Below are 57,671 nucleotides of genomic sequence, written 5' to 3'. Positions count from 1 at the left end.
GCTCGTCCAGGCCTCCGGGATCTACCACGCCCGCGCCCTGCACCACTGGTACACCGCGCTGCCGCTGCTCGGCGCGTGCGCGCTCACCCTCGCCGTGCTGCTGGCCACGCCCGCCGCGGTCCGCTTCTTCGGCCCGCTGGTGCAGCCGCGGCTGGGCGCCCTGCTGACGCCGCGGTCAGCCGAGCCGGTCCACCCGCACGGACAGCCGTGAGGGCAGCACCGCCTCGACCCGGAAGCCACCGTCCTCGGCCGGCCCCGCGCTGAAGCTGCCGCCGATCGCGACCACCCGCTCCCGCATGCCGAGCAGCCCGTTGCCCCCGCTGGGCAGCACGACGGTGTCCCGGCTGCCGTCCGCCGGGGCGTTCGCCACCGCGACCCGGACCCCGTTCGGCAGGTAGGCCAGCACCACCTCGACCCGGGCGCCGGCGGCGTGCTTGTGCGCGTTGGTCAGGCCCTCCTGGACCAGCCGGTACGCGGTCCGCTCGGCCTGCCCCTCGTACGGGCAGCTGTCGCCGCTGACCGTGAGGTCCACCAGCATCCCGGCCGCCCGGGACTGCTCCACCAGCCGGGCCAGCCCGGCCAGGCTGTCCGGCCGCTCGGCCTGCTCCGCGGGCGGCGGCTCGGCCATCCGCAGCACCCCGAGGATCTCGCGCAGCTCGTCCAGCGCCTGCCGGCCGACCTCGCCCATCAGCTTCGCGCTCTGCTGGGCCCGGTCCGGGTCCCGGGGGATGGTCCGCTCCAGGGCGGCGGCGTGCACCACCATCAGGCTGACCCGGTGGGCCACCACGTCGTGCATCTCCCGGGCGATCCGGGTGCGCTCCTCCAGCCGCGCCCGGCGGGCCCGCTCCCTGGCCTGCTCGGCCAGCAGACCGAGCTCGGCCTCCAGGCCGTGGGCGCGGTCCTGCAGCGACTCGACCAGGCGGCGGCGCGCCCCCACGTAAAGCCCGGTGACCACCGGCGGGACGGTCAGCCCGACCGCCACCAGCGCGGCCATCACCACGAACACCCAGGTCGGCGGGAGCGGCGTGGCCGCGTCGCCCTGCTCCGGGGCGTTGATCGCGAACAGCACCATGCCGAAGGTCTCGGCCAGCGCCAGCGCCGACAGCGCCACCACCCGGCGCCGCCGCGACGGCCACTCCCAGGTGGCGGCCAGCGTGTAGAGCGACACCACCAGCAGCAGGATCCCGAACAGCCCGGGCACGAAGACCAGCGCCACCAGCACCGGCACGGCCGGCCAGCGCCGCCGCACCACCAGCGTCGCCCCCGCCAGCGCCCCCGGGACGGCGGCCGCCACCGCGACCCCGACGCCCAGGTGGAAGCGGTCCTGCACCACGCCGTACGCGCCGAAGGCGCACTCCAGTGCGGCCAGCACGGCCAGCACGATGTCCAGCAGCGCACTGCGGCGCCGCTCCCACCACCACAGCGAGTGGGCCGGCCCGCCCCCGTCAGGCGACTTGCTCATGAGGGACAGCCTAAGGGCGGGCCCTGCCCCGGCCCCACCCCGTTACCGACCCGCCTCGTCCCGGTCCGCCCCGCTCCCCCGCCGCGCCGCCGATGTCCGCCATCCGGCCACTTCTCGGACGCGGCACCCGGTGCCACCTATGCTGGTCCGCGACGGACAGCGCGGTCCGCACGCCCCCGGCCCTTCGCTGCGAACGGTGGGGGAGAGCCGTTGCCCGAACCCACCACCACAGGGAGCCAGCCGTGACCGCTCCGGTCCCCACCTCGGCCGACAGCCCGTCCCCGCTCGCCGACGACCCGGTCGCGGCCAACGCCGCGTTGCGCGCCGACATCCGGCGCCTGGGCGACCTGCTCGGCGAGACCCTGGTCCGGCAGGAGGGCCCCGAGCTGCTCGGCCTGGTCGAGCAGGTCCGGCTGCTCAGCCGCACCGACGGCGAGGCCACCGCGCAACTGCTCGCCGAGATCGACCTGGAGACCGCCGGCAAGCTGGTCCGGGCCTTCTCCACCTACTTCCACCTGGCGAACGTCACCGAGCAGGTGCACCGCGGCCGCGAGTTCGCCACCCGCCGGGCCCGCGAGGGCTCGCTGCTGGCGCAGACCGCCGACCAGCTCGCCGAGGCCGACCCGAAGCACCTCGAGGACACCCTGGCCAACCTGGCGGTCCGCCCGGTCTTCACCGCGCACCCGACCGAGGCCGCCCGCCGCAGCGTGCTCAACAAGCTCCGCCGGATCGGCGAGCTGCTGGAGCGGATCCACCGCGAGCACGTCGCCTCCGGCCTCTCCACCGCCGACCCGGTGCGGCACAGCTCGGCCAAGCGCCAGGCCGACCGCCGGCTGGCCGAGGTGATCGACCTGCTCTGGCAGACCGACGAGTTGCGGATCGCCCGTCCCGAGCCCACCGACGAGGCCCGCAACGCCGTCTACTACCTGGACGAGCTCTACCGCGAGGCCGTCCCCGAGGTGCTCGAGGAGCTGCACGAGGAGCTGGCCCGGGTCGGCCTGACCCTCCCCGAGGGCGTCCGCCCGCTGACCTTCGGCACCTGGATCGGCGGCGACCGGGACGGCAACCCGAACGTCACCCCGGCCGTCACCTGGGACGTGCTCAACCTCCAGCACGAGTACGGCATCAAGGACGCGCTGGCCGCCGTGGACGACCTGCGCGCCGCGCTCTCCACCTCGGTCCGGCTCGCCGGCGCCTCCCCCGAGCTGCTGGAGTCGCTGGACGCCGACCTCGCCCTGCTGCCCGAACTGAGCCCGCGCTACAAGCGGATGAACGCCGAGGAGCCCTACCGGCTCAAGGCCACCTGCGTCCGGCTCAAGCTGGAGAACACCCGCGAGCGGCTCGCCGCCGGCACCCCGCACCTGCCCGGGCGCGACTACGTCGGCACCCGCGAGCTGGTCGCCGACCTCAAGCTGATCCAGGACTCGCTGCGCACCCACCGCGGCCAGCTGATCGCCGACGGCCGGCTCGCCCGGGCGATCCGCACCATCGAGGCGTTCGGACTCCAGCTGGCCACCATGGACGTGCGCGAGCACGCCGAGGCGCACCACCACGCGCTCGGCCAGCTCTTCGACCGGCTCGGCGAGGAGGCCTGGCGCTACGCCGACATGCCCCGCGAGTACCGCCAGCGGCTGCTCGGCAAGGAGCTGCGCTCGCGCCGCCCGCTGGCCCCCACCCCGGCCCCGCTGGACGCGGCCGGCGCCAAGACCCTCGGGGTGTTCACCACCATCCGGGAGGGCTTCGAGCGGTTCGGCGACGAGATCGTCGAGAGCTACATCATCTCGATGTGCCAGGGCGCCGACGACGTGTTCGCCGCCGTGGTGCTGGCCCGCGAGGCCGGCCTGATCGACCTGCACGCCGGGATCGCCAAGGTCGGCATCGTGCCGCTGCTGGAGACCACCGACGAGCTCCAGGAGGCCGACCGGATCCTGGACGAGATGCTCTCCGACCCCTCCTACCGCCTGCTGGTCTCGCTGCGCGGGGACGTCCAGGAGGTGATGCTCGGCTACTCGGACTCCTCCAAGTTCGGCGGCATCACCACCTCCCAGTGGGAGATCCACCGGGCCCAGCGCCGGCTGCGCGACGTGGCCCACCGCTACGGCATCCGGCTGCGGCTGTTCCACGGCCGCGGCGGCACCGTCGGCCGCGGCGGCGGCCCCTCGCACGAGGCCATCCTGGCCCAGCCCTGGGGCACCCTGGAGGGCGAGATCAAGGTCACCGAGCAGGGCGAGGTGATCTCGGACAAGTACCTGCTGCCCTCGCTGGCCCGGGAGAACCTGGAGCTGACCATCTCGGCCACCCTGGCCGCCTCCGCGCTGCACACCGCCCCGCGCCAGGCCCCCGAGGAGCTGGCCCGCTGGGACGCGGCGATGGACCAGGTCTCCGAGGCGGCGCACACCTCCTACCGGGCCCTGGTGGAGCAGGAGGACCTGCCGAAGTACTTCTTCGCGGCCACCCCGGTCGACCAGCTGGCCTCGCTGCACCTGGGCTCGCGCCCGTCCCGCCGCCCCGACTCGGGCGCCGGCCTGGACGGCCTGCGGGCCATCCCGTGGGTGTTCGGCTGGACCCAGTCCCGCCAGATCGTGCCGGGCTGGTACGGCGTCGGCTCGGGTCTCGCGGCGGCCCGCAAGGCGGGCCTCGGTGACGTGCTGGACGAGATGCACGGCCAGTGGCACTTCTTCCAGAACTTCCTGTCCAACGTCGCCATGACGCTGGCCAAGACCGACCTGCGGATCGCCCGCCACTACGTCGAGCAGCTGGTGCCGGCCGACCTGCACCACGTCTTCGACCAGATCGTCGCCGAGCACGAGCTGACCCTGAGCGAGGTGCTCCGGCTCACCGGCGAGAGCGAGCTGCTGGAGCACAACCCGGTGCTCAAGCAGACCTTCACCGTCCGGGACGCCTACCTCGACCCGATCTCCTACCTCCAGGTCGCCCTGCTGCGCCGCCAGCGCGAGATGGCCGAGCAGCGCCGCCCGGAGGACCCGCTGCGGGCCCGCGCCCTGCTGCTGACCGTCAACGGCATCGCGGCCGGCCTGCGCAACACCGGCTGACCGCGCCCGGAACGCGGGAGGGGACCGGCCGGTGGCCGGTCCCCTCCCGTCTTCGTGCCCGCCGCGCTCAGTAGGTGGTCGGCCGCCCGGCGCGCCGCCGGCGCAGCCAGGTCGCGGCTCCCCCGGCGGCCACCACCAGGCCGCCGCCGACCGCGTACAGCCCGGCCGAGCCGCCGACCGAGCCGGCCACCGGCGGCACCTGCGGCAGCGGCATCAGCTGGGCGGCGGCCGGCTCCGGCGCCACCGACGGGCCGTCGGTCGCCCCGGCCGCGGACGCTGACCCGCCGGCCAGCGTGCAGGCCGCCAGGCCGAGTACAGCTCCGCCGACAGCGTTCCCCCAGCGGACACGGCGTGACCGAACCACAGTCCTTACCCCCAGAATCGACCCCTCAACCCCTTCGTACAGGACTGACCGTACCGAAGCTTCGGGCGCTCCTGACCGGGTTTCAGCTCCCGTCACCCAAAGCGTTGCACGACCGTTGTGTACCGCGTGCCACCGGAGCGCCAAGGGAACTGACGGCAGGTCAGGCGTTGTAGGTACCCTGGGCGCGCTCCAGGCCCTCCGACAGCAGCGCCTCCACCGCGTCGGCCGCCCGGTCCACGAACCAGTCCAGCTCCTTGCGCTCGGCGGCGGAGAAGTCCTTGAGCACGAAGTCCGCGACCTCCATCCGGCCCGGCGGGCGGCCGATGCCGCAGCGGACCCGGTGGTAGTCGGGGCCGAGCGACTTGGTGAGCGACTTCAGGCCGTTGTGGCCGTTGTCGCCGCCACCGGTCTTCAGCCGCAGGGTCGCGTAGTCGAGGTCGAGCTCGTCGTGGACGGCGACGATGCCGGCGGCCGGCACCTTGTAGAAGTCGCGCAGCGCGGTGGTCGGGCCGCCGGAGAGGTTCATGAAGGTCATCGGCTTGGCCAGCACAACCCGCTGCCCGGCCAGCCGGCCCTCGGCGACCTGGGCCCGGCTCTTGTGCGCCTTGAAGCGGGCGCCGATCCGCTCGGCGAGCAGGTCAGCCACCATGAAGCCGATGTTGTGCCGGTTGCGGGCATAGCCGTCGCCGGGATTGCCCAGCCCCACCACCAGCCAGGGGCCGGTGTACTCCTGTGCCGCCGCGCTCATTTCGCCGCTCTCCGCTCGCCGTCGATGCCGGGTACCCATTATCCGCGCCCCGCCCCGGCCCACCTCGGCCGGGCGCCGTCCACCACGCGGTCCGAACGCCGCTGCCCCGGCCACCCCTCGACGGGGCGACCGGGGCAGCGGTCGAACGGTTCAGCGTGAGGCTCAGGCCTCGGTGCCGGCCTCGGTCTCGGCCTCGGCGGCCTCGTCCTCGGTGACCTCGGCGGCCTGGGCGCCGATGACCTGCAGCACGACGGCGTCGGCGTCGACGGCCAGGGTGGTGCCCTTGGGGAGCTCGATGTCACCGGCGGTGATCGAGGCACCGGCCTCCAGGCCCTCGACCGAGACGGTCACGGACTCGGGCAGGTGGGTGGCCTCGGCCTCGACCGGGAGCGCGTTCAGGACGTGCTCGAGCAGGTTGCCACCGGGGGCCAGCTCGCCCTCGGCGATGACCGGGATCTCGACGGTGACCTTCTCGCCCCGCTTGACCAGCAGCAGGTCGACGTGCTCGATGGTGCGCTTGATGGCCTCGCGCTGGACGGCCTTCGGCAGCACGAACTCGTCCTTGCCGTCGATCGGCACGACCAGCAGGGCGTTCGGGGTCTTGAGGGCCATCATCAGGTCGTGGCCGGGCAGGTTCAGGTGAACCGGGGTGTGGCCGTGGCCGTAGACGACACCGGGGACGAACCCGGCACGGCGGGCGCGACGGGCGGCACCCTTGCCGAACTCGGTGCGGGACTCGGCGGCAAGGCGGATCTCGGACACGACTGCACTCCTCGTAAAAGCTGGCGATGGGTGCAGGCGACAACAGAAAACCGCCGGGCCACACCCTCAAGTACGTTCGGGGGGACGCTCGGCGGCGGATGACGGGTGGTCACAGCCGGGCTGCGGCTGGACCAGCGCGTCGATCACGGATCCGGCACCCGCGTGGGCACACGGCATCCCTCGCCGAGCAGTCTCACGAGTCTAACCTCAGTGCGCGTCAACCATGAAATCGGCCCCCGGAGCCGGGGCTCCGGGGGCCGATTTCATGGCGGCACGGGTCAGTGCACGCCCTCGAACAGGCTGGTGACCGAGCCGTCCTCGAAGACCTCGCGGATCGCGGCGGCGATCGACGGGGCGATCGACAGCGTGGTCACCTTGTCCATCTGGAGCTGCGCCGGGGTCGGCAGGGTGTTGGTGAAGACGAACTCGCTGACCCGCGAGTTCTTCAGGCGGTCCGCGGCCGGGCCGGAGAGCACCCCGTGGGTGGCGGCCACGATCACGTCCGCGGCGCCGTTGTCGAACAGCGCGTCGGCGGCGGCGCAGATGGTACCGGCGGTGTCGATCATGTCGTCGACCAGCACGCAGACCCGGTCCTTGACGTCACCGACCACCTCGGCGGAGAGGATGGTGTTGGCCTGGCTCATGTCGCGGCGCTTGTGGATGATCGCCAGCGGGGCGCCGAGCCGGTCCGACCACTGGTCGGCGACCTTCACCCGGCCGGCGTCCGGCGAGACGATGGTCAGCTTGTCGCGGTCGACCTTGTCGCCGACGTAGTCGCAGAGCAGCGGCAGCGCGAACAGGTGGTCCACCGGGCCGGAGAAGAAGCCCTGGATCTGCGCGGTGTGCAGGTCGACGGCCATGATCCGGTCGGCACCGGCCTGGGCCAGCAGGTCGGCGATCAGCCGGGCCGAGATGGGCTCCCGGCCGAGGTGCTTCTTGTCCTGGCGGGCGTAGCCGTAGAACGGCAGGATCGCGGTGATGCTGCGGGCCGAGGCCCGCTTCAGCGCATCGATCATGATCAGCTGTTCCATGATCCACTGGTTGATGGGAGCCGTGTGGCTCTGCATCACAAAGCAGTCCGCGCCACGCGCGGAATCCAGGAAGCGGACGTAGATCTCGCCGTTGGCGAAGTCCAGCGCCTTGGTCGGGACGAGTTCCGTCCCGAGTTCAGCCGCCACCTCCGCCGCCAGCTCAGGGTGGGCACGGCCGGAGAAGAGCTTCAGCTTCTTCTCACCCGACGTCGTGATCCCGCTCACTGCACCGTCTCCTCGTGTTGCTGCCGCACATGGACCCGCCCGGGCGCACCCGGGCAGGACCCGGGCGGGCAGGTGGACGGGGGAATTGGGAGTACGCCGAGGCGCGGACAGTAGGCCCAGTGGCGCACGTATGTACTCCAGGTTACGCGCCCCGCCGGAAAGCGTCCGCCCCGGGACCACCGGGCGAGACGCCCGCCGGTCCCACCGGGACTACCGCGCCCCACCCGCCTCCGCAGCCTCGGCAGCCTGCGCAGAGGCCGAACCGGGCCGCTTGCGGGCCACCCAGCCGGCGATGTTCCGCTGCTGCGCCCGGGCCACCCCGAGGGCGCCGGCCGGTACGTCGTTGGTCACAACGGAGCCCGCCGCGGTGTAGGCGCCGTCACCGACGGTGACCGGTGCGATGAACATGTTGTCGGAGCCCGTGCGGCAGTGCGCCCCGATCACCGTGCGGTGCTTGTTCACGCCGTCGTAGTTGACCGTGACGGACGCCGCACCGATGTTGCTGCCCTCACCGATGGTGGCGTCGCCGATGTAGGACAGGTGCGGCACCTTGGCGCCCTCGCCCAGCTCGGAGTTCTTGATCTCGACGTAGGTGCCGGCCTTGGCCTTGCGGGCCAGCCGGGTGCCCGGGCGCAGGTAGGCGTACGGGCCCACCGAGGCCAGCTCGCCGATCTCGGCGCCGATCGCCGTGGTGTTGCTCACATGGGCGCCGGCGCCGACCGAGGTGTCGGTCAGCGTGGTGTTCGGACCCACCTCGCAGCCCTCGCCCAGGTGGGTGGCGCCGTGCAGCTGGGTGCCGGGCAGCACCAGCGCGTCCGGCTCGTAGGTCACCTGCACGTCGAACCAGGTCGAGGCCGGGTCGACCACGGTGACGCCGGCGCGCATCGCCCGCTCGACCAGCCGCTGGTTGAGCATCCGGCGGGCCTCGGCCAGCTGGACCCGGTCGTTGATGCCGACGATGTCCCGGAAGTCCCCGGCCACCACGGCGCCGACCCGGTGGCCCGCGGTGCGCAGGATCTCCAGGGTGTCGGTCAGGTACTCCTCGCCCTGCACGTTGTCGGTGCCCAGCCGGCCCAGCGCCTCGGCGAGCAGCTTGGCGTCGAAGGCGAACACGCCCGAGTTGATCTCGGCGATCTCGCGCTGCGCCTCGGTGGCGTCCTTGTGCTCGACGATCGCGGCCACCGCGCCGCTCCCGTCCCGCAGGATCCGGCCGTACCCGGTGGCGTCCGGCACCACGGCGGTGAGCACGGTGACGCCGTTGCCCTGCCCGGCGTGCGCCTCGGCCAGCGCGGCCAGCGTGCCGCCGGTCAGCAGCGGGGCGTCCCCGGTGCTCACGATCACCGTGCCGTCCAGCTGCACGCCGTCGGCGGCCAGCGCCTCCAGCGCGGTGCGCACCGCGTGGCCGGTGCCGTTCTGCTCCAGCTGGACGACCGGGCGGACCCCGGGGTACTCCTCGGCGAGGTGTGCCTGCACCAGCTCGCGCAGGTGGCCGACCACCACCACCAGGTGCTGCGGCCCCAGCTCCTGCGCGGCACTGACCGCGTGGCCCACCAGGGTCCGGCCGCAGATCGGGTGCAGCACCTTGGGCAGGGCCTTGGACTTCATCCGAGTCCCGCCGCCGGCGGCGAGCACGATCACGGCAGCGGTGTGGTTGGCACTCACGCGGGAGGCTCCTCGGTCGATTCACGGTGAGGGAGGGGGTGGCCGGACTCGGCCCGCACGGCCGCGGCCCGGCAGCTCAGAGGATATCCGGGTGCCGGCGGGCGATCGGCCCGCGGCAGCGTACCGGGCGAGGAGGGCAGGGCTCCCCGGGCAGGAATCGAACCTGCGAAGACCAGATTCAAAGTCTGGGCGCCCGTGCCAGCAGAGCAACCGGGGATGGCAAGCACACACTACGGGTTTCAGGCCCTCAGCTCCACCACTATGGCGCTTCCCCGCCACCGGCCCCGGGCGGCCGCGACACGTCTTCCCATCGGAGGCCGCAGAACCTACGATGCCGTAAGTTACGGCTACGTAGGTACCCCGCTTCGCCCCCCAAGGACCGTCATGACCATTCAGGCCGACGAAGCGCGCCCCCAGGCCGCGGACCCCGCCCTCGTACCGCTGACCGCCACCGTGAGCGGGGATCGGCAGGGACTCACCGAGCGCATCACGATAGGGATCTTCATCGCGGTCCCGTTCCTCGCCGTGCTCGCCGCCGTGCCGGTGGCCTGGGGCTGGGGCCTCGGCTGGCTCGATCTGACGATCGCCACGGTGATGTACTTCCTCACCTGCCACGGCATCACCATCGGGTACCACCGCTACTTCACCCACGGCTCCTTCAAGGCCAACCGCGGCCTGCGGATCGCCGTCGCGATCGCCGGCAGCCTGGCCGTCGAGGGCCCGCTGGTGCGCTGGGTGGCCGACCACCGCCGGCACCACAAGTTCAGCGACAAGGAGGGCGACCCGCACTCGCCGTGGCGCTACGGCGAGAGCGTCCCCGCCCTGCTGAAGGGCCTGTGGTGGGCGCACATGGGCTGGCTCTTCGACGAGGAGCAGACCCCGCAGCAGCAGTACGCGCCCGACCTGATCAAGGACCCGGCGATCCGCCGGATCTCCCGGCTGTTCTGGCTCTTCACGCTGGTCTCGATGCTGCTGCCGCCGCTGGTCGGCGGGCTGGTCACGATGTCCTGGCAGGGTGCGCTGACCGCCTTCTTCTGGGGCTCCCTGGTCCGGATCGCGCTGCTGCACCACGTCACCTGGTCGATCAACTCGATCTGCCACGCGATCGGCGCCCGCCCGTTCAAGTCCCGCGACCGGTCCGGGAACGTCTGGTGGCTGGCCGTGCTGTCCTGCGGCGAGTCCTGGCACAACCTGCACCACGCCGACCCCACCTCGGCCCGGCACGGCGTCCTGCGCGGGCAGATCGACTCCTCCGCCCGGCTGATCCGCTGGTTCGAGCAGGCCGGCTGGGCGAAGGACGTCCGGTGGCCCAGTACGGAGCGGATCGCCGCCCGCCGCACCGCATGAGGCGTGCGCTGAAGCATGATGTAGGGGTGAACGGGAGCAACGGAGACAGCGCGGCCGGCCATCACCCCTCGCAGGCACAGGAGGGTGGCCCGGCACCTGTCCGTACCCGCTCCCCGGCCGGTGCGCGCGGTGCCAAGAGCCGCGGGCGGGTCCGGATGACCGGGAAGCAGCGGCGCGAGCAGCTGCTGGAGATCGGTCGCTCGGTCTTCGCCGAGCGTGGCTACGACGGCACCTCGGTGGAGGAGATCGCCGAGCGGGCCGGGGTCTCCAAGCCGGTGGTCTACGAGCATTTCGGCGGCAAGGAGGGGCTGTACGCGGTCGTGGTCGACCGCGAGATGCAGCTGCTGCTGGACATGGTCACCGGGGCGCTCACCGGCGGGCACTCGCGCGAGTTGCTGGAGCAGGCCGCGTTCGCCCTGATGGACTACATCGACACCTCCACCGACGGTTTCAAGATCCTCGTCCGGGACTCCCCGGTGGCCCAGTCCACCGGCAGTTTCGCCTCGCTGATCAGCGACATCGCGGTGCAGGTGGAGGACATCCTGGGCCTGGAGTTCAAGTCCCGGGGCTTCGACGCCCGACTGGCGCCGATGTACTCGCAGATGCTGGTCGGCATGGTCGCGCTCACCGGTCAGTGGTGGCTGGAGGTGCGCAAGCCGCAGAAGGCCGAAGTGGCCGCCCACCTGGTCAATCTGGCCTGGCACGGTCTGGAGGGCCTGGAGCGGCATCCCAAGCTGGTCGGCGACCGGAAGGGCTGACGGCCCTGGGGAGATGGTGACCGTTGACGGTCTTCCTCCTGGCGATCGGTGCCGCCTGCTGCCTCGGGCTCGGCTTCGTGCTCCAGCAGCACGCGGCGCAGCGCGCGCCGCGCGACGACCTGCTGCACTGGCGGCTGCTGCTCGACCTGATGCGGATGCCGGACTGGCTGCTCGGCATCGCCTTCATGATCGGCGGCCAGGTGCTCAGCGCGCTGGCACTGGACCACGGCGAGGTGTCGCTGGTCGAGCCGCTGCTGGCGACCAGCCTGGTGTTCGCCATGCTGCTGGCCCGGGTGCTGACCGGGCAGTCCCTGGGGCGCTCCGGCTGGGGCGGGGTGGTGCTGATCGCGGTCGGGGTGACGGCCTTCATCGTCTCCGGCCGCCCGCAGGGCGGTGAGCCGCCCGAGAGCCAGCTGCGCTACTGGCTGGTCTTCGGCATCGTGGCCGGCCTCGCCCTGATCCTGGTCAGCGCGGCCCGGCGGATGCCGCTGCTGGAGGAGGCCACCCTGCTGGCGCTCGCGGCGGGCCTGCTCTACGGCCTGCAGGACGCGCTCACCCGGTCGGTCTTCGAGAAGCTGGACGTGGACGGCCTGACGGCCGTGCTGGCCACCTGGCAGCCGTACACCATCCTGGCGATCGGCGTGGTCGGGCTGCTGCTGGTGCAGTCCGCCTTCGAGGCGGCGCCGCTGCGGATGTCGCTGCCCGCGCTGACCGCCGCGCAGCCGCTGACCGGGATCGCCTGCGCGGTGGGCTTCCTCGGCGACCAGGTGCGGGTCACCCCGGCGGCGCTGGCCGGCCAGGCGGCCGGGCTGCTGGCCATCGTGATCGGGGTGGTGCTGATCGGCCGGCACCCGGCGATGCCCGGCTCGTCCTGAGGCCCAGGTCGTCCTGAGGCCGGGCCTGCCCTGAGGCCCGGGCCGTGCTGAGGCCCGGGCCGTGCTGAGCCCCGCCGCCGCCGGCTCAGTGGCGGACGGCCACCGCGAAGATCCGGCGGAACGGGAAGACCGTGCCGTGCGGCCCCGCCGGGTAGGCCTCGCGGAGCAGCGCCGCGTACTCGGCCAGGAAGGCCGCCCGCTCGACCGGATCCGCCAGCAGTTCGAGCACCGGGCGCAGCGCGGTGCCCTTGGTCCACTCCAGCACCGGGTCGGGGCCGGGCAGCAGGGTGAGGTAGGTGGTCTCCCAGACGTCGGCGGTGCAGCCGGCGTCGAGCAGGGCCGCCAGGTAGGCGTCCGGCGCCGGGACCCCGGCGCGGATCCGGTCCTCGCCCAGCGCCGCGCGCCAGCGGGGGCTGCGGCGCAGCTCGGCGAGCAGGGTGTGGCTGGGGCGGTCGAAGTTGCCCGGCACCTGGAAGGCGATCACCCCACCGGGCCGCAGCGCCCCGGCCCAGCGCGGCAGCAGGTCGAGGTGGCCCTCCACCCACTGCAGGGTGGCGTTGCTGGCGATCAGGTCGGGGGCGGCCGGGGCCGGGTCGTAGCGCGCCGCGTCGGCGAGCAGGTAGTCGGCGGTGGGCTCGCCCGCGGCGGTGCGGGCGGTGGCGAGCATCTCGGCGGAGGTGTCGATGCCGGTGATGGCCGCGTCGGGCCAGCGCTCGCGGAGCACGGCGGTGGAGTTGCCGGGCCCGCAGCCGATGTCCAGCACGGTGGGGGCCGGCGGGAGCTCGGGGACCCGGGCGAGCAGCTCGTGCAGGGGTCTGGTGCGCTGGTCGGCGTAGCGCAGGTACTGCGACGGGTCCCAGGTGGGCATGGCTACCTCACAAAGTATCTCGACATCAAGATATCTATCCCCAGGCTGCCTTTTGTTATCTCTTGATGTCAAGAGACTTCACATCGACACAACCACCGATACACTGATCGTCATGGAGGACGAGGTCGACCGGCTGGTCGCAGCATGGCGCCGAGAGCGCCCCGACCTCGACGTGGAACCGCTTGAGGTGCTCAGCCGGGTCAGCCGGCTCGCCCGGCACCTGGATCGCGCACGCCGCATCGCCTTCGCCGAGCACGGGCTGGAGCCCTGGGAGTTCGACGTGCTGACGGCCCTTCGGCGGGCCGGCTCGCCGTACCAGCTCTCCCCCGGCCAGCTGCTCACCCAGACCCTGGTCACCTCCGGCACCATGACCAACCGGATCGACCGGCTCACCGGCAAAGGCCTGGTCAAGCGGCTGCCCGACCCGGACGACCGGCGCGGTGTGCTGGTCCGGCTGACCGACGACGGGCGCGACAAGGCCGATCAGGCGCTGGCCGGGCTGCTGGCGCACGAGCGCGAGCTGCTGGCCCGGCTGAGCCCCGACCGTCAGGGCGAGCTGGCCGCGCTGCTCCGCCAGCTCACCGCCCCCTTCGACCAGGCCGGCTGACCGCCCCCTTCGACCAGGCCGGCTGACCGCCCCCTGCGGCGGCCGCCGGCGGCCTCAGAAACCGTCCGGGTACGGGCTGCTCAGGGCCGGGACGGGCGCCACCTCCGGGGTCCGGTAGCCCGGCAGGAGCTCTGCCAGCCGGCTGCGGACCTCGATGTCGGAGTTGACCGCCGCCGCCTCGTACAGGCCGGTCAGACCGCCGGCCAGGTCCTCCGGGACGGCGGAGTGCTCGGCCACCGTGGCGTAGATCCGGCTGTGCACGGTGGGCAGCCGCTCCTCGCGCTCGGAGAACAGCGCCTCGTTCAGCTTCTCCCCCGCCCGCAGACCGGTGTACCGGATCTCGACCTCCTCGGCGGCCATCTGCACCTGCCGGGCGAAGTTGTGCACCAGGTCGACGATCCGCACCGGCTCGCCCATGTCGAGCACGAAGACCTCGCCGCCCTCGGCCATCCGGCCGGCCTCCAGGACCAGGCCGACCGCCTCCTCGATGGTCATGAAGAAGCGGGTGACGTCCGGGTGGGTGACCGTCACCGGCCCGCCGCTGCGGAACTGCTCGGCCAGGACGGACAGCAGTGAGCCGCGCGAGCCGAGCACGTTGCCGAACCGGACGGCGGTGAACACCCCGGTGCCCAGGTTGCGCGCGTCCCGGGCGTTGGCCTGCACGATCAGCTCGGCCAGCCGCTTGCTGGCGCCGAGCACCGAGGTCGGGTCGGCGGCCTTGTCGGTGGAGATCAGGACGAACCGCTCCACGCCGGTGGCGAGGGCCGCCTCCACCAGGTTGTCGGTGCCGAGCACATTGGACTTGACCGCCTCGGAGGGATGGCGCTCCAGCAGCGGCAGGTGCTTGTGCGCGGCCGCGTGGAACACCACCTCGGGCTTGAGGTCGCGGAATATCTGCTGGATCCGCGGGCGGTCCCGGATGTCGGCGATCACCAGCGACTCGTCGGTGAGCAGGGCCTCGCCCCAGATCTCCAGCTGCAGGCGGTGCAGGTTCGACTCGTCGTGGTCCAGCATGTACAGCTCGGACGGGCCGAACGCGTTGACCTGGCGGCAGAGTTCGCTGCCGATCGACCCGCCGGCGCCGGTCACCAGCACCCGGCGGCCCTCGATCACGGCCCGGACGTCGGAGGAGACCACGTGCACCTCGGCCCGGCCGATCAGCTTGTTCACGTCCAGGCTGCGCAGATCGGAGCCGACCACCTCGCGGCGCAGCGCCGACAGGAAGGACGGCAGGTAGCGGACCGCCACCCCGGCCGCCGCGGCGGCGGTCGCCAGCGCCCGGACCTTGCGGTGCGCGAGGCCCGGGATGGCCAGCACCACCACCTGCGCCCGGTGCTCGACGGCCAGTTCGGTCAGCTCCGCGAGGGTGCCGAGGACCGGCACCCCGTCGATCTCGGTGCCGGCCTTGGCCGGGTCGTCGTCCAGCACCCCGACCGGGGCGAGGCCGAAGTCCGGGGTCCGGTCCAGGTCGCGGACCAGCGCCGAGCCGGCCGCGCCGGCTCCGATCACCAGCGTCCGCAGACCTGTCGAGCTGTCAACTTGGCGAGGAATGTGCATGGTGAATGGATCCAGGCGTGCGGCATTGCTGTGCGGCGACATCTGTCCTCCGGTTTCCCTGACCTGACGGAGTCGGTATCTGGGCTGGGCGGGGGCTGGTCAGCCGACGCCGGGGCCTGTGGGCGAGGCGACGGTGGGTGCGGGTAGGGACGGGGGCGGAGGCTCGGCCGGCGAGATCCCCGCCCGCCGCGCCACCGCGACGGCCGCGAGGGTGGAGTGCACCCCCAACTTGCCGAGGACGTTCTGCATGTGGGTGCGCACCGTGTGCGGCGAGAGGTAGAGCCGCTCGGCCACCGCCTGGCGGCCGAGGCCGGCCACCATGCAGCGCAGCACCTCCTCCTCCCGCGGGGTGAGCGCCGCGACCAGCCGCTCGCTCTCCGAGCGGTCGCGCCGGGCCGAGGTCAACTCCCGTACCACGCCGGTGAGCAGCGCCGGAGGCAGGTGGGTCTCGTCCCGCAGCACGCCGCGGACCACGGTCATCAGGGTGCCCAGTGAGCTCTCCTTGGCCACCCAGCCGCCGGCGCCGGCGTGCAGCGCCCGGACGGCCCGGTGCGGGTCGTCCTCGGCGGCCAGCACCACGGCCCGCAGGTCGGGGTGGTTGCGACAGACCCTCGCCAGCAGCGCGATCCCGTCCCCCTTGGCCACGGTGGCGGGGGCGGCCGGGTTGGGCTCCCGCTGGAACTGCGGCACCGGCCGGACGGCCGGCCCGGCGCCGTGCGGGCCCGCGCCGTGCGCGGCGCCGGCCGCGGTCTGCGGCCGGGCGCTCGGCAGCAGGCTCGGTCGCCGCGGCACCGGCACCGGCACCGCGTACTGCGGGCGGCGCGGCTCCGACGGCTCCTGCTCGACCGGGTGCTGACGCTGCGGCGGGTACTGCGGGCCCGGGCCGAGATCGGCGTCGATCAGCACCACGTCGTACGCGCGGCGCTCGCCGGCCGCCCGCTCCAGGGCGCGTTCCGCCGCGGCCGCGGTGCCGGCCGCGCCGACGTCCACATCCGGCTCGCCGGCGAGCGCCGCGGCCAGTGCCTCGGCGAAGATCCGGTGGCTGTCGACCACCAGGACGCGAATCCGCCCCATTGTCCTTCCCCCCTGCTCCGGCTCCGGCCCCCACCGGCACCGGACTCAGCGTACGGGGGTCGGGGACGGACGGGTGGGGGTTTGGTGAAGTTTCGCCACGCTGTGGGGATTTGGTCCGCGCAAGTGGCGGACGGGACTCCGGACCGGGAAAACCGGCCGGACGGCCCGCCGAGGGGCCGTTCGCGCACGGGTGGGGCGCCCGGCCGGCCCGGTCCGGGGACGGCGCGGGGCCCGGCCGAAGCGGTTCGGCCGGGCCCCGGGTGCGGCTGGGGTCAGGACAGCCGGCGGGCCCCGGCCGAGGGGACGGCGGTGAAGGTCCGGGGCTCCGCATGGCCGGCGGCGGCGAAGGCGGCCCGCACCACCGAAGCGATCCGCTCCAGCTCCGGCTCGGCGACCAGCACCAGCACCGAACCGCCGAAGCCGCCGCCGGTCATCCGCGCCCCGAGGGCGCCGGCCTCGACCGCGGCGCGGACCACCAGGTCGGTCTCCGGGCAGGACACCCGGAAGTCGTCCCGGAGCGAGGCGTGCCCGGCGGTCAGGATCGGGCCGAGCCCGGCCAGGTCACCCGCGTCCAGGAGGGCGACGGCCTGCTCGACCCGGGCGTTCTCGGTCACCACGTGCCGTACCAGCGGCCGCAGTTCGGCCGGCAGCTGGACCAGTGCGCCGTCCAGCGCGGCGGGGCGCACCTCGCGCAGGGAGGGCAGGTCCAGCAGGGCGGCGGCCCGCTCGCAGCCGGCCCGCAGGCCGGCGTAGGCGCCGTCCCCCAGGTCGTGCTTGACCCGGGTGTCCACCACCAGCAGCCGCAGGCCCCGCCCGGTGAGGTCCAGCGGGACCTGGCGGCCGGAGAGGTCCCGGGTGTCCAGGAACAGCGCGCGACCCTCGGCGCAGCACATGGACGCCATCTGGTCCATCACCCCGCAGGGCACGCCGACGAACTCGTTCTCCGCCCGCTGGGCCAGCAGGGCCAGCTCGGCCGGGCCGAGCCCGAGCCCGAAGAGCCCGTCGCAGGCCGCGGCGACCGCGCACTCCAGGGCCGCCGAGGAGGACAGCCCGGCCCCGCCGGGGACGTCGCTGTCGATGTGCACGTCCAGCCCGCCGACCGGGTGGCCGGCCTGCCGCAGCGCCCACACCACGGCCGCCGGGTAGCTGGCCCAGCCGGTGACGGCCGCCGGCTCCAGGTCGGCCTTGAGCTCGGTGATCCGGCCGTCGCCCTGCTCGCTGTACAGCCGCAGCAGGTCGTCGTCGCGGCGCCGGACGGTGGCCTTGGCGGTGTGCGGCAGCGCGACCGGGAGCACGAACCCGTCGTTGTAGTCGGTGTGCTCGCCGATCAGGTTGACCCGGCCCGGAGCCGCCCAGACCCCGTCCGGGGCGGCTCCGAAGACGGACTGGAAGTCGGTCATGCGCGGTTCTCCAGGGTGAAGTTCCAGGCGTCGCGGACGATGTCGTCGAGCTCCGGACGGCGGGGCTGCCAGCCCAGCGCCTGGTGGGCGCGGGCGGCGGAGGCGACCAGCACGGCCGGGTCGCCGGGGCGGCGCTCGGCGGTCTGCACCGGGATCTCCCGGCCGGTCACCCGGCGGACCGACTCGATCACCTCGCGGACCGAGAAGCCGGCCCCGTTGCCCAGGTTGCAGATCAGGTGCTCGCCGGCCTTGGCGGCGTCCAGCGCGAGCAGGTGCGCGTCGGCCAGGTCGGCCACGTGGATGTAGTCGCGGATGCAGGTGCCGTCCGGGGTCGGGTAGTCCTCGCCGTAGACCGCGATGTGCGGGCGCTGCCCGAGCGCGGCCTGGAAGACCAGCGGGATCAGGTGCGACTCCGGCTCGTGCCGCTCGCCGAACGTGACACCCGAGGAACTGCCGTACGCCCCGGCCACGTTGAAGTAGCGCAGCGAGACCGCGGCGAGGCCGTGCGCGGCGCACTCACCGCTGATCAGGTGGTCGACGGCCAGCTTGGTGGCGCCGTAGGTGTTGGTGGGCGCGGTCCGGGCGGTCTCGGCGATCGGCACCGACTCCGGCTCGCCGTAGACGGCCGCGGTGGAGGAGAAGACCAGCTTGCGCACGCCCGCCTTGCGCATCGCCGAGACCAGCTCCAGCGAGCCGGCCACGTTGTTGCGCCAGTACTTCTCCGGGTCCGCGACCGACTCGCCGACCTGGGAGGAGGCGGCGAAGTGCAGCACCGCGTCGAAGCTGTGGTCGAGCACCTCGGCAGCGTCCTGAACCCGGCCGCGGACGAACTCGGCGCCCTGCGGCACCCCGGCGAGGAAGCCGGTGGAGAGGTCGTCGAGCACCGTGACCTGGTGCCCGGCCTCCAGCAGGTGCGTGGCCACGACGCTGCCCACGTAACCGGCTCCACCCGTCACCAGGTACTTACTCATGATGCGACCTCCCGCAGGCGCTGCGCCGCCGCCTCGGGCGACACATCGTTGATGAACGCGTCCATGCCGGACTCCGTGCCGGCGAGGAACTTGAGCTTGCCCACCGTACGCCGGATCGTGAACAGCTCCAGGTGCAGCGCGAGCTCCTCCCCCTGGAGCGCGGGCGCCTGGTGCCATGCGGCGATGTACGGCGTCGGTGCGGCCCCGCCATTGTCCCCCGCCCCGGTGAACAGCCGGTCGAACCTGCGCAGCAGCTCCAGGTACAGGCCCGGGAACTCGGCCCGCTCGGCCTCGTCGAGGGCGGTCAGGTCGGGCACCCGACGGTTCGGGTACAGGTGCACCTCGTACGGCCAGCGGGCGGCGAACGGCACGAAGGCCGTCCAGTGCTCGCCGGCCAGGACCACCCGGACGGGATCGGCGCGTTCGGCCGCCAGCAGGTCCTCGAAGAGGTTGCCGCCGGTCCGGGCGCGGTGCCCGGCGGCCGCCTCGACCATCCGGGCGGTGCGCGCCGTGACGAACGGGAAGCCGTAGATCTGGCCGTGCGGGTGGCTCAGCGTCACGCCGATCTCGGCGCCGCGGTTCTCGAAGCAGTACACCTGCCGGACACCGGGGGCGGCGGACAGCTCGGCCGTGCGGTCGGTCCAGGCGTCCAGCACCAGCCGGGCCTTGGCGGGCGTGAGCGCGGCGAAGGAGGAGTCGTGGTCGGCGGTGAAGCAGACCACCTCGCAGCGGCCGACGCCCGGACCGCCGGCCCGCAGCGGGTCGGTGCGCTCGGGCACCCGGGCGGCCGCGTCGGCGGCGAGCGAGGGGAAGCGGTTCTCGAACACCACCACGTCGTAGTCGGCCGCCGGGATCTCGCTCGGGCGCCCCGGCCGGGACGGGCAGAGCGGGCACTGGTCGGCCGGCGGGTGATAGGTGCGACCCTGGCGGTGGGCGGCGACGGTCACCCAGTCGCCGGTGGCCGGGTCGCGGCGGACCTCGGCCAGGCTCGTGGGCGGCTCCAACGACCGCCGGTCCACGGCGTCCCGCAGGACGTGCGGATCGGTGTCGTAGTAGATGAGTTCGCGTCCGTCCGCGAGTTTGGTCGTGGTCTTCTTCACGGCCTCCGCCTTCCAGGAACCCTAGCGCGAACATTTTCAAACACAAGCAACCAATAGTCAACAGATCGGACAGCAAGAAGCCCGGCGGGGCTCCCCGGGGAGCCGGGCCGCCGGGCTCCAGCGGGTCCGGCCGGTCAGCGGGTCTGGCCGCGCAGGCGTTCCAGCAGGCCGGAGCGGGCCGCCACGGCCGCCGCCTCCAGCCGGGTACGCGCACCGAGCTTCATCAGGACCCGCTGCACATGGGTACGGGCGGTGCTGGAGGCGATCCCCATCCCGGCGGCGATCGCCGTGGTGTCCTGCCCCTCGGCGATCCGCGCCAGCACCTGGACCTCCCGCCGGGTGAGCTGCCGCAGCAGCCGCAGCGCCTCGTCGTCCGGCTCGGCGGCCGGCCACAGCAGCTGCTCGAAGGCCGACCGCAGCACCTCGACGGCCACCGCCGCCTCCCCGGCCCTGACCCGGGCGATCGAGCGCTCCACCACCTCGATCCGCTCGTCCCCGCGCACGTACCCCGCCGCACCGGCCGCGAAGGCCGCCGCGACCCGGGCCGGCTCCCCGACCGGGCCGAGCACCACCACGCAGATCTCCGGGCGGTCGCGGCGCAGCCGCCGCAGCGGCTCGAACGGGTCCCGCACCGGCCCGCCGGGGCGCGCCGCCGCTCCCCCCGCGGCCACCCCCAGCAGGCACACCTCGGGGCGGCACCCCGCCACCAGCTCCCCGACCGCCGCGGCCGGAGCCCCGACCGCGAGCACCCGGTGGCCGCGCTGGTGCAGGGCCGTCGCCAGTGCCTCCGCCAGCAGCCGGTGGTCGTCCGCCACCACGAGCCGAACGCCCATGGGCGGCCTCCCAGTCCCCGTCCGGCGGTGCCCGACCGGCCCACGCCTCCCGGACCCGTACCGCGGACCGCGGCGCAGACCACGTTGACGCACCATCACAGCGCATCCGGCACCCGCACCGCTAGGCCGCGTTCACCCGGGCGGACGCGGAACGCGCGCGGGAACGGCGAAGGCCCCCGCCTGACGGCGAGGGCCTTCGTACTCCTTGCGGAGCCCCCATGCGGAATCGAACCGCAGACCTTCTCCTTACCATGGAGACGCTCTACCGACTGAGCTATAGGGGCCGGTGCAACGAGGAAGACATTACATGGTCGTCGGGCTGAACGTAAAATCGATCCGGCCGCCCGCCCACCCCGCCGCACCCGCCGTCAGCTCCGCCGCACCGCCGCCGCGCGCGCCTGCGCCGGCACCACCGGCCCGGCCAGCTCGCGGCCGCGGGTCTCGGGCAGCGCCAGCAGGCAGAGCAGCGAGAGGGCGCCGAGCCCCGCCAGGTACCAGCCGACCGGCTGCGCGGTGCCGTACGCCGCGGTCAGCCGGGTCGCCACCAGCGGCGCCGTGGCCCCGCCCACCACCCCGCCCAGGTTGTACGTCAGCGCGGCCCCGGTGTAGCGGACCCGGGTGGGGAACAGCTCCGGCAGGTACGCCGCCAGCGGCCCGAGCATCGCCCCCAGCAGCGCCATCGCGGTCACCAGGGCCAGCGCCACCAGCGGCGTGCGGCCGGTCTCCAGCAGCGGGAACAGCACCACCGACCAGAGCGCACCGGCCGCCGTCGCCACCTGCAGCACCCGCCGCCGGCCCCAGCGGTCCCCGGCCGCCGCGCTCCACCACACCGTCCCCGCCTTGACCACCGTGCCGGCCAGCAGCAGCGACAGCACCAGCGTCCGCGCCAGCCCCAGCCCGGCGGTGGCGTAGGCCAGCGCGTAGGTGGTGGTCAGGTAGAAGAGCCCGTAGCCGACCATCAGCGCGCCGCCGCCGAGCAGCACCGACCGCCCGTGCTCCCGGCACACCTCCAGCACCGGCACCCGGGCCCGGCCGTGCTGCTCGCGGAAGACCGGGGTCTCGGCGATCCGCAGCCGGACGAACAGGCCGACCGCCACCAGCGCGATCGAGGCGAGGAACGGCAGCCGCCAGCCCCAGGCCAGGAAGGCCGGCTCGGGCAGCCAGCCGGCGAGCACCAGGAACGCCCCGGTGGCCAGGAAGAAGCCGGCGCACGGCCCGAGTTGGAGGAAGCCGCCGTACCGTCCGCGGCGGTCGGCCGGCGCGTACTCGGCCAGCAGCAGGGCCGCGCCGCCCCATTCGCCGCCCAGACCGATGCCCTGGCACAGCCTCAGCAGGGTGAGCAGCACCGGCGCCCAGACCCCCCACTGCCCGTAGCCGGGCAGCAGGCCGACCGCGGCCGTCGACAGGCCCATCAGCAGCAGCGACAGCACCAGCGTCGCCTTGCGGCCGAGCCGGTCGCCGAAGTGCCCGAAGAGCACCGCCCCGAGCGGGCGCGCCAGGAAGGCCGCGGCGTACACGGAGAAGGCCGCCAGCAGCGCGCCGGTGGCACCGAGGCCGGGGAAGAACACCTTGCCGAAGACCAGCGCCGCGGCGGTGCCGTAGAGGAAGAAGTCGTAGAACTCGATCGCCGTGCCGACCAGCGCGGCGGCGGCCACCCGGCGCAGGCCCGCCGGGCCGGCCGATCCGGTGTCAGTTGTCATGGGCCCACCCTGGCCCGCGGCTGACCTGCGCGGACAGCAGGCACAAGGGTGATTCGGGAGCGTACGGATCACCGCCCGCCGGGGGTGGTGCGGGTCGGCCCGGGCGGCGGTATGGTGTGCGCTCCCGGAGCGGAAGGGAAGCGGACATGGGTGACCTGTTCGAGGACAACGGTGTGGTCCACCGGCTGGTCGCGGTCACCGGTCTCGGGGTGAGCCTGCTGCTCCTGGACCTCGGACTCGCCCAGCACCGGCAAGGCGGCTCGATAGCCTGGGTGGTGATAGCCGCGGTGCTGGTGCTGGCCTCCGGCTACGAGACGGTCCGCCGCTTCCGCCGCGACCGCTGAGGCCACCGGCGCCGCCCGCCCCGCGCGGGTGGCGGGCGGACGGGCGGGCGGGCGGACGGGCGGGCGGTGGTGCGCAACAGGCCGCGTCTCAGATCTCCTCGGCCAGCTCCAGCCAGGCGAGTTCCAGCTCCTCCTTCTCCTCCTTGACCTTGCGCAGCTGGGCATCCAGCTCCGCGACCTTGGAGAAGTCAGCGGCGTGCTCGGCGAGTTGGCTGTGCAGCTTGGACTCCTGCTGGTCCAGCTTGGCGATCTGCCGCTCCAGCTTCTGCATCTCCTTCTTCTGCGCGCGGGTGTCACCGACCGGCTTGGCCGCGGCCACCGGGACGGCGGGGGCGGCCTGCTCGGCCATCCTGGCCCGCCGCTCCAGGTACTCGTCGACGCCGTTCGGCAGCATCCGCAGCCGCTTGTCGCCGAGCAGCGCGTGCACGGTGTCGGTGGTGCGCTCGATGAAGAACCGGTCGTGGCTGATCACCACCATCGAGCCCGGCCAGCCGTCGAGCAGGTCCTCCAGCTGGTTGAGGGTCTCGATGTCCAGGTCGTTGGTGGGCTCGTCGAGGAACAGCACGTTCGGCTCGTCCATCAGCAGCCGCAGCAGCTGGAGCCGGCGCCGCTCGCCACCGGACAGGTCGCCGACCGGGGTCCACTGCTTGTCCTTGCCGAAGCCGAACTGCTCGCACAGCTGACCGGCGCTCATCTCCCGGCCCTTGCCCAGGTCCACCCGGCCGCGGATCTGCTCCACGGCCTGGAGCACCCGGGTCGTCGGGTCCAGCTCGGCGATCTCCTGCGACAGGTACGCCAGCCGCACGGTCTTGCCGACCTTGATCACGCCGGACGCCGGCTGGACGTCGCCCTGCGTCGCGAACGCGGCCTGCATGGCCCGCAGCAGCGAGGTCTTGCCCGCGCCGTTCACCCCGAGCAGGCCGATCCGGTCACCCGGGCCGAGGTTCCAGGTGAGGTTCTCCAGCAGCAGCTTGGGGCCGGCCTTGACGGTGACGCCCTCCAGCTCGAAGACCGTGCGGCCGAGGCGGGCGTTGGCGAACTTCATCAGCTCGCTCTTGTCGCGCGGCTCCGGCACGTCCGCGATCAGCGCGTTGGCCGCCTCGATCCGGTACCGCGGCTTGGAGGTACGGGCGGGGGCGCCGCGGCGCAGCCAGGCGAGCTCCTTGCGGGCCAGGTTCTGGCGCTTCTGCTCCTCGGTGGCCTCGATCCGGGAGCGCTCGGCCCGGGCGAAGACGTAGTCGGAGTAGCCGCCCTCGTACTCGTGGACCTCGCCGCGCTGGACGTCCCACATCCGGGTGCAGACCTGGTCCAGGAACCACCGGTCGTGGGTCACGCAGACCAGCGCCGAGCGACGGAGCTGCAGGTGCCGGGCGAGCCAGGCGATGCCCTCGACGTCGAGGTGGTTGGTGGGCTCGTCCAGCACCACCAGGTCGTGCTCGCCGAGCAGCAGCTTGGCCAGCGCGATCCGGCGGCGCTCGCCACCGGACAGCGGCGCGATCACGGTGTCCAGGCCGAGCTCGAAGCCGGGCAGGTCCAGGCCGCCGAACAGGCCCTGGACGATGTCGCGGATCCGGGCGTCGCCGAGCCACTCGTGGTCGGCGCGGCCGCCGATCACCTCCTGGCGGATGGTGGCCTTGGGGTCCAGCGAGTCGTGCTGGGTGAGCACCGCCATCTGCAGCCCGCCGGAGTGCGTGATCCGCCCGCCGTCCGGCTCCTCCAGCTTCGCCAGCATCCGGATCAGCGTGGTCTTGCCGTCCCCGTTGCGCCCCACGACCCCGATCCGGTCGCCCTCGCTGACCCCCAGGCTGACCCCGTCCAGCAGGGCGCGGGTGCCGTAGACCTTGGTGACGGACTCGATGGTGGCGAGGTTGACGGCCACTGCTGCTGCGCTCCTGGGATCGACTGCACGCGGGGAGTGCCCCGACCTCCCCAGCCTAGTGGGCCCCCGGCACGGGCCGGTCCTGCGTCCGGAGCGGGTCGCTCAAGGCCTGGGTGCGCTGATCGCCGCGCCCGGGACCGGGCCGTGCGTCACGTGGGCGGCGCGGCAGGTGCCGGACTCCGTCAGGGCGCGGCCGACGGCTTCGGCTGCTTCGGCGTCCTTGGCCAGGAAGGCACAGGTCGGGCCGGAGCCGGAGACCAGGGCGGCCAGGGCGCCGGCCTCGGTGCCGGCGCGCAGGGTGTCCGCGAGCGAGGGGCGCAGCGAGAGGGCGGCGGCCTGGAGGTCGTTGGCCAGTGCCTCGGCGAGGGCGACCGGGTCGCCGTCGGCGAGGGCCGCGAGCAGGGCCGGGTCGGCGTCCGGGGTGGGCACCTCGGCCTCGGTGGAGCCGGTGCCGGCCTCCTCGCGGAGGCGGTCGCACTCGCGGAAGACGGCCGGGGTGGACAGGCCGCCGTCGGCGACCGCGAAGACCCAGTGGAAGGTGCCGCTCACCGGGAGGCCTTCGAGGATCTCGCCCCGGCCGCGCCCCAGCGCGACCCCGCCGACCAGCGCGAACGGCACGTCGGAGCCGAGCTCGGCGGCCAGCTCCAGCAAGGTCTCCAGCGGTGTGTCGAGCTCCCACAGCGCGTCGCAGGCGACCAGCGCGGCCGCCCCGTCCGCGCTGCCGCCGGCCATCCCGCCGGCCACCGGGATGGCCTTGTCGATGTGCAGCCGGACATCCGGCTCGATGCCGTGGTGCGCGGCCAGCAGCCGGGCCGCGCGGGCGGCCAGGTTGCTGTCGTCCAGCGGGACGAGCGCGGCGTCCGGCCCCGCGCAGGTGAGCGTGACGCCGGCGCCCGGAGCCGCGGTGACCCGGTCGCCGAGGGCGACCGCGAAGAAGACGTTGGCCAGGTCGTGGAAGCCGTCGGCGCGCAGGCCGCCGACGCCCAGCTGGACGTTGACCTTGGCGGGGACCTCGACCGTGATCACTGCGCGTCCGCCTTCGGCTTGTGCTCGGCGATCGCGGCGAACTGCTCGACCGTGAGCATCTCGCCGCGCAGCTTGTGGTCGATGCCGGCCCCGGCGAGCGCCTGCTCGGCCGCGGCCGGGGAGCCGGCCCAGCCGGCCAGCGCGGCGCGCAGCGTCTTGCGGCGCTGGGCGAAGGCGGCGTCCACCACCGCGAAGACCTCCCGGCGGGAGGCCGTGGTCGCCGGCGGCTCGCGGCGCACCAGCGAGACCAGCCCGGAGTCGACGTTCGGCGCGGGCCAGAAGACGTTGCGGCCGATCGCGCCGGCCCGCTTCACCTCCGCGTACCAGTTGGCCTTGACCGAGGGCACCCCGTACACCTTGTTGCCGGGCTTGGCGGCGAGCCGGTCGGCGACCTCGCTCTGCACCATCACCAGCGTGCGCTCGATGCTGGGGAAGGTGGCCAGCATGTGCAGCAGCACCGGGACGGCGACGTTGTACGGCAGGTTGGCGACCAGCGCGGTGGGCGCCGGGCCGGGCAGCTCGGTGACCTCCATGGCGTCGCTGAGGACGAGGTCGAAGTCCTTGGCGCGGGCCGGCATCCGGGCCTCGATGGTGGTCGGCAGGTGCTGGGCCAGCAGCGGGTCGATCTCCACCGCCGTGACATGCGCCGCGACCTCCAGCAGCGCCAGGGTGAGCGAGCCCAGGCCGGGCCCGACCTCCACCACCGCGTCCTCGGCCGTCACCCCGCCGGCCCGCACGATGCGCCGGACGGTGTTGCCGTCGATGACGAAGTTCTGCCCGCGCTGCTTGGTCGGCTTCACGCCCAGCGTGGCGGCCAGCTCCCGGATGTCGGAGGCGCCCAGGAGGTGGCTGTCAGGGGTGGGGTCGGTGGTGCTCACCCGCCAAGGATACGGGCGGGGCGGGAGCTCACAGGTCGACGACCTGCTTCAGGTCGATCTCGACCGGGTACGGCAGCTCGGCGCGGAGCACGCCTTCGTGCCGCGCGACCGGGACGTCCGCTCGGTCGGCTCAGTAGGCGAAGGCCCGGGCGGTGTTCGCCGCGATCGCGGTGGCCAGCTCGTCCTCGTGCAGCGCGAGGGTGTCGGCCATCGAGCGCAGGGTGACCGGGATCAGGTACGGGGCGTTGGGGCGGCCCCGGTACGGGTGCGGGGTCAGGTACGGGGCGTCCGTCTCCACCAGCACCCGGTCGAGCGGGGTGGCGGCGAGGGCGTCCCGCAGGTCCTGGTTGGCCTTGAAGGTGACCGGGCCGGCGAAGGAGAGGTACCAGCCGTGCTCGGCGCAGATCTTGGCCATCGCGGCGTCGCCGGAGTAGCAGTGGAAGACGGTGCGCTCGGGCGCGCCCTCGGCCAGCAGCAGCTCGATGACGTCCTCGTGGGCGTCCCGGTCGTGGATCACCAGCGCCTTGCCGTGCCGCTTGGCGATCTCGATGTGCCGGCGGAAGGACTCCTTCTGGATGTCCACCCCCTCCGGCCCGGTGCGGAAGTAGTCGAGGCCGGTCTCGCCGACCGCCTTGACCTGCGGCAGGGCCGCCAGCCGGTCGATCTCGGCGAGCGCCTCCTGGAGGGCCGCGTCGCCACCCGCCCCGCGGTGCTGCCGGGACCACCCGTCGCCGTCGCCGAGGACCAGCCGGGGAGCCTCGTTGGGGTGCAGCGCCACCGCGGCGTGCACCTGCTCGAACTCCCCGGCCAGGTCGGCGGCCCAGCGCGAACCGGCCACGTCGCACCCCACCTGGACGACCGCGGTCACCCCGACCGAGGCGGCCTTGGCCAACCCCTCGGCCGGGGTACCGGACTGCATGTCCAGGTGGGTGTGCGAGTCGGCCACCGCCACCGCCAGCGGCGCGGGCAGCGGGGGCGGCGTGGATCGGTCCGCGTCCTTCTTCGCCATGTCAGGCAGCAGGCTTCTCTTCGAGGCGCGGGAAGAGGATCTCGCCCTTGGTGACCTGCGACCCCGCGGGCAGCCGGCCCCAGTCGGCCACGGTGTCGACGGTCTGCTCGGCCAGCGCGCCCAGCGAGGCCTCGGCACCCAGCGACTCCCAGAGCTTCTGGGAGCTCTCCGGCATCAGCGGGTTGAGCAGCACCGCGGTGGCCCGCAGCGCCTCGGCCGCCGTGTAGAGGATGGTGGCCAGCCGGGCCTGCCCCTCCTCGGAGGTGTCCTTGGCGACCTTCCAGGGCTCCTGCTCGGTCAGGTAGCCGTTGACCAGCTTCACGAACTCGAAGATCGCCGCGATGCCGCCGGCGAAGTCCAGGTCCTCGCCGATCTTCCGGTCGGCGGTCTTCACCGCGGCGGCCAGACCGTCGGCCACGACCTGCTCGGCCGGGCCGGCCGCGGTGGCGGCGGGCAGCCGGCCTTCGAAGTACTTGCCGACCATCGCGGCGAGCCGGGAGGCCAGGTTGCCGTAGTCGTTGGCCAGTTCGGAGGTGTACCGGGCGGTGAAGTCCTCCCAGGAGAACGAGCCGTCGGTGCCGAACGGGATGGCCCGCAGGAAGTAGTACCGGTAGGCGTCCACGCCGAAGTGCGAGGTGAGGTCCTGCGGCGCGATGCCGGTCAGGTTGGACTTGCTCATCTTCTCGCCGCCGACCATCAGCCAGCCGTTGGCCACCACCCGCTTGGGCAGCGGCAGCCCCGCGGCCATCAGCATCGCGGGCCAGATCACCGCGTGGAAGCGCAGGATGTCCTTGCCGACCAGGTGCACCGAGGCCGGCCACAGCTCGGCGAAGCGCTCCGGGTCGGAGCCGTAGCCGGCCGCGGTGATGTAGTTCTGCAGCGCGTCCACCCACACGTACAGCACGTGCTTCTCGTCCCAGGGCAGCGGGACGCCCCAGTTGAAGGTGGAGCGGGAGATCGAGAGGTCCTTGAGGTCCTGCTCGACGAAGCGCAGCACCTCGTTGCGGGCCGAGGCGGGCTGGATGAAGTCCGGGTTGGCGGCGTAGAACTCCAGCAGCTTGGGGCCGTAGGCGGAGAGCCGGAAGAAGTAGTTCTCCTCCTCCAGCCACTCGACCGGCTTCTTGTGGATCGGGCAGAGCTTCTCGTCCTCGGTGGCACCGGGCAGCAGCTCACCGGGGAGCTTGTACTCCTCGCAGCCGACGCAGTACGGGCCGGAGTAGCCGCCCTTGTAGATCTCGCCCTTGTCGTGCAGGTCCTGGACGAACTCCTGCACCCGGGCGGTGTGCCGCTCCTGGGTGGTCCGGATGAAGTCGTCGTTGGCGATGTTGAGGTGCCGCCAGAGCGGCTTCCAGGCCTCCTCCACCAGCTTGTCGCACCACTCCTGCGGGGAGACGCCGTTGGCCTCCGCCGTGCGCAGGATCTTCTGCCCGTGCTCGTCGGTGCCGGTCAGGTACCAGGTCCGCTCGCCGCGCTGGCGGTGCCAGCGGGTCAGCACGTCGCCCGCCACGGTGGTGTACGCATGGCCCAGGTGCGGGCGGTCGTTCACGTAGTAGATCGGGGTCGTGACGTAGTACGCCGAGCGCCGGGCCTCGGTGGTGGTGTCGTCTGCAGTGGCCGCCATGGTCAGAAATCTTAGCCGCGCGAAGGAACCACCCTCGACCGGTTATCGGGTGGGCGGCTCCCCCGCGCGGCTCCCGCGGTCAGGACCCCTGGTCGGTGTGCCGGGCCGAGCGCCGGAACCAGCGCCGCCGCGGCTCGGCCGGCGGGAGCAGGGCGGCCGGCGTGGCCGGACCGGCGTGCGAGGGGTAGCCCGGCGCGGTGTGCTCCTGGTGCTCGGCGGAGGCCACCCGGCCCTCGCGCATGATCCGGACGGTGTGTCCGCCGCAGCCCGGGCAGCTCGGCTGGCGCAGCGGGGACGGCACCCGCACGCCGTTGGCGTGGTACTCGAAGACGATGTGCCCGTCCTGGGCCTTGTGGTGCTCGATGTCGTACGCCTGCTCCCAGCCGTAGCCGCAGCTCAGGCAGGCGAAGGAGTAGGCCTCCCGGACGGTCTCCACCGGGAGGTGCGGCCGGGTGGTCAGTCCGGGGCCGCTCGCCGTGTTCCCACTCAGAGGGCTACCGATCGTGTCGCTCATAGCCGTCTCCCAGTGCCCGCCGGGCGAGGCGCCCGGCTCGGGTCTTTCCATCTCAGGAAATGCCCGGACGGCCCCGCCCGCTACCCGGCTTGCCAAGTCTTGGGCCCGAATTGGCGAGCGTTGTACCAAGTCGCGGCCAAAGCTTCGCGAGCCGGACGTTTGCGAGGTGCTTCCCTCCAAGGTACGCGCCGCCCGCCCGCCGGGCACCCGCGTCGAGCTGGGGATTTCCGCCCCGCGCAGCGCGGGTTCAGCGCCGGTTCAGCGCCCGCTCAGCCGCTGTTCTTGGCAGCCACCACGGCGTCGAAGACCTCCCGCTTGGGCAGTTTGAGTTCGAGGGCGACAGCGGCGATCGCCTCCTTGCGGCGTTCCCCGGCCTCCTCCCGGACGGCCACCCGGCGGGCCAGCTCTTCGGGGCCGAACTGTTCCGGGGCGGCCGGCGGGGCGCCCGCCACCACGACGGTGATCTCACCCTTCACGCCGTCGGCGGCCCAGGCCGCCAGCTCGGCCAGCGGGCCGCGCCGGACCTCCTCGTAGGTCTTGGTGAGCTCCCGGCACACCGCCGCCGGGCGCTCGGCGCCGAAGGCCTCCGCCATCGCGGCGAGCGTCTCGGCGATCCGGTGCGGGGCCTCGAAGAACACCATGGTGCGGGGCTCGGCGGCGACCTCGGCCAGCTGCCGGGCGCGGTCGCCCGCCTTGCGCGGCAGGAAGCCCTCGAAGGTGAAGCGGTCCACCGGCAGGGCGGACAGCGCCAGCGCGGTGAGCACGGCGGACGGGCCGGGCACGGCGGTGACCTTGACCCCGGCGGCGACCGCCGCGTCCACCAGCCGGTAGCCGGGGTCGGAGACCGAGGGCATCCCGGCGTCCGTCACCAGCAGCACCCGGGCCCCGCCGAGCAGCGCCTCGACCAGCTCGGGCGTGCGGGCCACCTCGTTGCCCTCGAAGTAGGAGAGCACCCGACCGGTCGGCGCCACCCCCAGCGCCTGGGTCAGCCGGCGCAGCCGCCGGGTGTCCTCGGCCGCGATCACGTCGGCCGAGGACAGCTCGGTGAGCAGCCGGGGCGGTGCGTCCGCGACGTCGCCGATGGGTGTGCCCGCAAGTACCAGTACGCCTGTCACCCGGCCATCCTCCCAGGCCCGGGCGGTCCGGCGGACCTCGGCCGATTCAGGGATCAATCGGGCAGCTGCGGAGGGAGGGGTACCGCTCCCGGCCCGCGCGCCTACGATGTGGCGCGTGAGCGGCGACATCGCACCCCGGACGCCCATCGGCGTGGACCACCCCGAGCAGGCCGGCGTGGCCCTGCTCGACGCGGCCGAGGTCCCGGCCGCGCGAGCGGCGGCCCGCCCCGGGTGGGCGCAGCGGCTGGCCGGCCACGGCTACCGGGCGCCGGCGCGCCCGGAGCCGGCCGAACAGCTGGTCCCGCCGATGCCGGACGGCCCGGGGGTGACCCCGCGGTCGGTGGCGCCCTCGCCGGTGCTGCTGCGCCTCGGCGTCCGGCTGCCGGACGGCCTGTGGTCCTGGCTGTGCCGCTGGTCCGGCTGGCTGGGGCCGCTCGCGGTGGCCCTGTTCGGCGGTCTGCTGCGGTTCGTCGGGCTCGGCACCCCGCATGCGCTGATCTTCGACGAGACGTACTACGCCAAGGACGCCTACTCGCTCTGGCGGGGCGGCTACGAGACCAGCTGGGCGGACGACGCCAACGCGCAGATCATGGCGCCGCACCCGAGCGTGCCGTACCGCGCGGACCCGGCGTACATCGTCCACCCGCCGGTCGGAAAGTGGATCATCGGGCTCGGCGAGCAGTTCTTCGGCATGCACCCGTTCGGGTGGCGGTTCATGACGGCCGTGCTCGGCACGCTGTCGATCCTGATGATCGCCAGGATCGGCCGGCGGCTCTTCCGCTCGACCCTGCTGGGCTGCGTGGCCGGCCTGCTGCTGTCGGTGGACGGCCTGCACTTCGTGCTGAGCCGCTCCGCCCTGCTGGACCTGGTGGTGATGTTCTGGGGCCTGGCGGCCTTCGGCCTCCTGCTGCTGGACCGGGACCGCACCAGGGCCCTGGTGGCCCGCCGGCTGGAGGCGCGTGGGGGCCGGGACTGGCTGGTCACGGGCTGGCGCCCGTACCGGCTGGCGGCCGCGGTGAGCCTGGGGCTGATGACCGCGACCAAGTGGAGCGGCCTGTACGTGCTGGTCGCCTTCTGCCTGATGAGCGTCGCCTGGGACATCGGCACCCGCCGGCTGGTGGGCAGCCGCCGCTGGCTCCTGCTCGGCCTGTGGGACGCACTGCTGGCCGGGCCGGTGATGCTGGTGATCACCATCGGCGTCTACCTCGCCTCCTGGACCGGCTGGTTCCTGAGCAGCACCGAGCCCGGCAAGGGCGGCTACGGCCGGGACTGGGCGATGCACCAGCCCCACCTGCTGCCGGACCGCCTGCTGGGCATCCCGATGCCGCAGTTCGAGGCGCTGCGCAGCCTGTGGCACTACCACGTGACCATGTACGACTTCCACGTCGGCCTGACCAGCCCGCACACCTACCAGTCCAACCCGTGGAGCTGGCTGGTGGTCGGCCGGCCGGTGTCCTTCTTCTACGAGTCGCCGAAGTTCGGCGAGTCCGGCTGCACCGCGAACGAGTGCGCCCGCGAGGTGCTGGCCATCGGCACGCCGATCCTGTGGTGGGCGGGCGTGGTGGCGCTGGTGTACTGCCTCTACCGCTGGCTGGCCCGGCGGGACTGGCGGGCCGGCGCGGTGCTCTGCGGGCTGGCCGCGAGCTACCTGCCCTGGCTCTACTACCAGGAGCGGACGATCTTCCTGTTCTACGCGGTCGCCTTCGCCCCGTTCCTGGTGCTGGCGGTCACCATGATGATCGGCGCGATGCTCGGCCCGGCGACCGCCTCGCCGGACCGGCGGCTGGTCGGCGGCGCCGCGGCGGGGCTGCTGATCCTCGCGGTGATGTGGAACTTCCTGTACTTCTACCCGCTCTACACCGGGCAGACGATCCCGATGGACGACTGGCGCGGCCGGATGTGGTTCACCAGCTGGATCTGAGGTTCGCTCTGTCGCAGGTGTGTCACAAGTGGTCTTTGTGCCGGGTGTGCACGCATGATTTGCCCGTACCGTGTCAGGGCCGATCCATCGGCTGGACCAAACACGGGGGACGACACACCATGAACAAGGGCGCCAAGATCGGCATCAGTACGGTAGCCGCCGCCATGCTGGCGGCGGCCGGGTACGGGGCCTACAGCTTCGCCACCGGCGGCAGCGAGCCGGATGCGGGCAAGCCCCGGACGGTGGTCGCCGAGGCGCCGAGCCCGGAGCTGGCGGCGGCGGGCGCGAAGGCCTTCCTGGAGGCCTGGGCCAAGGGCGACCTGGCGGCGGCGGGCGCGCTGACCGACACCCCGGAGGCCGCGACCGCGACGCTGACGGCGTTCAAGCAGAAGGTGAACCCGAGCGGGCTCACCCTCACCCCGGGCGGCCCGGCCCCCGCGGCGCCGACCGCCTCCGGAGCGCCCACCGCCTCCGGAGCGCCCACCCCCGGCTCCGCCGGCGCGTCCGGCACCCCGGCGCCGGCCCCGGCCCCGGCCCACCAGGTGCCGCTGTCCTTCAAGGCCAAGCTGGAGTTCGCGCAGACCGGCACGCCCTGGTCCTACGACGGCGTGCTCGGCATGGTGAAGATGAGCGACGGCAAGGCCGCCGTGCACTGGGCCCCCACCGTGATCCACCCCAAGCTGGGCACGGGCGAGTCGATCGCGGTCAAGCCGGTCACCTCGCCGGCGAGCTCGGTCGTGGACCGCAAGGGCAAGGCGCTGACCTCGGCCTCGATCACCCCGCTGCTCGGCCAGATCAAGGCCCCCGTCCCGGATGGCTCGGCCGAGGCCGGCACCGCCGTGGTGATCACCGACGACGTGGGGAAGGCCAAGCCGGAGACGGTCTTCACCATCGTCGACCCCAAGCCGGCGCCGCCGCTCAAGCTGACCATCGACGCCGACCTGCAGAAGGCCGCCGAGGCCGCCGTCCAGGAGGCCTCCAAGGGCGGCACGCTGAAGGCCTCGATCGTGGCGGTCGAGCCCAGCACCGGCAACGTCCTGGCGGTCGCCAACGCCCCGGCCACCGGCCAGAACCGGGCCTTCCTCGGGGCCATCGCCCCCGGCTCCACCATGAAGGTCATCACCTCGGCGGCCCTGATGGAGGCCGGGGTCACCCCGGACACCGCGGTGGCCTGCCCGGACGCCACCAACGTCGGCGGCCAGGACTTCAAGAACGACTTCACCGAGGCGCACCCGGACTTCAAGTTCCGCCAGGACTTCGCCCAGTCCTGCAACACCGCCTTCATCAACGAGGGCAAGGCCCGGCTGAAGAACGACTCGCTGCCCGCGATGGCCAAGGACGTCTTCGGGCTGGGCCTGGTCTGGCAGACCGGCCTGTCCAACTTCGACACCGTCGTCCCGGCCCCCAAGGGCTCCAACGACATGGTGGCCGAGTTCATCGGCCAGGGCCGGATCCAGACCAACTCGCTGTCGATGGCCTCGGTCGCGGCCACCGTGCAGAGCGGAACGTTCCGCCAGCCGATCCTGGTCCAGGGCCTGCCGCAGGCCCCGGCCAAGCGCCAGCTCTCCGCCGACGTGCTGACCGGGCTGCGGACGGTGATGAACGAGACCGTGCGCACCGGCACCGCCGCCAAGCTGATGTCCCAGATGGCTACCGGCGCCGGCGCCAAGACCGGCACGGCGGAGGTCGGCAACCAGGCGGCCGCCAACAGCTGGTTCACCGCCTTCCGGGGCAACCTGGCGGTCGCGGCCGAGGTCGAGAGCGGCGGCCACGGCGCCGATGCCGCCGGGCCGGCCGCCGTGAAGCTGCTGCAGCTCGGCAACGGCTGACCGGTCGGCCCGCGCGTCAGACCCCGGCGAGCACCGCCGGGGCCCGACCGCGCTCACCCTCGCCGTGCCAGCCCCAGCTGCGGGTGGCCAGCCTTGGCCAGAGCACCAGCACGATGGGCAGCGCGAGGTAGCCGAACCGGCCCGCCGGGGCGAGCATGAACGCCACCGCGAGCCCGGCGGCGAGCAGGTCGCAGGCGGCGACCGCCGAGGTCGGCGGGTAGGCCAGCAGCCAGAGCGCGACGCCCAGGCCCGCCAGGCACAGCAGGGTGAGCGAGATGATGTGGCCGGTCGGGCCGAGCCCGGCCAGCACCTTGCCGGGCAGCGGGCTGCCGGCCGGGGTGCGCACGGCCGTCAGCCCCAGCGGGAAGCGGATCACCTGCTCGCGCAGCGCCGCACCGGCGTTCAGCACGGTCGGCAGGATCACCGCGATGCTGACCGAGAGCGACACCGCGGCGGCCCGGGCGGCGGGTCGGCGCCCGTGCAGCCGCCAGATCAGCAGCAGGGCGACCGGGAGGGCGGGCCAGGCCGTCCACTTGAGGGTGCAGGCGAGCGCGAGCACCAGCCCGGTGGAGATCGGTCGGCCGCGGGCGGCGCAGGCCATCGCCAGGCAGCAGACGCCGATCAGCGGCAGGTCCACCCCGCCGACGGCGAGGGCCAGGGCGATCAGCGGCGAGGCGGTCAGCGCGGCGAGCGGCAGCAGCGGGGCCCGGCCGGGCACGACCGGACGCAGCAGCCGCCAGCAGGCCAGCAGGCAGACCAGCAGGGTGAGGGCGAACCAGATCCGCGCGTCGCCGAGCACCAGCGCGACGGGGTTGGCGCTGCCGAGCGCGGCCCTGGGCAGCCCGAACAGGGCCATCCCGGGCAGGTAGGGGTTGTAGTCGGTGACCACCACGGGGTGCACCAGGTACGGGCTGCCGGTGTGCATCAGCAGCCGGGCGGAGCGTTCGACCACCATCACCTCGGACTGGTGCCGCCCGTGCAGCGCCAGCAGGATCAGCGGGGTCAGCACGGCGCCGACCAGCGCCACCAGCGCCGCGGCCCGCGGGGCCCAGCGCTGCGGGAGGGTGAGGCACAGCACGGCGGCCAGCGCGTAGGTCGGGGCGGCCACGGTGCCCCAGAAGATCTGGTTGGACAGGTCGGACACGAGCGGGAAGGCCTCCGCCCAGACCGCCGCGGCCACGCAGCCGAGCGCCTGGATGCCCCGGTGGCCGACCCAGCGGGCCGGGAGCCGGACCACCGCGGCCCGCTGCCGGGGGACCTTGCCCGAGGCGCCGCCCCGGGGAGGACCGTGCACGGCGCAGTCGGCCTGCTCGGCGGAGAACGGCGGACGTGTGCTCACCATGTCAGGAAGATTAGGCCGTTGAGTGTGCGCTGTCCTCGGACTCGACGCGCCGGTTCTGTGGAGCTTCGCTCCCGGGCGGGCCGCCGAGGCCGGCCGGCGGCCCGGAACCGGCCCGGTCGGCCCCTCACCGGCCCGGGCCGGTGCCCTGGTCGGCACCCGGGCGGATGCCCTGGTGCGCGCCCCGGTCGGCGGGCCGCGAGGAGTTGACGCCGTACCTGGAGCCGAGGGCGGGGTTGCTGGCCAAAGCACGGATCTTTCCGGTCGGGGACGGGGTCCTGCGGCGGGCGGAGCGCCCGGCCGCGACCTGACCGGACAACCATGCGCCGAACGGCGAAAATGCGCCAGTGGCGCAAACGGATCGGCCCGGGGTGCGGCTTGTACGGATCGTCACAGATCGCCGGACATATCCGGACATCACGCCGGAGATCCGGCCGGCAGGCCGGCCCCGCTCCCCAAGTCCGGTGAAGCTACCGGCCGGTCAGTACCGCCTGCATGACCGCCTTGGCGATCGGCGCGGCCAGCCGGCCCCCGGTCACGTCGGTGGCGTCGCTGTCCGCGACCACCACGGCCACCGCCACCGGCGGCACCTCGGACGAGCCGCTCGGCTTCGCCCAGGAGATGAACCAGGCGAACGGGGTGCCGGAGTTGCCCACCCCGTGCTGCGCGGTGCCGGTCTTCCCGCCCACCGTGGCACCCGGGATCCGGGCGCTGCGGCCGGTGCCGTTGTCGACCACGTCGGTCATCAGCTGCTGCACCCGGCCGGCCACCGAGGAGTCCATCGCCTCCCGGTAGAGCGCCGGCCGCATCACCTGGACGGTGCTGCCGTCGGCCTTGGTCAGCTTGTCCACAAGCTGTGGATACATCACCCGGCCGCCGTCGGCGACGCCGGCCGCGACCATCGCCATCACCAGCGGGGTGGCCGCGGTGTCGTACTGGCCGATCGAGGAGAGCGCGAGCTGCGCGGGGTCCATCGCGCGGTCGAAGTTGCTCCGCGCGGCGCGCACCGGGATGTCCAGGGAGGCGTCGTCGAAGCCGAAGCTCTCGGCCATCGAGACCATCCGCTCCAGCCCGACCTGCACCCCGAGGTAGCCCAGCACGCTGTTGCAGGACAGCACCATCGCGGTGTCCAGCGACAGGTTCGGCCGGTCGCAGGCCGTGGTGTCGTTGACCAGCTCGGTGGTGGTGCCCGGCAGCACGTACGGGGAGGGCGCCCCGGTGGGCGCGTCGATGTCCTCCACCACGCCGTTCGCCAGCGCCGCGGCGGCGGTGACCACCTTGAAGGAGGAGCCGGGCGGGTAGATCTGGCGCAGCGCCCGGTTGAGCATCGGCTGGTTGGTGTCCGCCTGCAGCCGGTCCCAGGCCTGCCGGTCGGCGGCGCCGGAGCCGGCGAAGGAGCCCGGGTCGTACGAGGGGGTGCTGGCCAGCGCCAGGATCCGGCCGGTGGCGGGCTCCAGCGCGACCACCGCGCCCTGCTGGGTGCCCAGGCCCTGGAGGGCCGCCTGCTGGGCCGCCCGGTCGATGGTGGTGTGGACGTCGCCGCCGGGGTTCTGCCGCCGGGCGACCGCGTCCCACAGGGCCCAGCTCGCCAGCCGGCTGTCGGTGCCGGAGAGCAGGTCGTCGTAGACGCCTTCGAGCTGGGTGTTGCCGTAGGTCTGGGAGGAGTAGCCGGTGACGGCGGCGTACCGGCGGCCGTCGGTGTAGGTGCGCTCGTAGTCGAACCGGCCCCCGGTCGGGGTGGAGCCGGTGATCGGCTCCCCGGCCACCAGGATGTTGCCGCGCGGCTGGTCGTAGCGCTGGATGGTGAGCCGCTGGTTGGCCGGGTTGTGGTCGAGCGCGTTCTTCTGGAACACCTGCACCCGGGTGGCCTGCACCGCCAGCGCCACGATCAGCAGCACGCAGAAGGTGCCCGCCCGGCGGCCGGTGGTGGAGATGCCGGGCAGGCCCTGCGGGCCACCGCCGGACGAGCTCCGCGCCCGCTGTCGACGCGGCATCAGCCCTCCCGCTCGGGCAGCGGGCGACGGGCCAGGTCGCTCATCCGGACCAGCAGCGCGACGATGATCCAGTTGGTCACCACCGAGGAGCCGCCCTGGGCGATGAAGGGCAGCGTCATCCCGGTGAGCGGGATCAGGTCGAGGACGCCGCCGGCCACCACGAACACCTGCAGCCCGACGATGGCGGCCAGCCCGATCGCCAGCAGCCGGCCGAACGGGTCGCGCAGCGCGATCCCGGTCCGGAACCCCCGCGAGATCAGCAGGGCGTAGAGCAGGAACAGCGACACCAGCCCGACCAGGCCCAGCTCCTCACCGATGGTGGCCAGGATGAAGTCCGACTTGGCCGCGAAGCCGATCAGGATCGACCCGCCGAGGCCGAGGCCGGTGCCGAGCATCCCGCCCCAGGCGAAGGCGAACAGCGACTGGGCGATCTGGTTCGGCCCCTGACCGGCCGCGATCGAGGCCAGCGGGTGCAGCCAGTCGGTGACCCGGCCGTGCACGTGCGGGGAGAGCCAGCCGACGCCCACCGCGCCGGCCGCGGCGAGGAAGAGCCCGATGGCGATCCAGCCGCTGCGGGCGGTGGCCACGTACAGCATCACCACGAACAGGCCGAAGAAGAGCAGCGAGGTGCCCAGGTCGGTCTCCAGCACCAGGACGCCCACGAAGGCCGCCCAGATCATCAGCACCGGCCCGAGCACCCGGCCGAGCGGCAGCTGGAACCAGAGCACCTTGCGACCGGTCAGGGCGAGCGCGTCCCGGTGGACGGCCAGGTACGCGGCGAAGAAGACCGCCAGCAGGATCTTGGCGAACTCGCCCGGCTGGAAGGAGAGCGGGCCGAGCGTGATCCAGATCCGGGAGCCGTACACCGGCGGGAAGAGGATCGGCAGGACCAGCAGCACCAGGGCGGCCAACGCGCCGACGTAGGCGTAGCGCTGGAGGATCCGGTGGTCACGCAGCAGCAGCACCACCGCGATGAACAGCGCCACCCCGAGGGTGGACCAGAGCAGTTGGGTGGGCGCCGCCGCACTCCTCGGGGTGGCCCGGTCGAGCCGGTAGATGACGACCAGTCCGATCCCGTTGAGCAGGACCGCGATCGGCAGCAGCAGCGGGTCGGCGTACCGGGCCCGCCGGCGCACCACGGCATGCGCCAGCAGGGCGAGCACGCCGAGCGCGGCGCCGTAGGCGGCCGCGTCCGAGGGCGGGGTGCCGTCGATGTTGACCCCGACCTCGATGTAGCCGAACACCGAGATCAGCACGGCCGCGACGAGCAGGGCGAGTTCGGTGTTGCGCCGGGTGCGGGCGGGCCGGCCGGCCGGTGGGCCGGAGCGGACGGTTGCTGAGGGTGTGGCCACTGGCCGTCCTGTCCTGCTCAGGGAGGCGAAGCGGGGCCGCCGGGGCGGACACCCCGTCCACCCCGGTCTCGTCCTGGCGTCGACTCAGACCGCGCTGCCCTGCGCGGCCTTGACGGCCTCCCGCAGGTGCTCCTCCTCCTCGGTGGTCAGCGAGGTCTGGATGATCCGGCCGTCGTCGCGGCGCTCCACCACGACGATGTCCTCCAGCTCGATCAGCTTCTGCTTCTGCAGAGCGATCGCCTCGTCCCGGACCTGCCGGGCGGTGGCCGGATCCGGGTAGGCGATCGCGAAGAGGTTGCTCACGAGGCGGTTCCTTCCGACAGGTGCGGTGTTACGGATGCGGCTCTCCGAGCACCCTAGCGAGAATTAGCCATACTTATCCGGCTTCCTGGCGGTGTGTCCCTGATTGCCCGGCCGCCGCCCCGCCGGTCCGCGCACCACCGATCTCCCCTGCGCCCCGTCCCCCGCAGGGCAGTTCGCCGCATCCCGCCCGCATTGGGTGTTCCCAACTGATGATCCATAGGATCGGTCCGTGACGACCACCCGATCCCGACGGCCGGCCCGGCCGGCAGGCCTGCTGGCCGCACTGGCGATAACCGCCGGTGCGGTGCTCAGCGGCCTTCCGGCACACGCCGACGAACCAAGCGGCGGCAGCGCCGCAGCCACCCGCGAAGCTCCCAAGGTCGACCTCGTCCTCGATGTCAGCGGCTCCATGCGAGCCGAGGACATCCAGGGCAAGAGTCGGATCTCGGTCGCCCAGAAGTCGCTGAGCGAGGTCATCGACGCGCTCCCGCCCCAGGCCGACTTCGGCATCCGCACCCTGGGGGCCACCTACCCCGGCAACGACAAGGCCGAGGGCTGCAAGGACACCAAGCAGCTCTTCCCCGTCGGCAAGACCGACAAGGTCGAGGCCAAGACCGCGGTGGCCACCCTGCGGCCGACCGGCTGGACCCCGATCGGCCTGGCGCTGCGCGGCGCCGCCCAGGACCTCGGCGACGGCCCGACCACCCGCCGGGTGGTGCTGATCACCGACGGCGAGGACTCCTGCGCCCCGCCGGACCCGTGCGACGTCGCCCGTGAACTCGCCGCCCGGGGCATCCCGCTGGTGGTCGACACCCTCGGCCTGGCGCACGACGACAAGACCCGCCAGCAGCTGCTGTGCATCGCCAACGCCACCGGCGGCACCTACACCGACGTGCGCACCCAGGAGCAGCTGACCCAGAAGGTCAACCAGCTGGTCGGCCGGGCGGCCGACACCCACAACGTCACCCCGGCCAAGACCGCCGGCACCGACAAGTGCGAGACCGCGCCGGTGCTGACCCCGGGCGTCTACGCGGACCGGGAGAAGTTCGCCGAGCACCGGGTCTACCGGGTGCCGGTCAAGCCCGGCCAGGAGCTGCGCGCCTCGGTCAGCGTCACGCCGGACCGGGCGGTCGCCCGGGACTACGGGGTGCTGCTGCAGGCCACCGACCAGGTCGGCCAGGAGCTGGTCCGCGGTACCGACGCGGGCAGCGGGCGCACCGACGTCGCCTCCACCGGCGTGCGCTGGTCCGCCCCGGGCGACCCGGAGGCCTCGAAGAGCGCCTCCCCCTCCGCCGCCACCACCGGCAAGCCCGGCGCCGACGGCACGGTCTGCCTGATCGTCAGCAACTCCTTCGCCCCGCAGGCGGGCGTCCAGGCCGACCCCGGCCTGCCGCTGGAGCTGACCGTGGACGTGGCCGCCGCCTCGCCGGCCCCCGACGGCCCCGCCATGGGCCTCGGCCGGGGCTGGATCCTGTTGCTCACGCTGACCCTGGCCGGTCTGCTCACCGGGCTGGTCTTCGGCTGGGTGGCACGCTGGCGAATCGCCGTCTGGCGGGAGAACTGACCATGCGCACGCCTCTCAAGGTCCTCCGCACCGGGCTGCTCGCCCTCGGCCTGACCGCCCTGGCCGCCCCGGCCGCCTCGGCCGCCTCGCCCTCGGCCTCGCCGTCCCCCTCCCCCTCCTCCTCGGCCTCGGCCGCCACCGGCCCGGTGACCACCGCGGGCACCACCTTCCTGACTGCGGCCACCCTGGCCCCAGGGCAGGACGCCAAGGTGGCCGCCTCCACCGGTGACTACCTGTACTGGGCGTTCGCCGCCGCCGAGGGCCGGACCGACACCGTGCAGGTCACCGTGGCCCTGCCGCCGTCCACGGACCGCACCGGCCCGCAGACCTGGTCGGTCGAGCTGTTCGACGGCCTGCGCCGGCGCCAGTCCTGCACCGCGGGCCCGCAGAACGCCACCGCCCAGCAGAGCGTCGGCTCGGTGTCGCTGAGCTGCACGCTGCGCCGGATCCGGTCCTGGGCCGAGCCGTGGTCGGGCGACCCGCTGCCGGGCACGTACTACGTCCGGCTCTCGGTCTCCGAGGTGCCCCAGCAGGACCTGGGCCTGGCCGCCCAGGTGCAGGTGCACGTCGGCACCAAGGGCGGGGCGGACGACGCCCAGCCGGAGGGCGGCTCGCTCAAGGCCCCGCTGGTGCCGCCGGTGAACGCCGGCGCCACCGCCCCCGCCGGGGGCACCGCCGCCCCGGCGGCCTCCACCGCCCGGGCCGCGGCCCCGGCCGAGCCCGAGTCGCACTGGTACTCGGGCCTGTTCTCGGGCTGGAACACCCGCTGGTTCTGGACCCTCGCGGGCGGGGCGCTGGCCGCGCTGGCCGGCGTCGCGGGCTACACCCTGACCCGGCACCCGCGCGGCCGCCGTCCGGTCGGCCCCGCACCGGTGCCCCGCCAGCCGCACGCGCCCCAGCACGCGCCGCAGCACGACCCGTACCGCTCCTGACGGTACGCGCCCGCAGGACGCCGAAGGCCCGGCCGGAGTTCGACTCCGGCCGGGCCTTCGGCGTTCGCGGGCCGCCTCACCCGGTCGGGGCCGGGGCCGGCACCTCCAGATCGCGGACCGCGGCCACCAGCGGCGCCAGCTCGGCCCGCTGCTCGGCGGCGGCCAGCGCCTCGCGCAGGGCGGCGTCGTTGACCGGCCGGGCCCGCTCCAGCAGCGCGAGCCCGGCCGGGGTGACATCGGTGTAGATGCCGCGGCGGTCGGTCGCGCAGAGGTAGCGGGTCAGCAGCCCGCGCTCCTCCAGCCTGGTCACCAGGCGGGTGGTCGCGCTCTGGCTGAGCACCACGGCGTCGGACAGCTCGTGCATCCGGAAGTGGCCGCCCTCGCCGTCGTGCTGCGCGCTGAGCACGTCGAGCACCGAGAACTCCCGGACGCTCAGCTCGTGCGCGGCCTGCAGGGCCCGCTCGACGTGCGACTCGATCCGGCCGTGCAGGGCGGACAGGGCGCACCAGCCCTGGGCGAGGCCAGGCTGCGGTCGGGTCATGGGAACTCCCTTCGGAGGTGTACCGCACAGGGTAGTCCAGTGCCGCAAAAGAGCGCGTATGCAATAGGCGGCGTTTGCAAGTACCTGCGTCTGCAATTACTCTCGGAGCCGTCAACCCCACACCCCCGCACGAGAGGCTCCTCGCCATGCCACTCGCCCTTCTGGCGCTCACCATCGGCGCCTTCGGCATCGGCACCACCGAATTCGTGATCATGGGGCTGCTGCCCGACGTCGCCGCCTCCTACGGCGTCTCCATCCCCACCGCCGGCCTGCTCACCACCGGCTACGCCCTGGGCGTGGTGATCGGCGCTCCGGTGCTCGCCGTGATCGGCAGCCGGATCAGCCGCAAGCGGATGCTGATGGCCCTGATGGGGCTGTTCGTTGCCGGCAACCTGGTCTCCGCCCTCGCCCCGACCTTCGCCCTGATGCTCACCGGCCGGGTGATCGCCTCGCTCGCCCACGGCGCCTTCTTCGGCATCGGCTCGATCGTCGCCGCGCGCCTGGTCGCGCCCGGGAAGCAGGCGGGCGCGATCGCCCTGATGTTCACCGGGCTGACCGTGGCCAACGTGGTCGGCGTCCCGCTCGGCACGATGATCGGCCAGCAGGCGGGCTGGCGGATCACCTTCGCCCTGGTCGCCGGGCTCGGCGTGCTCGGCCTGCTCGGCGTCGCCGCACTGATCCCGCAGGACGAGCCCCCGCGCCGCGGCGAGGCCCGGATCCGCCGCGAGTTGGCCGCCTTCCGCAACGTCCAGGTGATCCTGGCGATGGCGATGACCGTGCTCGGCTTCGGCGGCGTGTTCGCCGCGATCACCTACATCGCGCCGATGATGACCGAGGCCGCCGGCTACGCGGACGGGTCGGTGACCTGGCTGCTGGTGCTGTTCGGTCTGGGCATGGTGGCCGGCAACCTGGTCGGCGGCCGCTACGCCGACCGGCGGCTGATGCCGATGCTGTTCGTCGCGCTGGGCTCGCTCGCGGTGGTCCTAGCGCTGTTCGCCTTCACCGCGCACAGCAAGCCGCTCGCCGCCGTCACCATCCCGCTGATCGGCGCCTTCGGATTCGCCACCGTCCCGCCGCTGCAAAAGCGCGTCCTGGACCAGACCGCCGACGCGCCCACCCTCGCCTCGGCCGTCAACATCGGCGCCTTCAACCTCGGCAACGCGCTGGCCGCCTGGCTCGGCGGCCTGGTGCTCACCGCCGGCCTCGGCGCCACCGCCCCCAACTGGGTCGGCGCCCTGCTGGCCGCCTCCGCCCTGGTGCTCGCCGTGGTCGCGGTCACCCTGGAGCGCCGTGCGAGGAGCGCGGCGCCGGCCGCCGCGCTCCCCGAGCCCGCACCGGTCGGCTGAGACCGGGTGCCCGCCCCGCCCGGCCCGCCGCGCTCCTCGCACGGCCGGCCGGGCAGGTGCGCGCCCGGCGGCTTCAGCGCCCGGCGCCGATCAGGTCCAGGATCCGGGCCGCGGAGGTGCCCAGGCCGCTCGGCCCGAACCGGTCACCCACCGGCGCGCCGGGCCCGGGCCGGCCCGGGAGTGCGGGAGCGAACTGGCGGATCAGGTCGGCCTCCCCGTAACGGCGGCAGTCCCGGTGCCACTTGAGGATCCCGGAGAGCCAGTTCTCCAGCTCCCGCACATAGCCGTCGAGGATCTTCCGGGCCTCCGGGCTCAGGTCGAAACCCTCGTAGAGCAGCGGCAGTTCGTTCTGGGCGACGTGCTGGAACTGCCGCATCCGGGAAGTCATCAGGTCGTGGACCATGGCCAGCGCGGTCGGGTAGTCGCAGTCGAAGAAGTTCTGCACCACCAGCACGCCGTTGTGGAACTCGCCCTCGTACTCGACCTCCTTCTGGTACGAGAACACGTCGTTGACCAGGCAGGCGTAGTCGGCCGCCGCGTTCTCCAGCGAGCGCATCGGGCCGCTCCGGTAGATCTCCGGCGGGACTTCGTTGCCGTGTCCGAGGCGGCACAGGCTCATGGTGAGGTCCGAGCCGAAGGTGGCCCGGCGCATCTCCATGTAGTCGACCGGGTCGGGGATACGGTTCTGCGCCTGGTTGGCCAGCTCCCAGAGCCAGCTGGCCGTCATGTCCTCGATGGTCCTGCGGAACTTGCGCCGGTGCTCGACCGGCATCGGGCCGGCGGTGCGCTCCCACAGGTCGGCCAGCGCGCGCTCCATCGCCGTGCCGGGCACCGGGGTCGGCTCGCCCTCGACCGGCATGAACGCCGCCAGCCGCTCGGTGGTCGCCTTGGCACCGGCCAGGTCCCGGGTGCGGCCGAACACCACCGGGTAGTAGTCGTCCGCGTACGTGCCCCAGGCCAGCCAGCCCGAGGTGAGGTCCAGCTCCTCCAGGGTGGCGTCCGGGTGGATCCCCGCGGCGCACAGCGCGAGGTCGTAGTCGTGCAGCTTCTCCTCGGTCCACACGTGCGAGCCCGGGTCGCCCGGCTGGATCTCCAGCAGGCCCATCCGGTGGCACCAGTCGACCAGGTGCTGCCGGGCCTGGTCCAGGTACGGGCTGAGGGTCAGCTCGAACGGCATCACGAACTCGGGCAGCTGCGAGGGCCCGGTCCTGCGGAACGGCACGTGGCTGTGGCTGCGCCGCCGGCTGCCCGCGTCCAGCAGCCCGGTCGCCCTGGCGAGGTCCGCCGCCGTGGTGCCGATCCCGCCGATCCGGTACGGCTCCCAGTGGGTGGCCGCGGCGGCGCCCTCCCCGCTGCCGTTCATGTAGCGGCTGGAGCGCATGTGCCACTCGTGCCCGCCGGACTGCCAGTCCTGCATGCCCTTGACGTACGCGAGCACCCGGGCCGCGCCGATCGGGTCCACGCCGTGCTCCGCGAAGAGCGGGCCGAGCTCGGTGAGCGCGGTGTTCTCGAACTGCTGCAGCCGGGAGGTGAGCAGCTCGTTGACCGCGTCCGCGGCCTCCTGGGTGGTGCAGTTCAGGAAGGTCTCCAGGACCAGCACGCCGTTGCTGAGCTCGCCCTCGTCCAGGATCTCCCGCTCGTAGGAGAACAGGTCGTTGCGCAGGTGCACACCGTCCGAGAAGGCGTCCCGGAGAACCCGCAGCGGGCGCGAGTCGGCGACCGAGGCGGGCACCTCGGCCTGCGCCGCGTACTCGATCAGGCCGGCCGACCAGGGCGCGCCGCCGACCTTGCGGCGCATCTCGATGTACTCCACCGGGTTGGCGATCCGGTGGATGTCGATGTTGGCGAGCTCCCAGTCCGACTCGTTGAGCAGGTTCCTGGTGCTCTCCGCGAAGCGCTCCCGCCACTCCATCGACATGCTCGGCACCGTCCTGGCCCACAGGTCGGCGAGGCCCGCCTCGACCGGGTTGGTCGGCTCCGGGAAGCCGTCCGCCAGGTCCATCGGCATGAAGGCCGGCAGCCGGTCCAGGTACTCCTTGCCGGCCTTGCGGTCCTGCGGGCGCTTGAAGACCTCCAGGAAGTGGTCGTCGAAGAAGAAGACCCACACGTACCAGTCCGTCACCAGCGACAGCGTCGGGCCGTCGCAGTCGGGGTGGGTGTAGGCGCAGAGCAGGGCGTAGTCATGGGAGTCCAGGTCGTGCTCGTCCCAGACCCCCGATCCCTCCAGCATCCCCATCTCCCGGGCCCACCTCTTGGTGTGCGCCCGGGCCTCCTCCAGATGGGGGTTGAGCCGGGCCGGATACGGCATGTAGAAGTCCGGCAGTTCAAACGGCTGCGACACGTGCGGCGGCCCTTCGTCGACGGTGGCGGCACCAGGGCCGACGGGAGCCGGCAGCGGCTCGCCCCGGGGTGCCTGATGATCCGTCACGAGGCTAGGCGGCCGGGCCACCGGCCCCGCCGCCCCCACCACAAACTCGCCCGATCGGGTGAAGCTGGTGCGGTCCACGGTCCGCCTGGCCGCCTGTCCGCCTGGCCGCCCGCCTGCCCGTGCCCGCCCCGGCTAGCCGGCCGCCGCCGCGCCGGTCGCCACCGGACGCCAGCGGGAGAGGTCGACCGCGTCCTGCACGTGGCCGGCCTGGTCCCAGCGCCCGTCGGCGTGCCGGATGGTGTGGTAGAGGTCGCCCGTGTTGGTGCTGGGGGCGAAGACCAGCTGGAACTCGCCGTCGACCGCGGCGCCGTCCACCCCGCCGAGGTTGGAGCCGTAGTAGCCGGCCCGGTCGAAGTGGACCTGGCCGGGGACGTCGCCCCAGCGGGTCCAGCGGCCGTCCGCACCACGAATCGCGTGGTACGCGCCGACCTGGCTGTTGTCGCAGACCACGACCTGCAGGGCGCCGTTGATCCCGGCGACCGCCACGTCGGTGGTCCAGCCCCAGGGCGAAGGGGTGCCGGTGGCGCCCATCACGTTGCCCCACGGCTGCCAGCTGCCGTCGGCGTGCCGGATGGTGTGCAGCACCTCGCCGGCCCAGGTGGTGCCGACCAGCTGCAGCTCCCCGTTGAGCTCGGTGGTGGCCACGCTGAAGAACTGGCCGGAGCCGAGCCCGGAGGAGGCGCTCACCACGCCCCACGGCTGCCAGCTGCCGTCCGCCCGCTCGACGGTGTGCAGCACCCGCCCGGCGGGGTCGATCGCCGTGACCTGGAGCTGCCCGTTGACCCAGGAGGACTTGATCCGGCCCATCTGCCAGTAGTCCTGGCTGACGGGCAGGTCGGCGAGGCCGACCATCGGCGTGACCTCGCTCCAGCTGCCGTCCGGCTGCTGCACGGACTGGACGAACCGCTTGCCGGACGAGAGCGACTGGGCACCGAGCATCCGCTTGCGACCGTGGTCGACGGTGACGGTCCAGTACCAGAGGCCGGCGAACTGCGGGATCTCGCGCGCCTGGTCCCAGGTCCGGTCCGGGGCCCGGCGGGTCTCCACCACCTTCCACGGGTCCGCCCGCAGCAGCAGGTTGAGCCCGGCGGCGGACGGCCCGCCCTGCGCGGCGGCACTCGCGTGGCCGCTCCCGGCGGGGCGCGGGGCGGGTGCCGCGCCCGCGGTGCCGGCGGCCGCCGCGACCGTCATGACGCCGGCGGCGGCGATCACGGCCGCGCGCCGCGCGACCGCCGTGGTGGTGAGGTGAGCTGTCACTGGTTTCCCCCCGATGTTCGAGTGCGCGGTGTGCGCTGCGCAGGTGTTCTATCAGACGGTCGCCCCCGCACCCGCCGAATTTCCTCCACCGCCCCCTCCCGGAACCGGCACTGCCGCGCCGCCCGGTGTCCCGGACGGCGCGGCAGGCTCGGTGATCGGAGGTCAGGACGTGAAGTAGCCGTTCAGATCGGCGATCACGTCCACGTCGCCCAGGTGGTTGTAGAGGGTCACCCGGCCGTCCACCACCGGGACCACCACCAGGTTGGAGACGGTCTGCCCGGCCGTGAAGTTGAGGTTGGAGACCCCGGGGCGCGCCACGCCGTGCGGATACACCGTGAGGTGGCTGTCCCAGGTGGGCGCGGTGACGGTGACGTTCAGCACCACCGCGGTCACCCCGGTCGCGGGCACGCCCTCGACCCCGGCCACCTTGAGGCTGACGATCCCGTCCGTGCCCACCGTCCCGGCCCGGGCGCCCGCGCCGTACCGGGTGTCCAGCAGCCGTACCGGCCCGGCCGAGGAGAAGATCGATCCGGTGGCGGAGTAGTAGCCGGTGACGTCCGCGATCAGGTCGACCGAGCCCGCGTTGTTGCGCAGGTCCACCTTGCCGTTCAGCACCGGGACGGTCACCAGGTTCGGCACCGTCTGCCCCGCCTTGAAGTTGAGGTTCGACACGTCGGGCACCGGCCGACCGTCCGGATAGACCGTCACATGCCCGTCCCCGCTCGGATCGACCGCCGTCACGTTCATCACCACCGCGGTCACCCCGGTGGCCGGAATCCCGTTCACCCCGGTCACCTGGAGCGCCACCACCCCACCCGGACCGACCCGCTGCTGCTTGGCACCGACCCCGTACCGGGTGTCCATGAAACGCAGCGGAGTGATCGGCGTCAGCGCGGAGCCGGTGGCCCCGTCGGTGGTGTAGTAGCCGGTGACGTCCGCGATCAGGTCGACCGAGCCCGCGTTGTTGCGCAGGTCCACCTTGCCGTTCAGCACCGGGACGGTCACCAGGTTCGGCACCGTCTGCCCGGCCATGAAGTTGAGGTTCGACACGTCGGGCACCGGCCGACCGTCCGGATAGACCGTCACATGCCCGTCCCCGCTCGGATCGACCGCCGTCACGTTCATCACCACCGCGGTCACCCCGGTGGCCGGAATCCCGTTCACCCCGGTCACCTGGAGCGCCACCACCCCACCCGGACCGACCCGCTGCTGCTTGGCACCGACCCCGTACCGGGTGTCCATGAAACGCAGCGGAGTGATCGCGACGAAGCGGCTCTGCGCCGGGGTCGCCGCCGCCGTGACGGTGTACGCCTTGGGGAGGTAGCCCGGCGAGGGCACCCCGCCGGTGTACCCGATGCCGTCCAGCACCACGTCGTAGCTGCCGGGCTCCAGCCCCCCGGTGTCCACCAGGACGTCGAGGGCGGTCCCGTCCGGGCTCACCGACAGCGGCGACATGACCGGCTGGGTGCTGCTCCAGCTGTCGCTGCGGACCAGCTTCACCTTGGTCCCCAGGGTGAGCCCGCTGCCGCGGACGACCGCCTGGGTCCTGGTCCCGGCGGCGCCGGTCGCGGGGCCGATCCCGGTCGGCAGGGCGCCCTGCCCGTGGGTGCAGCCGGTGTTGCAGAACCCCTGCATGCTGTACTCCACCGGGGTGGCCGCCTTGGCGGCGGTCAGCAGCAGGACGGCCTTGCCGGCCTCGGCGCCGCCGAGGGTCTGGCACCGCGCGCCGAACGCGCCGTACGAGCCGCCGCACTGGTAATTGTTCCCGGAGGTGTCCCACTTGGCGCCGAGCAGGCTCAGCACGGGGGTTTCGAGGCCGGTGGCGCTGCTGGTGCCGACGACGTCGAAGGCCTGCGAGGGCAGCAGGTCGATCACGGCGCAGTAGGCGGTGGCGGACTCGGAGAGCACCCCGCTGCGCAGCGGGAAGCCGTCGACCGAGATCGGATGGGCGGTGCACTCCGGGGCCCAGCCGGCCGCGGTGCCGACCTTCCAGGTGTCCACATCGGTGTGGATGGCCTTGTCCGTGTACCCGGCTGCGACCACGATCGCGGTGTACGAGGTCGAGCCGGTGACCTGGCAGGCGATGCCCCACTGCTGGCAGAGCACCTTGCCCCCGGCGTCGACCACCATCAGCAGCGTGGAGGGGTCGTACCGCGTGCCGAGGGTCCGCGCGCTCAGCCAGTACCTGTCGGTGGCGGCGCCGCCGACCCGGATGCAGCGGGCGTCCAGCGCCGAGGTCAGGTCGAGCGGGGTGGAGCGGCCACCGACCGTCGTCGAGGCCGGCGCCGTGCAGTTCGCGGTCGGCGAGATGTCGCGGCGGACCAGCTGGTAGGTGTCCACCCGGTCCGTGCCCACCAGCATCGCGGTGTACGGGGCGCCGGCGGCGAGCGCGCAGGTGGTGGTGGAGGAGCCGATGGTCGAGCACACCGTGGTGCCCGAGGCGTCGACCAGCTCGACCGCGGCGTTGACCTGGTTCCTGAGGTTGGCGTAGTCGATCATCTCGGCGGTGGAGTGCCGGTCGGCCGGCAGGCTCAGGCAGGCCTGCTGCACGGTCTCGGTCAGCGAGACCTCGGCCCCCCAGGAGCCGTCGAACCCGGACTGCGGCCATGCGGTGCAGCCGGCGCTCTCACCGGTCCGGTGGATCACCAGCCGGTACGCCTTGCCGCCCGTCCCGCTCAGCACCGCGCGGAACGGCGCGGCGCCGGTGAGCTTGCAGACGAGGTACGAGCGGCCGCCGTTGTCGCACTGCCTGACGCCGGCCGCGTCGTAGACCTCGGCCTCGACGGCCTCGCCCTCGGCGGGCGGCCGGTTGAGCAGGTAGACGCCCTTCCCGGTGGCGGTCGGCAGGGCCAGGCAGACCTGCTGCCCGGGCGCCGCGAAGGTCCCGGTGACCGCGCCGGACACCAGGCCGTCGTCCTTGGTCGCGGTGCAGCCGCGGGTCTCCTTGGTCGAGTGGAAGGCCAGGCCGAACGCGCCGGCGGCGGTGTTCCGGGCCTCGACCACCCAGGTGTAGTCACCGGGGGCCAGATCGCAGACCCCGACGGTGCAGTCGGCCACCTGGGCGCTGCCGTCGGGCCGGTACAGCCCGCCGAGCGGGGCGGCGGCCTCGGAGCCGACCGGGGCGAAGGTGTAGCGGGCGGGCTGGGCGACCCGCAGGGTGCGGCAGCGCGCGGTGGGAGTCAGGTCCGGCGAGACGCCGAACGCCTGCGGGTCCACCACCGGGCAGCCCTCCGGGGCGGAGAGGCGCGCCGCGGTGAAGCCGTAGTCCGCTGCCGCGCCCGAGGGCTGCTGCACCGTCACCCGGAACGGCGCGGTGCCGGCGAGCTTGCAGTCCAGGCCGGCGCCCGGGTCGCGCTGCGAGTCGCAGAGCGGCTTGCCGGTGGCGTCGTACACGGTCCGGACGAGCTGGTAGCTGGAGGCGTAGCTGCGCAGCACGCCGTCGGCGGCCAGGTCGAGCGCGTAGCAGTCGCCCGCCGAGGCGGCCGGCAGCGCACCGTGGAACGTGGTCGGGGCGCCGAGCGCGCGGTCGGCCGCACCCACCGTCCGGCAGGCGGTGGAGGACAGCAGCGGGACGTAGGACAGCGCGATGCCGTTCTGCGTGCCGCTGCCGTCGCGGACCTTCAGCGTGTACGTGCCCGCCTGGTTGGTGGCGCAGCGCAGCACGCCGTACCCGTAGCCCGCCCCGAGCGGGTTGTCGCAGGTGACGGCGGTGCCGTCGGGCGCGATCAGCTGGGGGTAGATCCACCCCCGGGTCGCGACGGCCTGCAGCAGCACCAGGTCCTTCTGCTGCGGCAGGGTGAGCGCGAGCGAGACCGTCTGGTACGCGTCGACCGAGCAGCTGACCACCGCGTGCGGCGCGACGGCCGCCGGGCAGGCACCGGCCGGGTCGTCCTGCTGGAGCGACCGCACGGCGGCCTCGTGCTCGGCCTTCGGGTCCGCCTTGGGCGAGGCCTGCGGCTGCGCCGCCTTCGGCCCGGCCGGCGCGGGCGTGTCCACCGCGGCGCCGGCTGCCCAGGCGGCCTTCGTGGACGCGGCCGCGGTCGGGCCGGCGGCCGCCGCGTGGGCGGGGCCGCTCTGACCGACCAAGGACATCAGGACGGTGAGCAGCAAGGCCCCCGAGGCGACCACGGCGCCGCCTCTCCCCCGTCTCCTGCGTACTCTTCCACCGCTTCGCAGCAACGTCATCTCTCCCCCACCCAAGAACGAGCCCGACTCCCGTGACCGTCACCGGAGTTGACGAGCAGCCGGAGTCCAGCCATGCGCCTACGCACCGGCACCACCCGCCCGGCCGGCACACAGGCCGACCGGCGAGACCCTGCCACGTCACCCGGCCGCACGGCGAAGGAATTTCCCGCACCCGCCCGGCATCCGGCGCACTTCAGGCCACTCGGCGACCGGACGATCGAAGGCCCTCCCGGATGGTCCCGGGAGGGCCTTCGCCGTTGGGTGGGTGAGCGGCCGTCAGCCGTTCTGGTAGTAGCCGAAGAGGTCGACGATCAGGTCGAGGTCGCCATCGCTCTCGTTGAAGAAGTCGATGATGCCCCGCCCCGGGGTGACCTGCACCAGGTTCGGCACGGTGCTGCCGCGCCGCCAGTTCAGCGAGGAGGTGTTCGGCGCGTCCACCGGATACGGGTGCCCGCTCCTGTAGTCGGCCAGGGTGTTCGGGTCGGAGGCGACGGTCAGGTGGCCGTCGTCGCCGGTGTTGGTGACGGTGGCGTTGAAGACGAACGCCGGGATGTCCGTGCGCGTGGTCATCGGCAGGTAGGCGTAGTAACGGCCCTCCAGCGGGCCGCCGCCCCAGGTCGCCGGGTCGCGGGTGTCGAGCAGCCGCTCCGGGTCGACCGGCATGAACGCGCCGGCCTCGTTGGTGCTGTAGTAGCCGACCACGTCGACGATCACGTCGGCCCCGCCCCAGGCGCCGTTGAACACCCGGATCTTGCCGTCCGCGCCGACCGGGACGACGACCGCGTTGGCGATCGTCTGCCCGGCGGAGAAGTTCACGTTGGACGCGGTGGGCACCGACTGACCGCTCGGGTAGACGATCAGGTGGCCGTCCTGGCGAGGCTCGGTGACGGTGACGTTCAGCGCGACGGCGGCGATGCCGCCGCTGGGCAGACCCGGGTCGGCGCCGGCGATCTGCACGGGGATCGAGTTGCGGCCGGGCACCTGCCCGCGCGGGGCGCCGGTGCCGTTGCGGGTGTCGACCAGGCGGCGGGGGCCGACCGGGCTGTAGCCGCTGGCCTGGGCCGGGGTGAAGTAGCCGGTGATGTCGGCGATCAGGTCGACCTTGCCCCAGCCGCCGTTGTACAGGTCGACGTAGCCGTCGGTGCCGATCGGCACGATCACCAGGTTCGGCACGGTCTGCCCGGCCCGGTAGTTGACGTTCGACGTGGTCGGCCGCTGGCCGCCTTCCGGGTAAGCGGTGATGTGGCCGTCCGCCGCGGGACCGGTGACCGTCACGTTGAGGACCGCCGCGGTCGCGGTCGCCGGGATGGTGTCCGAGCCGCCGACCTTGAGCCTGACCGTCCCGTACGGCGCGATCTGGCCCTGGGCCGGCACACCGGTGCCGTCACGGCTGTCGAGCAGCCGCTTCGGGCCGTACGCGGTGTACTGCGAGCCGAGCGTGGACACCTTCACCGTGTTGCGGATGGTGTTCCCGACCTTGTCGAAGTCGGTGACGGTGATGGTGTGGTCGCCGAGCTTCTTGTAGACGTGGCCCGGCGTGAACTTCACCGGCTTGTCGCCGTAGAAGTTCAGGACGTCGGTGGTGTCGTCGCCCCACTGGATGTAGATGTCCTGGGCGATCGGCTGGGTGGTCACGTCCACGGCCAGCGAGACACCGTACGCGCTGGTGTTCTTCGCGGTCAGCGCCATCGCGAATCCGGGGTTGTTGCTCTGGAACCTGACCGCGCCCCGGTCCGCCATCGGGCCGTGGCCGAAGTAGTCGGTGGCCAGGGCGCCGGGCGCGGCCTGGTCGGCGGAGCCGATCGCGGCGGAACCGGCCTGCAGGGCGTAGGCGACGCCCCAGTCCGATCCGCTGTTGACCTGCTGCGGGGCTACCGTCTCGACGCTGTCGTGGGCGCCCTGCGGTTGCGCTGCCTTGAAGGCGGCGACGGTCGGGTACGCGGTGCCGGCCCAGCGGTAGGGCCCGGCGCCGTCGGCGACGGCGGAGTAGAAGTCGTTGTAGTCGGTGGTGGTCGCCGGGGCGGACTCGGCGGAGACCGTCACGGCGGGCCGGCCGGAGTCGCAGGCGGCCACGGCGGCCGGCTCGACCAGCATGTTGTTCTGGATCGACACGGCGGTCGAGGCGCCGTCCACGGCGACACCGGGGAGGCAGCCGCGCTGGATGGTGTTGCCGGTGACGCGCAGGCCCTGCACCCCGGTGGCGGCGATGCCGGCGGTCTGCCGGTACACCGTCATGGTGTTGTCCGTGGCGACGCCGTTGACCAGGTTGCCGGCCAGGGTGACGTCCTTCGCCCCGGCGGCCACCGAGATCGCCGTGGCGCTGGCGGCGGGGAAGGACAGCGCGGCGTGGGACCTGGTCACGGCGACGGTGCTGGACGCGCCGTCGATGCTCAGGGCGTTGCCGTCGGACCCGCTGAGGTGGTCGGAGTCGATGGTGATCCGGCTGGAGCCCTGGACGAGCAGGCCCGGCGCGTTGCCACCGGAGAGGGTGAGGTGACTGATCGTCACGTCGCTGACCCCGTCCAGGGTCAGGGCGGGCTTACCGGCCGCACCGTTGAACGACATGATCTGCGGCGTGTTGGTGCCGCCGGTGATGGTCAGTCCGGAGGTGCGGACGACCACGGCCTCCATGGCGGAGGGCGGGCTGACCCCCTCGTCCTTGCCGTCGACCCGGATCGCGTCGCCGGGCACGGCCGCGTCCACGGCGTGCTGCAGGCTGCAGAACGGCGCCGCCTGGGTGCCCGTCCCGGTGTCCGTGGTGCAGATGGTGCGGGTGACGGTGTAGATCGTCCGGCCCGTGAACGGCGCCGCGGCGGACCGGGCGGCAGCCGCGACCTGGCCCTGCACCCGGTAGGAGTTGCTCGCCGGGCTGGTGAAGGTCTTGGCGCCGGGCAGCTCCCACCCGCTCGGGGCGGGCGCCGGCACGGCGTTCGATACGGCGTTCGGGGCCGGGTCGGCATACGCCTGGCCCGGCAAGAAGGCGAATCCGGCGGCGAGAGCCGCAGCGGTCGCGACGAGACGGCGGTGGTGCACCAGCCCCCCAGCTTGAATGATCTGACAATCGCTCCTATGGCGGCGTCAGATTACAAGAAGCCGTGCGCGCACCGACAAGCGCGCCCCCGCACCCGGCCCACCCCCGAAGCACCCGCGCACCCGGCGCAGTTGCCGTGCTTCGCCGTCGCACGAACGACCGAAGGCCCTCCCGGATGATCCCGGAAGGGCCTTCGATGTTGGGTGGAGCTGAGGGGATTCGAACCCCTGACCCCCTCGATGCGAACTACCGGCGGGGCGGTCGCTGGGGTCTCCCGTCCTGGCTCTCCGGCCTGTGGCGTCTGCTGGCGGTCACCCGCGATCGCCACGGTTGCTGTACAGGGCTGCTGTACGGGCGGAGCTAATGCAGCCGCTCCGCAGCGTCGTACTCGGCCACCCGGAAGGTCGAACAGTGGGTGCGGGACGGTGTCGCCCGTTCGATCAGAGCTCTGAGTGCCGGGCCGTGAAGTACCCGCACGCCCATCGCGCCACCAGCTGGCCCACGCGGTACACCATAGAGGGATTGTCCGGTCCCCCTCGACCTCGGAGCTGGCCCGCCGAAGGCCTCGACCTCGATCTTGCGGGGCAGGCTGTCGATGTCGCGGCGTATCCGTTGGGGCTGACGTCTACAGGCTTGCATCCGGCGGCCCGTTCCCAGGCGACGACGTGGTCAGTGGCTATGCGCTCGATGCTGTCGTACCCATGCGCCTCCCGCTTCGAGGACCTGTCTACCAGCCCAGCCCAGCCCGCTCGACCAGGACCCTGCAATACAAGGATTGGCATGGAGCACTCATCCCGACCTGCTGATGAGCCACATTGGCGACCTCGCGGGCTCGTTGACACCAGCGACCGCGATTCACCGCCACGTACTGTGTAATCTGGCGCGCCACTGGCACACTCGCCGCAAACGGCTGCTCACAACCAGCTCGGGAGGCGACGACACAACCTCCGCGCTCACTACTGGACTGGAAGTCCATTTGTCAGCGGCCGAGCGACTGCGCGATCGGGCGGCTCGAACTAGCAGGCCCTCAGAAAGCGCTGTGGCCCTCTCAGTGCACCGCTCGGCGGCTTGGCCATTATACGCCCAATGCGCCCCTACGACTCCACGAGCAAGCCAAGGAGCGACACTTTAGGATGCCGGGATGCAGGGCGCCTCGCAATGCGTGAAGATGGAACTTGAACCGGCATGTAGCGATGTCACGCCGTGCATTTGAGGTGTCGCATGTACGGATTTGAAACAGTTGCAGCACAGACGACGGGAACGAACTGGGCACTCATTGGCCCACTCATTGGCGCCATCGTGGCTATAGTCGGACTACTGCTGGCCGAGCGCCATCGAAAAATGGAATCAGTTCAGACTGTTGTAGATCGATCCGTTGACGCAAGAATCGGGCAGGTTTTCCGCGAGTTTAGTGAATACGAGTCGTCCGCCAGGGCGGCCCTGGAAAGCTCCCGCGAGATGGAGAATCAATTCCAGCAGCGCATAGAAGATTCAGAGTCGCTCACCAACAGGCTGGACGAACTCCTCGGCTCGGGGCGAGAAGCTGTCTCTACTCTTGAAAATTCCAAAGCCATGATCCCCGCACTTCTGCTCGAGCACGCAAGGGCAAGCGCGGATATCCCAACAGCACTTGGATTCCTCTCATCACTTGCAAATACTCCGGTAGCGTCATCGGATGAGTTTGAGCGTGGTGGAGACCGGGCCTACAAGCTTCGCAACTACGAGCTTGCCCTTAGGCTCTACGAGCGCGCAGTCACGGTTACCCCGCAGAACGCTAACGCGACGGCATCCCTAATCCGCATGCGCGCCCGCCTCGGAAGAGTCCCCGTACAGGAGGCAATAAAGGAGATATCGGACCTGGCATTGGCGCACCCAAAGGGCCGAACCGTTCTAATCGAAGCAGCCAATACATGCATGGATTTTGACGATTTCGAATCACTCATGACCCTATGTGGAAAAATGCTTGAGATTTCCCCAAGGAATACGGTCGCCTGGAGGAATCTTGCAATTGCAAGGGGTGAGCTGAATGCCCAGCCTGACTCAGTGGAGGATGCATACGAGAAGGCGTTGAACTATATCGAACCAGGCCCTAGCGAGAGCGGCGATCTGGCCAATACAGCAAAGGCCTACGTGGGATTTCTCACTGCACGTCGAGACTTCAACAAGGCTCGGGAAATCATAGTACAGGGTCTTCAGGCGAATCCCGGCCTCGAAATTCTGCTTGTGCTGCGCGGAGACCTTGAAGTTGCAAGCTCCGGGGATATGAACCTCGCTGGATGGTGCTATAACGAGGTGGCGAACAATGGGGCAGACCCGGGCATTCAATTGGTTGCTATAACCAAACTTGAGGAACTGGCCAAGCGGGTCAATCTGATGAGGAGAGGGATAATTTCCACCCAATCGGCAACGGGCGCACCCTTCTCTGGATATTCCCAATCCACCGAGGGCGGGGAAAGGCCTCCTGCGGCAGCCTAAGAGGCCTCAGTCCGGTTTCGTTGCCTTTCTAGACGCAAACGAGGGTGGTGGAGCGGTTTTGGCCGGTGTCCTGTCTGGTCTGGGTCCGAGCATGATCGGGGGGCCGTAAGCTGCTGCGACTCGGTCAGGGCTCTTTGGGCCTGACCGCAACTTGGCCGAGTGGCCCCCCGGTCGTGCTCGGTGTGGGTCCCGGTCCTGGCAGGTGGGTAAAACCGTGGAGCCGCCCGCCCCGGCCACGGCGGGGTTGGTCCTGAGGTTGGCCCTCTGTGCCTTCCCTGTGCTGGGGTGGGGTGAAGCTGGACCTTGTCCGTTTTCGCCCCGGCCTTAGCTTCCGCCCCTCGGGCGCGGACGGTCGACGGCGAAGCCCCAGCCGGGGCGAAGACAGGAGGCG

The 57,671-nt window shown here is 72.8% G+C and carries 43 protein-coding genes and 2 tRNA genes (1 of these 45 running past the window's edge); 13 read left to right on the top strand and 32 right to left on the bottom strand.

What is annotated here, in order from left to right:
- Positions 1-211 carry the final stretch of a hypothetical protein gene (locus tag AB0K43_RS17670; RefSeq protein ID WP_363640628.1) on the top strand. It extends 878 nt beyond the left edge of the window, so only the last 211 of its 1,089 coding nucleotides appear in the window; its start codon lies beyond the left edge, outside the window; the stop codon is at positions 209-211.
- Here the strand turns inward: AB0K43_RS17670 and AB0K43_RS17665 are convergent.
- Complete coding sequence (locus tag AB0K43_RS17665) at positions 176-1,462, bottom strand: histidine kinase (RefSeq protein WP_363640626.1); 1,287 nt, start codon at positions 1,460-1,462, stop codon at positions 176-178. The genes AB0K43_RS17670 and AB0K43_RS17665 overlap by 36 nt on opposite strands.
- 317 nt (positions 1,463-1,779) lie before the next feature.
- Here AB0K43_RS17665 and ppc point away from each other — a divergent pair, with 317 nt between their 5' ends.
- The gene (gene ppc, locus AB0K43_RS17660; protein ID WP_363640765.1) at positions 1,780-4,515 is read left to right on the top strand and encodes a phosphoenolpyruvate carboxylase; all 2,736 of its coding nucleotides are present in this window, start codon (positions 1,780-1,782) and stop codon (positions 4,513-4,515) included.
- A 67-nt stretch (positions 4,516-4,582) separates the two neighbouring features.
- Here the strand turns inward: ppc and AB0K43_RS17655 are convergent, their stop codons facing one another.
- The 6 genes from AB0K43_RS17655 to AB0K43_RS17630 form a co-directional block, all read right to left on the bottom strand.
- On the bottom strand, positions 4,583-4,759 hold the full coding sequence (locus AB0K43_RS17655; RefSeq protein ID WP_363640624.1) for a hypothetical protein: 177 nt from the start codon (positions 4,757-4,759) through the stop codon (positions 4,583-4,585).
- 280 nt (positions 4,760-5,039) lie between these two features.
- Positions 5,040-5,627 (bottom strand): aminoacyl-tRNA hydrolase, encoded by a 588-nt coding sequence (gene pth / locus AB0K43_RS17650; RefSeq protein WP_363640622.1) that lies wholly within the window; start codon positions 5,625-5,627, stop codon positions 5,040-5,042.
- A gap of 162 nt (positions 5,628-5,789) precedes the next feature.
- Complete coding sequence (locus tag AB0K43_RS17645) at positions 5,790-6,389, bottom strand: 50S ribosomal protein L25/general stress protein Ctc (RefSeq protein WP_363640620.1); 600 nt, start codon at positions 6,387-6,389, stop codon at positions 5,790-5,792.
- A gap of 278 nt (positions 6,390-6,667) precedes the next feature.
- A complete protein-coding gene (locus AB0K43_RS17640) occupies positions 6,668-7,645 on the bottom strand; it encodes a ribose-phosphate diphosphokinase (RefSeq protein ID WP_363640618.1) in 978 nt (325 codons plus the stop codon).
- Between the two features lie 210 nt (positions 7,646-7,855).
- Positions 7,856-9,307 carry a bifunctional UDP-N-acetylglucosamine diphosphorylase/glucosamine-1-phosphate N-acetyltransferase GlmU gene (gene glmU, locus AB0K43_RS17635; RefSeq protein WP_363640616.1) on the bottom strand — a complete coding sequence of 484 codons (1,452 nt, stop codon included), beginning with the start codon at positions 9,305-9,307 and terminating at the stop codon, positions 7,856-7,858.
- 142 nt (positions 9,308-9,449) lie between these two features.
- A tRNA-Gln gene (locus AB0K43_RS17630) sits at positions 9,450-9,524 on the bottom strand.
- A gap of 167 nt (positions 9,525-9,691) precedes the next feature.
- Between AB0K43_RS17630 and AB0K43_RS17625 the strand changes: the two genes are divergently transcribed.
- From AB0K43_RS17625 to AB0K43_RS17615, 3 genes are read left to right on the top strand one after another with little or no spacing between them, the layout of a single operon-like run.
- Entirely contained in the window at positions 9,692-10,654 is a 963-nt protein-coding gene (locus AB0K43_RS17625; protein ID WP_363640614.1) for a fatty acid desaturase, read from the top strand.
- 26 nt (positions 10,655-10,680) lie between these two features.
- A complete protein-coding gene (locus AB0K43_RS17620; RefSeq protein ID WP_363640612.1) occupies positions 10,681-11,412 on the top strand; it encodes a TetR/AcrR family transcriptional regulator in 732 nt (243 codons plus the stop codon).
- A gap of 23 nt (positions 11,413-11,435) precedes the next feature.
- Positions 11,436-12,287, top strand: a complete 852-nt coding sequence (locus AB0K43_RS17615; protein WP_363640610.1) for a DMT family transporter — start codon at positions 11,436-11,438, stop codon at positions 12,285-12,287.
- An 85-nt stretch (positions 12,288-12,372) separates the two neighbouring features.
- Here AB0K43_RS17615 and AB0K43_RS17610 read toward each other — a convergent pair whose 3' ends face one another.
- A complete protein-coding gene (locus AB0K43_RS17610; RefSeq protein ID WP_363640608.1) occupies positions 12,373-13,155 on the bottom strand; it encodes a methyltransferase domain-containing protein in 783 nt (260 codons plus the stop codon).
- A gap of 112 nt (positions 13,156-13,267) precedes the next feature.
- Here AB0K43_RS17610 and AB0K43_RS17605 point away from each other — a divergent pair, with 112 nt between their 5' ends.
- Complete coding sequence (locus AB0K43_RS17605; protein ID WP_350637209.1) at positions 13,268-13,762, top strand: MarR family transcriptional regulator; 495 nt, start codon at positions 13,268-13,270, stop codon at positions 13,760-13,762.
- Positions 13,763-13,816: 54 nt separating this feature from the next.
- Here the strand turns inward: AB0K43_RS17605 and AB0K43_RS17600 are convergent, their stop codons facing one another.
- The 8 genes from AB0K43_RS17600 to AB0K43_RS17565 form a co-directional block, all read right to left on the bottom strand.
- On the bottom strand, positions 13,817-15,319 hold the full coding sequence (locus AB0K43_RS17600) for a nucleoside-diphosphate sugar epimerase/dehydratase (RefSeq protein ID WP_363640606.1): 1,503 nt from the start codon (positions 15,317-15,319) through the stop codon (positions 13,817-13,819).
- 99 nt (positions 15,320-15,418) lie between these two features.
- A complete protein-coding gene (locus AB0K43_RS17595; RefSeq protein ID WP_363640604.1) occupies positions 15,419-16,393 on the bottom strand; it encodes a response regulator transcription factor in 975 nt (324 codons plus the stop codon).
- A gap of 272 nt (positions 16,394-16,665) precedes the next feature.
- Positions 16,666-17,793: a galactokinase gene (galK, locus tag AB0K43_RS17590; RefSeq protein ID WP_363640602.1), complete on the bottom strand. Its 1,128-nt coding sequence runs from the start codon at positions 17,791-17,793 to the stop codon at positions 16,666-16,668.
- Positions 17,790-18,764, bottom strand: coding sequence for a UDP-glucose 4-epimerase GalE (gene galE / locus AB0K43_RS17585; RefSeq protein ID WP_363640600.1), 975 nt, complete (start codon positions 18,762-18,764; stop codon positions 17,790-17,792). The genes galK and galE overlap by 4 nt, the downstream gene beginning before the upstream one ends.
- Complete coding sequence (gene galT, locus AB0K43_RS17580; RefSeq protein WP_363640598.1) at positions 18,761-19,864, bottom strand: galactose-1-phosphate uridylyltransferase; 1,104 nt, start codon at positions 19,862-19,864, stop codon at positions 18,761-18,763. The genes galE and galT overlap by 4 nt, the downstream gene beginning before the upstream one ends.
- A 134-nt stretch (positions 19,865-19,998) precedes the next feature.
- The gene (locus AB0K43_RS17575; protein WP_363640596.1) at positions 19,999-20,697 is read right to left on the bottom strand and encodes a LuxR C-terminal-related transcriptional regulator; all 699 of its coding nucleotides are present in this window, start codon (positions 20,695-20,697) and stop codon (positions 19,999-20,001) included.
- 211 nt (positions 20,698-20,908) lie between these two features.
- A tRNA-Thr gene (locus AB0K43_RS17570) sits at positions 20,909-20,981 on the bottom strand.
- A gap of 84 nt (positions 20,982-21,065) precedes the next feature.
- Positions 21,066-22,397, bottom strand: a complete 1,332-nt coding sequence (locus AB0K43_RS17565) for an MFS transporter (RefSeq protein WP_363640593.1) — start codon at positions 22,395-22,397, stop codon at positions 21,066-21,068.
- 146 nt (positions 22,398-22,543) lie between these two features.
- Between AB0K43_RS17565 and AB0K43_RS17560 the strand changes: the two genes are divergently transcribed.
- Positions 22,544-22,741 carry a hypothetical protein gene (locus AB0K43_RS17560; RefSeq protein WP_363640591.1) on the top strand — a complete coding sequence of 66 codons (198 nt, stop codon included), beginning with the start codon at positions 22,544-22,546 and terminating at the stop codon, positions 22,739-22,741.
- Between the two features lie 88 nt (positions 22,742-22,829).
- Here the strand turns inward: AB0K43_RS17560 and AB0K43_RS17555 are convergent, their stop codons facing one another.
- From AB0K43_RS17555 to rsmI, 7 genes are all read right to left on the bottom strand, one after another.
- The gene (locus AB0K43_RS17555) at positions 22,830-24,620 is read right to left on the bottom strand and encodes an ABC-F family ATP-binding cassette domain-containing protein (RefSeq protein WP_363640589.1); all 1,791 of its coding nucleotides are present in this window, start codon (positions 24,618-24,620) and stop codon (positions 22,830-22,832) included.
- 102 nt (positions 24,621-24,722) lie between these two features.
- Positions 24,723-25,646, bottom strand: coding sequence for a 4-(cytidine 5'-diphospho)-2-C-methyl-D-erythritol kinase (locus AB0K43_RS17550; RefSeq protein WP_363640587.1), 924 nt, complete (start codon positions 25,644-25,646; stop codon positions 24,723-24,725).
- Positions 25,643-26,524 (bottom strand): 16S rRNA (adenine(1518)-N(6)/adenine(1519)-N(6))-dimethyltransferase RsmA, encoded by an 882-nt coding sequence (gene rsmA / locus AB0K43_RS17545; protein ID WP_350637233.1) that lies wholly within the window; start codon positions 26,522-26,524, stop codon positions 25,643-25,645. Before rsmA ends, AB0K43_RS17550 begins: the two co-directional genes overlap by 4 nt.
- A 130-nt stretch (positions 26,525-26,654) precedes the next feature.
- A complete protein-coding gene (locus AB0K43_RS17540) occupies positions 26,655-27,533 on the bottom strand; it encodes a TatD family hydrolase (RefSeq protein WP_363640584.1) in 879 nt (292 codons plus the stop codon).
- Between the two features lies 1 nt (position 27,534).
- Positions 27,535-29,154: a methionine--tRNA ligase gene (gene metG, locus AB0K43_RS17535; RefSeq protein ID WP_363640582.1), complete on the bottom strand. Its 1,620-nt coding sequence runs from the start codon at positions 29,152-29,154 to the stop codon at positions 27,535-27,537.
- A 79-nt stretch (positions 29,155-29,233) separates the two neighbouring features.
- Positions 29,234-29,668 carry a hypothetical protein gene (locus AB0K43_RS17530; protein WP_363640580.1) on the bottom strand — a complete coding sequence of 145 codons (435 nt, stop codon included), beginning with the start codon at positions 29,666-29,668 and terminating at the stop codon, positions 29,234-29,236.
- Between the two features lie 269 nt (positions 29,669-29,937).
- Positions 29,938-30,783 carry a 16S rRNA (cytidine(1402)-2'-O)-methyltransferase gene (gene rsmI / locus AB0K43_RS17525; protein WP_363640578.1) on the bottom strand — a complete coding sequence of 282 codons (846 nt, stop codon included), beginning with the start codon at positions 30,781-30,783 and terminating at the stop codon, positions 29,938-29,940.
- A gap of 115 nt (positions 30,784-30,898) precedes the next feature.
- Between rsmI and AB0K43_RS17520 the strand changes: the two genes are divergently transcribed.
- Together AB0K43_RS17520 and AB0K43_RS17515 are read left to right on the top strand one after the other, a co-directional pair.
- Complete coding sequence (locus AB0K43_RS17520; protein ID WP_363640576.1) at positions 30,899-32,704, top strand: phospholipid carrier-dependent glycosyltransferase; 1,806 nt, start codon at positions 30,899-30,901, stop codon at positions 32,702-32,704.
- Between the two features lie 119 nt (positions 32,705-32,823).
- On the top strand, positions 32,824-34,533 hold the full coding sequence (locus AB0K43_RS17515) for a penicillin-binding transpeptidase domain-containing protein (protein ID WP_363640574.1): 1,710 nt from the start codon (positions 32,824-32,826) through the stop codon (positions 34,531-34,533).
- 16 nt (positions 34,534-34,549) lie between these two features.
- On the opposite strand, the gene AB0K43_RS17510 is transcribed toward AB0K43_RS17515, so the two are convergent.
- The 4 genes from AB0K43_RS17510 to AB0K43_RS17495 form a co-directional block, all read right to left on the bottom strand.
- The gene (locus AB0K43_RS17510; protein WP_363640572.1) at positions 34,550-35,875 is read right to left on the bottom strand and encodes a glycosyltransferase 87 family protein; all 1,326 of its coding nucleotides are present in this window, start codon (positions 35,873-35,875) and stop codon (positions 34,550-34,552) included.
- Positions 35,876-36,342: 467 nt separating this feature from the next.
- Positions 36,343-37,866 carry a penicillin-binding transpeptidase domain-containing protein gene (locus tag AB0K43_RS17505; protein WP_363640570.1) on the bottom strand — a complete coding sequence of 508 codons (1,524 nt, stop codon included), beginning with the start codon at positions 37,864-37,866 and terminating at the stop codon, positions 36,343-36,345.
- Positions 37,866-39,218 (bottom strand): FtsW/RodA/SpoVE family cell cycle protein, encoded by a 1,353-nt coding sequence (locus tag AB0K43_RS17500; RefSeq protein ID WP_363640568.1) that lies wholly within the window; start codon positions 39,216-39,218, stop codon positions 37,866-37,868. The genes AB0K43_RS17505 and AB0K43_RS17500 overlap by 1 nt, the downstream gene beginning before the upstream one ends.
- A gap of 84 nt (positions 39,219-39,302) precedes the next feature.
- On the bottom strand, positions 39,303-39,521 hold the full coding sequence (locus tag AB0K43_RS17495) for a hypothetical protein (RefSeq protein ID WP_363640566.1): 219 nt from the start codon (positions 39,519-39,521) through the stop codon (positions 39,303-39,305).
- A 229-nt stretch (positions 39,522-39,750) separates the two neighbouring features.
- Here AB0K43_RS17495 and AB0K43_RS17490 point away from each other — a divergent pair, with 229 nt between their 5' ends.
- Both AB0K43_RS17490 and AB0K43_RS17485 read left to right on the top strand, forming a co-directional pair.
- On the top strand, positions 39,751-41,085 hold the full coding sequence (locus AB0K43_RS17490) for a VWA domain-containing protein (protein WP_363640564.1): 1,335 nt from the start codon (positions 39,751-39,753) through the stop codon (positions 41,083-41,085).
- A 2-nt stretch (positions 41,086-41,087) separates the two neighbouring features.
- Positions 41,088-42,017, top strand: a complete 930-nt coding sequence (locus tag AB0K43_RS17485) for a peptidase (protein ID WP_363640562.1) — start codon at positions 41,088-41,090, stop codon at positions 42,015-42,017.
- 76 nt (positions 42,018-42,093) lie between these two features.
- Here AB0K43_RS17485 and AB0K43_RS17480 read toward each other — a convergent pair whose 3' ends face one another.
- A complete protein-coding gene (locus AB0K43_RS17480; RefSeq protein ID WP_363640560.1) occupies positions 42,094-42,558 on the bottom strand; it encodes a MarR family transcriptional regulator in 465 nt (154 codons plus the stop codon).
- 146 nt (positions 42,559-42,704) lie between these two features.
- Between AB0K43_RS17480 and AB0K43_RS17475 the strand changes: the two genes are divergently transcribed.
- Positions 42,705-43,904, top strand: coding sequence for an MFS transporter (locus AB0K43_RS17475; protein WP_363640558.1), 1,200 nt, complete (start codon positions 42,705-42,707; stop codon positions 43,902-43,904).
- Between the two features lie 73 nt (positions 43,905-43,977).
- Here AB0K43_RS17475 and AB0K43_RS17470 read toward each other — a convergent pair whose 3' ends face one another.
- The 4 genes from AB0K43_RS17470 to AB0K43_RS17455 form a co-directional block, all read right to left on the bottom strand.
- Positions 43,978-46,245 carry a terpene synthase family protein gene (locus AB0K43_RS17470; RefSeq protein ID WP_363640556.1) on the bottom strand — a complete coding sequence of 756 codons (2,268 nt, stop codon included), beginning with the start codon at positions 46,243-46,245 and terminating at the stop codon, positions 43,978-43,980.
- A gap of 219 nt (positions 46,246-46,464) precedes the next feature.
- Positions 46,465-47,589 carry a hypothetical protein gene (locus tag AB0K43_RS17465; RefSeq protein ID WP_363640554.1) on the bottom strand — a complete coding sequence of 375 codons (1,125 nt, stop codon included), beginning with the start codon at positions 47,587-47,589 and terminating at the stop codon, positions 46,465-46,467.
- Positions 47,590-47,751: 162 nt separating this feature from the next.
- Entirely contained in the window at positions 47,752-51,717 is a 3,966-nt protein-coding gene (locus AB0K43_RS17460; RefSeq protein WP_363640552.1) for a hypothetical protein, read from the bottom strand.
- Between the two features lie 333 nt (positions 51,718-52,050).
- Positions 52,051-54,750: a right-handed parallel beta-helix repeat-containing protein gene (locus tag AB0K43_RS17455; protein ID WP_363640550.1), complete on the bottom strand. Its 2,700-nt coding sequence runs from the start codon at positions 54,748-54,750 to the stop codon at positions 52,051-52,053.
- 1,276 nt (positions 54,751-56,026) lie between these two features.
- Here AB0K43_RS17455 and AB0K43_RS17450 point away from each other — a divergent pair.
- Entirely contained in the window at positions 56,027-57,280 is a 1,254-nt protein-coding gene (locus AB0K43_RS17450; protein ID WP_363640548.1) for a tetratricopeptide repeat protein, read from the top strand.
- Positions 57,281-57,671 lie beyond the last annotated feature (391 nt).

This window comes from Kitasatospora sp. NPDC049258 (assembly GCF_040678895.1).
GTDB lineage: Bacteria > Actinomycetota > Actinomycetes > Streptomycetales > Streptomycetaceae > Kitasatospora.
The sequence above is the reverse complement of the archived record's forward strand: the minus strand, read 5'-3'. Positions and strand labels throughout refer to the sequence as shown.

What these genes read in the sequence shown, in the direction of transcription:
- AB0K43_RS17665 (WP_363640626.1), bottom strand. Translation starts at nt 1,462, where the DNA reads ATGAGCAAGTCGCCTGACGGGGGCGGGCCGGCCCACTCGCTGTGGTGG.
- pth (WP_363640622.1), bottom strand. Translation starts at nt 5,627, where the DNA reads ATGAGCGCGGCGGCACAGGAGTACACCGGCCCCTGGCTGGTGGTGGGG.
- AB0K43_RS17625 (WP_363640614.1), top strand. Translation starts at nt 9,692, where the DNA reads ATGACCATTCAGGCCGACGAAGCGCGCCCCCAGGCCGCGGACCCCGCC.
- AB0K43_RS17610 (WP_363640608.1), bottom strand. Translation starts at nt 13,155, where the DNA reads ATGCCCACCTGGGACCCGTCGCAGTACCTGCGCTACGCCGACCAGCGC.
- AB0K43_RS17605 (WP_350637209.1), top strand. Translation starts at nt 13,268, where the DNA reads ATGGAGGACGAGGTCGACCGGCTGGTCGCAGCATGGCGCCGAGAGCGC.
- AB0K43_RS17600 (WP_363640606.1), bottom strand. Translation starts at nt 15,319, where the DNA reads ATGCACATTCCTCGCCAAGTTGACAGCTCGACAGGTCTGCGGACGCTG.
- AB0K43_RS17595 (WP_363640604.1), bottom strand. Translation starts at nt 16,393, where the DNA reads ATGGGGCGGATTCGCGTCCTGGTGGTCGACAGCCACCGGATCTTCGCC.
- galK (WP_363640602.1), bottom strand. Translation starts at nt 17,793, where the DNA reads ATGACCGACTTCCAGTCCGTCTTCGGAGCCGCCCCGGACGGGGTCTGG.
- galE (WP_363640600.1), bottom strand. Translation starts at nt 18,764, where the DNA reads ATGAGTAAGTACCTGGTGACGGGTGGAGCCGGTTACGTGGGCAGCGTC.
- AB0K43_RS17575 (WP_363640596.1), bottom strand. Translation starts at nt 20,697, where the DNA reads ATGGGCGTTCGGCTCGTGGTGGCGGACGACCACCGGCTGCTGGCGGAG.
- AB0K43_RS17565 (WP_363640593.1), bottom strand. Translation starts at nt 22,397, where the DNA reads ATGACAACTGACACCGGATCGGCCGGCCCGGCGGGCCTGCGCCGGGTG.
- AB0K43_RS17560 (WP_363640591.1), top strand. Translation starts at nt 22,544, where the DNA reads ATGGGTGACCTGTTCGAGGACAACGGTGTGGTCCACCGGCTGGTCGCG.
- AB0K43_RS17540 (WP_363640584.1), bottom strand. Translation starts at nt 27,533, where the DNA reads ATGGCGAAGAAGGACGCGGACCGATCCACGCCGCCCCCGCTGCCCGCG.
- metG (WP_363640582.1), bottom strand. Translation starts at nt 29,154, where the DNA reads ATGGCGGCCACTGCAGACGACACCACCACCGAGGCCCGGCGCTCGGCG.
- AB0K43_RS17530 (WP_363640580.1), bottom strand. Translation starts at nt 29,668, where the DNA reads ATGAGCGACACGATCGGTAGCCCTCTGAGTGGGAACACGGCGAGCGGC.
- AB0K43_RS17515 (WP_363640574.1), top strand. Translation starts at nt 32,824, where the DNA reads ATGAACAAGGGCGCCAAGATCGGCATCAGTACGGTAGCCGCCGCCATG.
- AB0K43_RS17510 (WP_363640572.1), bottom strand. Translation starts at nt 35,875, where the DNA reads ATGGTGAGCACACGTCCGCCGTTCTCCGCCGAGCAGGCCGACTGCGCC.
- AB0K43_RS17505 (WP_363640570.1), bottom strand. Translation starts at nt 37,866, where the DNA reads ATGCCGCGTCGACAGCGGGCGCGGAGCTCGTCCGGCGGTGGCCCGCAG.
- AB0K43_RS17485 (WP_363640562.1), top strand. Translation starts at nt 41,088, where the DNA reads ATGCGCACGCCTCTCAAGGTCCTCCGCACCGGGCTGCTCGCCCTCGGC.
- AB0K43_RS17480 (WP_363640560.1), bottom strand. Translation starts at nt 42,558, where the DNA reads ATGACCCGACCGCAGCCTGGCCTCGCCCAGGGCTGGTGCGCCCTGTCC.
- AB0K43_RS17475 (WP_363640558.1), top strand. Translation starts at nt 42,705, where the DNA reads ATGCCACTCGCCCTTCTGGCGCTCACCATCGGCGCCTTCGGCATCGGC.
- AB0K43_RS17450 (WP_363640548.1), top strand. Translation starts at nt 56,027, where the DNA reads ATGTACGGATTTGAAACAGTTGCAGCACAGACGACGGGAACGAACTGG.